The sequence below is a fragment of the Flavobacterium lacus genome, from assembly GCF_003268815.1.
Classification (GTDB): domain Bacteria; phylum Bacteroidota; class Bacteroidia; order Flavobacteriales; family Flavobacteriaceae; genus Flavobacterium; species Flavobacterium lacus.
Genome location: NZ_QLSV01000002.1, coordinates 173,015 through 230,685, shown reverse-complemented (window position 1 = coordinate 230,685; position 57,671 = coordinate 173,015). Strand labels below are relative to the sequence as shown.

Sequence of the window (57,671 nt, the reverse complement as noted above, 5' to 3'; positions counted from 1 at the left end):
GTAATCTCCATTCGTTAAATTTTCGTTTAGATTCCTCTAAAGTCATAAATTCACCTTCTTCCGCTTCTTTAATAAGCGAAACAAATTCATCCTGCGACATGGGTTTGCCTGGAGTTGCTAAGTTTTTAGATTTATCTTTTGATGTTTTCATGGCTATGAATTGAATAGTAAAGATAAGAAAAAAATAAATGCCTTTTATTTTTTCAATAAATTTGATTCAAAATCATCCGGAGAAACTGCATTTTCAACCGAGTATTCACCAATTTTTGTACGACGTAAAACCGTCAAATGAGCACCGGATTCAAGAGCTTTTCCAAAATCATTTGCTAATGAACGAATGTATGTTCCTTTGCTGCAAACTACTCTAAAATCAATTTCGGGTAAATCAATTCGGGTGATTTCAAATTCGTGAATGGTGGTTTTTCTGCTTTCCATTTCCATTTCTACACCGGCACGTGCGTGTTCATACATTCGAACCCCGTCTTTTTTAATGGCTGAAAAAACAGGTGGTTTTTGATCAATTTCACCTAAAAATTGCGGTAAAATTTGATGAATTAATTTTTCGTTAATATGATTTATTGAAAAATTTTCATCAACTTCAGTTTCCAAATCATACGATGGAGTAGTGGCTCCCAATTTGAATGTTCCGGTATATTCTTTGGGTTGACCTTGAATTTCTGTGATTCGTTTGGTGAATTTTCCTGTGCAAATAATCAGTAATCCGGTAGCTAAAGGATCTAATGTTCCGGCGTGACCAATTTTAAATTTTTTAGGAAGATCTAATTCGCGTTTCAAAGCATATTTCAACTTATTAACCGCTTGAAAAGAGGACCACGTTAATGGTTTATCAACTAAAATAACTTGTCCTTCTAAAACTTCTTCCGCTGTCATTCGTTAAAGCGTTAAACCGATGATAATTGCTAGTAAACCCACAACTAAACAATAAATTGAAAAATATTTTAGTTTGCTGTTTCTAACCAATTTAACCATCCAACTGCAAGCAAATAAACCTGCAATAAAAGCGGCCAAAAATCCAGCGGATAAATAACCAAAACTGGATTCATTATAAACTAAATCGCCACTCATAAGGTCTTTGGCAATTTTTCCAAAAATCAGCGGAACCACCATCAAAAAAGAGAAACGAGCCGCTTTGCTTTTATCAACGCCTAATAAAACAGAAGTTGAAATGGTTGCTCCGGAACGCGAAATTCCGGGAAGCATAGCAATCGCTTGAGCAATTCCGATGAACAAAGCGTTTTTAAAACTAACAGGCTTTAAAGTGTTTTGGGCTTTATCTGCAAAAAAAAGTAATAATGCCGTTACGATTAACATGAAACCAACAAAAACGACATTGCCGTCAAAAAGTTGTTCTAATTCTTTTTCAAACAATAATCCAATAATTACAGCAGGAATCATAGAAAGAATAATCTTTAACGAAAACTGCGAAGACTCATTCCATTTAAATTGAAATAAACCATTCATAATTTCCAGAATATCTTTTCTAAAAACCACAACCGTGCTTAAAGCTGTGGCAAAGTGGACAATAACGGTAAAAAGCAATCCTTCTTCCGGCATCTTGTCTTCACCCAAAATGGCTTTGGTTAGTTCCAAGTGACCGCTGGAAGATACGGGTAGAAATTCTGTTAAACCTTGAATAACGCCTAAAATAATAGCTTCTAAAATACCCATTTTGGATTAGATAAATAATTAATTGGGATGGATTACTTTTTTGGATTTTTCATAATAGCATAAATCACCACGCCAAATCCGGCTAATACGACTGTTGGAGCCAAACGAATCCTTCTAAAGTCAAAAATAGCCTCGCTAAAAACCTCAGGGTTATTACTGCCACCACCACTCATAAAAATAAAACCTAAGATAATAATTCCTATTCCGATTAGAAGAATTTTATAATTTACTTTTTCAAAAAGAAACTCTTGTTTTTGCTCGTTTTTATTACTCATTTTTTTCGTTATAATTAATATAAATCGTCTGTTCTAAGGTTTAAGAATTTTTGTGTGGCAAAGAAAGTGCTAAACCAAGAAATTAAAATTCCTAAAACTAAAACCCCTAGTAGAACTATACCTATCATTATTTGATCTTCTAATATTCCAAGCTTAGGAAAATTAGTATCGATGTAAAATAAAACCCCAACAATGGCAATTATAGCTAGCATTGCTCCAATTATGCCTAATTTGATGCTTCGAATAATAAATGGTTTTCTGATGAATGATTTTGTTGCACCTACCATTTGCATTGTTTTGATGATAAATCGGTTGGAGTAAATGGATAATCGCATGGAACTGTTAATTAACAGAACAGCAATAAAAGCTAAGAAGCCGGTAATTACTAAAATCCAAAATGTTATTTTTTTTACATTGTCATTCACTAAGTCAACCAAATGCTTATCATAAACAATATCAGAAATCATCTTATTTTGTTTAAATTCTTGCTCAATTTTTTTGATGCTGTCGGCTTGAACATAGTCGGCTTTTAAATGAATATCATAGGAGTTTTGAAGCGGATTAAACCCTAAAAACTGCATAAAATCTTCACCAATAATATCTTTGTGTTTGGAAGCGGCCGTTTCTTTAGAAACAAATGTATCCGTTTTTACAAAAGTGGATTCTTTTAGTTTTATGCCAAAGTTTTTAAGTACACTATCATTTGCCGCATCTTTAAAATAGACGGACATAGGAATTTCTTCTTTGAAATCGTCGGACAATTTTTTGGAATTGATAACAAACAATCCTAAAATACCCAACAAAAAAAGCACTAAAAACACACTTAATACCACAGAAAAATAGGAAGAAATAAGTCGTCTTTTTTGATACTTTTCGTAAGATGATGCCATAGAAATTAGTTTAAGCTGTAAAATTAAAAAAGAAATTGGTTAAACCACAGTTTATAACGTTGAAAGTTTTGAGTTTAGTACAATAAACGTAAATTTGCCCTTTTAAAAAACCTTAGCAACTCAGAACCTTAGTTCCTCAGCACCTTACAATATGAAATACTTCCACGAACAAATCGAAGCCAAATGGCAAGAATATTGGGCTAAAAACCAAACTTTTGCCGCAGAAAACAACTCCGAAAAACCAAAATATTACGTATTGGATATGTTTCCGTACCCATCCGGAGCAGGCTTGCACGTAGGTCATCCGCTGGGGTATATTGCTTCAGACATCGTGGCTCGTTATAAAAGACACAAAGGATTTAATGTGTTGCATCCGCAAGGCTATGATTCATTCGGACTTCCGGCGGAGCAATACGCTATTCAAACCGGTCAACATCCGGAAAAAACAACCAAAGAAAATATCGCTCGTTACCGTGAGCAATTAGATAAAATCGGTTTTTCATTCGATTGGAGCAGAGAAGTCCGCACCTCCAATCCGGATTATTACAAATGGACGCAATGGATTTTTATTCAATTATTTGAATCATTTTACTGTAAAGCAGCGCAAAAAGCATTACCAATTTCTGAACTAATTAAACTTTTTGAAGCCGAAGGGAATGCCAACGTTGATTTAGTTTGTGACGATGGAGTAGAACTTTTTTCAGCGGAAGAGTGGAATTCCTTTTCTTCAGAAAAAAAGCAAGAAATTCTTTTACAATATCGTTTAACGTATCTTGCTGAAACCGAAGTAAATTGGTGTCCCGCATTGGGAACTGTATTAGCTAATGACGAAATTGTCAATGGCGTTTCCGAACGTGGAGGTCACCCCGTTATTCGTAAAAAAATGACCCAATGGAGCATGCGGATTTCTGCGTATGCTGAACGTTTATTGCAAGGTTTAGAAACCATCGATTGGAGCGAAAGTATTAAGGAAAGTCAACGGAATTGGATTGGGAAGAGTGTTGGGGCGATGGTAAAATTTGCTCTAAAACCTCACCCCCAACCCCTCTCCGGAGGAGAGGGGAGCGAGCCTGTGCAAGCTTTCAATGATTTTGGATATAAGACAGCAAATCCAACCATAGCTAAAAATTTAGTTGGCAATGCAAGAGAAAACAGAAAGAATCCTACTGAGTCAGAAGATTTATTATGGCAAGAAATCAGAAATCAAAAATTAGGTTCAAAATTTAGAAGACAACATTATATAGGTAATTTCATTGTTGATTTTGTTTGTCTAGAAAAAAGCTTACTTGTTGAGGTGGATGGAGAAATTCATGAAACTCAGAAGGAATACGATGAAGGAAGAACCTACGAATTAGAACAACTTGGTTTTAAAGTTATCCGATTTACAAATGAGGAATTAAAAAATAATCTGAAAAGTGTTATACAAACCATTTCAAACGAACTAGAAAACGCAAAACCCTTCAACGCCCAGTCCCTCCTCTCCTTTGGAGAGGGGTCGGGGGTGAGGTTTATTGAAGTCTTTACAACAAGACCCGACACCATCTTCGGAGTTACTTTCATGACCCTTGCTCCCGAGCACGACTTAGTGTCACAAATCACAACCCCTGAACAAAAAGCTGCAGTAGAAGCGTATGTGGAAGCAACCGCCAAACGTTCCGAAAGAGAGCGAATGGCTGATGTAAAAACCATTTCCGGTGTTTTCACCGGAGCGTATGCCGAACATCCGTTTACCAAAGAACTCCTTCCGATTTGGATTGGCGATTATGTTTTGGCAGGTTATGGAACCGGAGCTGTAATGGCTGTTCCGTGTGGCGATGAACGCGATTATGCATTTGCCAATTTCTTCAACGGAAAAGAAGGAATGCCCGAAATTAAAAACATTTTTAACCAAGATATTTCTGAAGCGGCTTTTGCGGAAAAAACTGGTTTTGAACTAGTTAATTCCGATTTTTTAAATGGTCTAGGTTACAAAGAAGCCACCAAAAAAGCAATCGAAGCCCTTGAACAAATCGGTCAAGGAAAAGGAAAAACCAATTACCGTTTGCGTGACGCGGTTTTCTCTCGTCAACGTTATTGGGGCGAACCGTTTCCCGTTTACTACGTCAATGGTTTGCCGCAAATGATTGATGCTAAACATCTTCCTATTATTTTGCCTGAAGTAGAGAAATATTTACCAACCGAAGACGGTCAACCGCCTTTAGGAAATGCTACGCATTGGGCTTGGGACAGTGTTCAGTGTGCAGTGGTTAGTAATCAGTTGATTGATAACAAAACAATTTTCCCATTAGAATTGAACACGATGCCGGGTTGGGCAGGTTCTTCGTGGTATTGGATGCGTTATATGGATGCTCACAACGCAAACGAATTTGCCAGCCAAGAGGCCTTAAACTACTGGGAAAATGTAGATTTATACATTGGCGGAAGCGAACACGCCACCGGACATTTATTGTATTCTCGTTTTTGGAATAAATTTCTAAAAGACCGTGGTTTCATCACACCCGAAGAACCGTTTAAAAAGTTGATTAATCAGGGGATGATTTTGGGTAACATCGGTTATTATCCATTTATTGATGTAACAATAAATATCAACATAAAAGATAATCCACATATTTCTAAAAAGTATTTCAATGTTTTTGGGTATGAAGTCTTTGCCAAATTATTTTTTGAATTTTTAGAGGATAGTAACAATATTAATAATGATTCAAACCTACATATTATTTTTAGCAATACCATAATTTCAAAAATTGAAGAAAAGATAAATGATAATCGTTCATTCATTTTAACTGAAATATTAAAAAGATTTAAATCAGATTATTCATTTATAAATAATGATGGTGAACTTGAACTACTAGAAGTATTGAATGATGAATATTTTGAGTTAAGTTTAGGACATATAAATTACAATTATGAGTTTAAAAGAATCCCTATTAAAGGCGTGGATTTGCAAACAAATAAAATTGACGTAGGATCTATTATTACTGATTCAACTTTTAAATATTCTGTGGATATTTCTATTAATGAAATGTTTGCAAATACAGAGATAGGGAAAATGTCAAAAAGTTGGTATAATGCTGTCAACCCTGATGACATTTGCAACCAATACGGAGCCGATACCTTACGATTATACGAAATGTTTCTCGGTCCGTTAGAACAAGCAAAACCTTGGAATACTGCCGGAATTACCGGAGTTTCAGGTTTCCTTAAAAAATTATGGCGTTTGTATTTTGATGATAACGGTTTGATTGTCAACAACGATGAACCAACGGCAGAAATGTACAAATCGCTCCATAAAACCATCAAAAAAGTGACGGAAGACATCGAGCATTTCTCGTTCAATACTTCGGTTTCACAGTTTATGATTTGTGTGAACGAATTGGCTCAGTTAAAATGCAACCACCGAAAAATTTTAGAACCGTTAGCCATTTTAGTTTCGCCGTATGCTCCACACATTGCCGAAGAATTATGGAGTCAATTGGGGCACGAAGGTTCGGTTTCAACCGCAGCATTTCCTGTTTTTGAAGAAAAATATTTAGTAGAATCCGAAAAAGAATATCCGGTTTCGTTCAATGGGAAAATGCGATTTACCATCAAATTATCCCTGGATTTATCTGCTGCTCAAATTGAAGAAATTGTAATGGCAGACGAACGTACACAAGCACAATTGCAAGGCAGAACGCCAAATAAAGTGATTATTGTACCGGGGAAAATTATCAATTTGGTTGGATAATTTTATAAAAAAAAAGCTGCGAATGCACAGATTTATTGGTGAATTCGTGGTTTTTTTATCAGCAAAAGTTAAACAAAACCAAAAGCCATTTTTTTGGCAGATTTTTTGATTTCATAAAATTAATTCAAATACTTACTGCTTATGAAATCACGAATACTCCTCTTTGTATTGTTTTTCAGTACCACTTTGTTTGCTCAAGAAGAAGAAATGGTAGAAGAGCAACTGTTTCCCAACGAAATTGTCTTTGACTTTTCAGGGTTCTACACGCCAATTCTGAATACCAATTTCGTTGGTTTTTCAATGGATATTCGATATTATATTCGAGAAAATTGGGCAAGCGGTATCAACATAAGCTATGCTTCCAGAAAAACAAATACCGATTTTCGATACGATGTGCTAAGTCCCGCTGTTCAATACAGCGAAATAAGTTGGCTCAACCAATTTGATTTACTCAAAAAAGAAAAATTCAGAATTGGTCTGCAATTGAGCAACGGTTTAGCCATGGCTACCCTAGTTGATCGCGACATTGTAGAAGAATTTTGGGATGAATACGGCGTAACCGAATCGGCCAAACGCATCCAAACCAATTATTTCTATATTCTGCAACCGGGTATTGAAGCTTCTGTGAGAGTGTATGACAACCGTCGCTTTCCTGATGTTTACCTAACCGCCGAAGCAAAGTACCGAAAAGCCATGGGAACGCCAAAATTTGCGGCAACAAGTGATTTTGAAAGCTATTATGTTGGAGTTGGAATTTCTCTTGTTGGTTTTTTAGAAAATTAGCTAAAAGTTAACCGCTGATTTAAATCGAAGTTCCTATTGTACAATCAAAAAATTTATTTTTACGAATAATTCCGCATGATTGATGGGGGTATTGTCCTCTTTTTAAAAGACGCTGAGTTCAAAACAAGTTTTTTAAACCTGAATTATTTGTCGTTGCAGGGTTTTTTATGTTTCGTTTTTTCGTAACTTGTGGTTATTAAATTGAGATTCATGCATTGGTCTGATTTTGACATATGGAAGTTTTTAGCCGGACTGGGTATTTTTATGTATGGTATGTTTTTGTTGGAAGAAGCCATCAAACAATTATCCGGTAAAGCATTTAAGATTTTCATTCGAAAATCTACAACAGGCAGAATTCGATCGATTTTCACAGGATTATTCTCTACAGCGGTGTTGCAAAGCAGCTCCGCCGTAACATTAATGACTTTAACTTTTGTTGGTGCCGGTATGATTTCCATGCAAAATGCTATTGGCGTGGTGATGGGAACAAACCTGGGAACCACGGCAACAAGTTGGCTCGTGGCAACAATCGGTTTCAAAATAAATATTGAAGGACTGTTTTTACCGCTCATTGGTCTGGGAGGATTGGGATTAATTTTTTTAAGCAAGTCACCGCGTTACAATGGAATTAGCAGATTGCTGGTGGGACTCGGTTTTTTATTTATGGGTTTAGAATACATGAAACTCAGTGTAGAAGGTTTTACAAGTTCTTTTGATTTGGCATCAATACCCCATTACGGCATGCTTTTCTATGTTTTAATTGCGATTGTGATGACTTCAGTAATGCAATCCAGTTCAGCGACAATCGCAATTATACTGACAGCTTTACATACCGGATTAATTACATTTTCTGAAGGAGCAGCCATGGTCATTGGAGCAAATATTGGAACAACCACCACGGTCATGTTGGGAGCTTTAGGCGGAATCGCTATTAAAAAACAAGTCGCATTAAGTCATTTGATTTTCAATATTTTTACGGGAGTTGTGGCTTTTTTATCGTTACCATTACTAACCAAATTAATACTTTACTTGCTAAGCGAAGACAACAATGCCGTTTTAGGTGTTACCTTGTTTCACACGATTTTTAATTTATTGGGCGTGCTTTTGTTTCTGCCATTTATTGGAATTTTAGTAAAATTATTGCAAAGCGTTTATCCTGAAAAGAGAAACGAAACAACACAGTTTATTTCAAATGCAACGCCTGATTTACCGGAAGCCGCTCTTGTTGCGGTGCGAAATGAAACCATGCATGTTTTTAAAGTAACGTTAGATTTAATCGGTCTTGTTTACCATTTAAATCAATCAAAAACAAAGGATGAACGATGGTTTTTTTCAGATTTACTCTTCAATACAAAAAAAGATAAAACACCTATCGATTTATTTAATAACATTCTTTCTGTTAATAAATCAATCATTGTTTTTGCTTCTAAAATTCCTGTAAATGATTTGGAGGAATTAGAGCGGAGAGAGCTTACACACTATAATCATATGGTGATAACACTTTCTCAAGTTGCCAAAACAGTTATTTCGATTGGCCCTGAAATTGACGAAATTGAGTCGTCAGAAAACCCAACGGTGAGCCAGTTAATGAAATTAATTTGCGATACTACCAATTCAAATTTAGTTGTATTGCATAAAATCGCTGAATCATCAGTAGAAAAACAAACCTTGGAGGTGTACAATAATCAAATCAAACAAGATTATAAAATGGTAGTCGAAAAAATAGCCGAGACTATTGAGAAAAAATTAATTCAAGAAAAAGATATTTCCTTATTGTTAATGGTGAATGGAATTGCAACACAAACCATTCGACAATTGTTCCGAACGCTAGAAAAACTGGTATAACTTTTATGTAAGAGTAGGGAGTAATTTACCTTTAACCGCTGACAAAATTTCAGGACAAAGAATTCATATAAATTTGGCTCACATTTTGATATATAATTTGTAATTTTATACTTTAAAAAAATAAAAAATGATAGGATATTATATTTTAATCGGAGCAATCGCTTTAGTAAGTTGGTTAGTAAGTAATAAGCTAAAGAAGAAATTTGAATTTTATTCAAAAGTACAATTGCGAAACGGAATGAGCGGAGCCGAAATTGCACAACGCATGCTCGAAGACCATGGCATTTATGACGTAAAAGTAATTTCAACCCCGGGAAGATTAACAGACCACTACAATCCAACAGACAAAACTGTAAACTTAAGTGAAGCCGTTTACAATCAGCGAAATGCTGCAGCAGCAGCCGTTGCCGCACATGAAGTGGGACACGCTGTGCAACATGCCACGGCCTATGAATGGTTAACAATGCGTTCCAAATTAGTACCGGTAGTTAATGTTTCTTCCGGAATGTCACAGTGGTTAGTGATTGGCGGTTTGATATTAGGAGCCGCTTCCGGTAGTGCAATCGGATTTTATGTTGCAGTAGCCGGGTTAGTGATGATGGCCTTAGCCACCACCTTTAGTTTCATTACTTTGCCGGTAGAATACGATGCCAGTAATAGAGCTTTAGCTTGGTTAAAAAAAGCAAACATGGTAGGTCAACAAGAATACGAAGGAGCACAAGACGCCTTAAAATGGGCCGCCAGAACCTATTTGGTTGCCGCAATTGGGGCATTAGCTTCCTTATTATATTGGGCTCTCCAAGTATTTGGTTCAAGAGACTAATACAAAAAATAAAAACAATAAAATCCGTTACCCTCGTAGCGGATTTTTTTTTGGAAGCGAATGGCTTGGGCTTTTTCAGGAAACCATATTCCCGCTTTCCGTTCCAATTTTTTGTTCACGAGCAAAGCTCGAAACAAAAAGATTTCCACTGCAATCGGGGCTGGAGAGGAATGGTATTCAGTTGGCATTTTTCAGTCGCAGTTTTCACCCATCCTTGTCATTCCGCAGGAATCTCGATCCAACTTTTCAGTTGCGTTAAACAGTCGCAGTTTTCAACACAATCTTATCATTCCACAGGATACGGGCAATAGCGAACTGGCGAAGCAATCTCAATATTATTTTTTAAATGTTTATTATTTCCAATCATTTTAAGCAAACAAAAACTTCTTGCCTTCCTTACTTCGCGGCAAAAACCCGCAACTCGTAACCTTCCAACCCGCAACCTCTACAACTGTATCTGCCGCTCAATCTGCTGTTCCAACGAGATAAACGTTTCCGTTCGTGAAACACCATCAATGGGCTGAATTTTTTTATTGAGCAATTGCATCAAATGTTCATTATCTCTGCAAATTATCTTAACCAAAATACTCCAATTTCCGGTGGTGTAGTGACATTCCAAGACTTCCGGAATTTTTTTTAATTCCCGCACAGCATCCGAATTACTCGATGCTTTATCCAAATAAATTCCAACAAAAGCCATTGTTTTATACCCCAATACTTTATTGTTTATGACAAATTTAGAACCGGAAATCACACCGGCTTCTTCTAGTTTTCGCAACCGCTGGTGAATGGCCGCTCCGGAAATTCCGATTTTGTTGGCAATCTGTAAAATGGGTTTTCGGGCATCTTCCATCAAATCACGGAGGATTTCTTTGTCGATACCGTCAATTTCTATTGCAAGCGAATTGATTTTCATGGTTATAAATTTTAATTAAAAATATAAAATTACTTTCAAAAATACTAAAAAACTAATTTTTAAGTTTCAATATCATATAAAATTCTTTTTTACAAAATGTAAGTTTATAAATTCTATTAGGATTGTTAAACTAAAAAATTTAAATTTGTTAATCAACTAAGCCAAACTTAATCTCATGAAAAAACATATTTATTCACTGCTGTTTTTGCTTGTTATCACATTTTCATTTGCGCAAGATTCTATTCAAAATGGCGGGCAAGCGTCTATGAATGGAACATTGGATAAACAATTTGATTATGTGGTTCAAAAGTCAAATAATTTCCAAGAATACAAAGTCGTAAAAAGAGATTTTCTAACGATTTTAAAGCGAAATAGTTTAGATTCTGTTAATCGATTTAAAAATGAATTAGCCGATTTAAAAGCAGAATTCGCATCACATTCTGCCACTGTAAAACAATTGAAGGATACTTTACAAACAACCCAGGCAGAACTGGATAAACTTAAAATTGCGCAGGATAATGTTTCGTTCTTTGGAGCTCCAATTAGTAAAAACAACTATAATTTAATTATGTGGGGAATTGTGTCGGCATTACTTTTAATATTAGTAATTTTCTTATTTCAATTAAAAGGTGCAAAATCAACGGCCAGCGATGCTAAAAATGCATTAGAAAAGTTAGAAGCAAATCACGAAGATTACAAGCGAAAAGCACTCGAAAAAGAACAAAAGTTGGGGCGTCAACTACAAGATGAAATTAACAAGCACAATAAATCATCTAAATAATTAGCTTCCTACATTGTTAGGGTTATAACCCATATAAGGAACTTCTTTGTCTTTAAAAATTACACCAAACGATTCTAATTCTTCCAAAATAGGAAGATAGACTTCTTTTTTTATTGGTAATTGTACTCCAGGAGTGGTAATGTTTCCATTTAGAATTTGCAACGTGGCCATTGCAACGGGCAGTCCAACTGTTTTTGCCATGGCAGTATACGTCTGATCATCGCCTAGACAAACCATCGTGCTGTCTACTTGTTTTTTCTTTCCATCAATTTCATAGCCAAATTTGTGATACATCACAATCATGTCTTTGTCATCTGGCTGAAGAGCCCATTTTTCGGCTAAAATAAATTCCAAATACTGAGCTGGTGTAGCATTTTTAAGGCCGGCTTTTTTATTTCCGTTAAACAAATCTAATTCTTCAAATTTATCCCAAATCACATCATCTTGGTCAATTTTTAGATAATGGCGTAACTTTAATTCAACCGAATCCGTTGGATGATAGGCCAAAAACGAATTGGTAAAATCACGGTAACTCATGTTTTCAGAATTTTCCATCGGATAACTGTCATCGGTCATTCCTAATTGAACCAACATGTCCCACGCTTTTGAATACCCCACTCTTCGTAAAGTTCCGCGATACATAGTCAGAATATCATCCAAACCATAAACACTTCTGTATTTTAACGAATCCCGGTTAGCATAACCTTCAAAACGGCCATATCCTTCTACTTCTAAAAATTCGGTTCTGCGAAATAATTTGTTGTAGGGGATGTACTTGTATTTTCCTTCCTGAATAAATTTTGAAACGCCACCTTGTCCGGCCAAAACCACATTTCTAGGATTCCACGAAAATTTATAATTCCACAAATTCGTGTCGCTCTCTGGAGCTACTAATCCGCCACAAAACGACTCAAACTGAATCATTTTTCCGCCCTTTGCTCTAATTTCATCAATGATTTTCATGGCACTCATGTGGTCAATTCCCGGATCTAGACCAATTTCATTCATAAACACCAAGCCCTTTTCTTTGGCTTGAGAATCTAATTCCTGCATTTTCGGACTGATATACGAAGCCGTCACCATGTGTTTGTTAAAAGCGAGGCAATCTTCGGCAATTTCAATATGCAAATGAGCGGGAAGCATTGAAATGACAATGGCTGCTTTTTGAATTTCTCGCTGGCGATGATCAACATTGGCAATGTCTAACTGAATTGGAGTTGCATTGGGGTGATTATTGGTTTTTTTTTCCGCCATTTCCATAGACAAATCAGCGATAGTGAGTTTTAAATTCTCAGTTTCCGATTTGCTTAAAAGGTATTTTATCAAGGAAGAGGCAGAACGTCCGGCACCAATAATTAATATATTTCGCATGATGTATTTTGTGTAAAAATCACACAAATGTAATTATATGTTATATTTCTAACAAATTTTACTGTGTTAATTCCGTTTGAGGTTGAAAAATAATTCCGTAATTTTGATTGCAATTTTATCGAAATGAACAGAAAAATAATTCTTTTTGCCATAGCTCTGGGTGTAATGGCTATTGTTTTTGGAGCGTTTGGAGCTCATGCCTTAAAAGCTCTCTTAAATGAAAATCAATTAATTTCTTTTGAAACCGGGGTTCGCTATCAAATGTATCATGCGTTATTTTTATTGTTTTTGGGAACAACAACTAGTTTGGCTGAAAAGAGTAAAAAAATGATTTTTTATTTAGTACTTACTGGGGTTTTAATTTTTTCAGGGTCTATTTATTTATTGGCAACAAATGACTTAACTTCCATCGATTTTAGGTTTCTTGGGCCCGTTACACCTGTTGGAGGATTGTTATTAATAGGGGCTTGGGCTACTCTTTTTTTGAATATTCTTAAACAAAAAGGATAAATTTTCAACAAATTTTCAATTGTAATGATTTAATTTTTACTTTTGCCAAATATTTAAACACAACTAAAAGGTAAATTTATGGAAACATACGCTCAATTTACGAAATCGATTTCGTTAGAAAAGTATGGAATCAAAAACACACAAGAAATTGTTTATAATCCTTCGTTTGAATTTTTATACAATGAAGAATTAAGTTCTAAGCTTGAAGGATTTGAAAAAGGACAATTATCAGAATTAGGAGCGGTAAATGTAATGACGGGAGAATTTACAGGAAGATCGCCAAAAGATAAATATATTGTAGAGGATGAGGTGACCAGAGATACCATTTGGTGGAATTCGACCAAAGCTCCGAATGACAATAAACCCATTTCTAAAGTGACTTGGGATGCTTTAAAAGAAACCACCGTAAATCAACTTTCAGGAAAAAGATTGTTTGTGGTCGATGCATTTTGTGGTGCAAACGAAAACACTCGTTTAAAAGTTAGATTCATTATGGAAGTGGCTTGGCAAGCACATTTTGTAAAAAATATGTTCATCCGTCCAACGGAACAAGAATTGGAAAATTTTGGTGAGCCGGATTTCATTGTGATGAATGGTTCTAAAACTTCTTTCAAAAATTATGAAGAACACAGCTTAAACTCAGAAGTTTATGTTGCTTTCAATTTAACCGAAAAAGTTCAAATCATTGGCGGAACTTGGTATGGTGGGGAAATGAAAAAAGGGTTGTTTTCCATGATGAATTATTATTTACCCTTACAAGGAATTGCTTCGATGCATTGTTCTGCTAACAAAGGAAAAGATGGTGATGTCGCTGTTTTTTTCGGATTATCAGGAACAGGAAAAACTACGCTATCAACTGATCCAAAACGCGAATTAATTGGTGACGATGAACACGGTTGGGACGACGAAGGTGTTTTTAACTTTGAAGGAGGATGTTATGCTAAAACCATCGATTTAAGTAAAGAAAACGAACCGGATATCTTTGGAGCCATCAAAAAAGATGCCTTGTTAGAAAACGTAACGTTGGATGAAAACGGAAAAATCGATTTTAAGGATGGCTCTGTCACGCAAAACACGCGAGTTTCTTATCCGATCAATCACATTCAAAATATTGTTAAACCGGTTTCAAAAGCGGGTCATGCAACCAAAGTTATCTTCTTAACAGCAGATGCTTTTGGGGTGATGCCTCCGGTTTCTAAATTAACACCGGAACAGACCAAATATTATTTCCTTTCCGGATTTACAGCTAAGTTAGCTGGTACAGAAAGAGGTGTAACCGAACCACAACCTACTTTTTCAGCTTGTTTTGGTAAAGCATTTTTATCGCTGCATCCAACCAAATACGGTGAAGAATTAGTAAAGAAAATGGAACAACACAAGGCGACAGCCTACATGGTCAACACCGGTTGGAACGGAACCGGAAAACGAATTTCAATAAAAGATACAAGAGCAATAATCGATGCCATTTTAGATGGTTCAATCGAAAAAGCGGAAACAAAAGTAATTCCGATTTTTAATTTTGAAGTACCAACGGCTTTGCATGATGTAAATCCAGCGATTTTAGATCCGAGAGATACCTATACTGATCCGAACGATTGGACATCAAAAGCAGCCAATTTAGCTGGATTATTCATTAAAAATTTCGTACAATATACCGACAATGAAGAAGGTCTGAACTTAGTGAAGTCAGGACCTCAGTTGTAAATAGACACTAACTAACCAAACGAGAAGAGTCCCGCAATTTTTGTAGGACTCTTTTTAATATGGTAATGATTTAAGGATTATTTATCCTTATTCGTCTTTGCAATATATTTTTCTAATGCCATGGTCATCGATGGAGCTTCCGGTGATGGAGCCATAATATCAACTCTCAAACCATGATCTACTGCTTCTTTTTGAGTGGTACTTCCAAAAACGGCAATTCTTGTTTCGTTTTGTTGAAAATCAGGAAAATTTTTAAATAATGATTTTATTCCGGTGGGACTAAAAAAGGCCAAAACATCATAATAAACATCGGCTAAATCAGTCAAGTCACTCATCACTGTTTTGTAAAAAATTCCTTGTGTCCAATTTACTTTTAATCCGTCTAATGTTTGAGGAATATCAAAATTTAACTGGTCGGAAGAAGGCAATAAAAATTTTTCTTCTTTATATTTTTTAATCAAGGGAGACAACTCAACAAAGTCTTTTTGGCCTACGTATATTTTACGTTTTCTATAAACGACATATTTCTGTAAATAAAAAGCAACCGCTTCCGACTGGCAAAAGTATTTCAAGTCTTCCGGCACTTTATAACGCATTTCTTCGGCAACCCTAAAAAAATGATCCACAGAGTTTCTACTGGTTAAGATGATGGCAGTAAAATTATTTAAGTCAATTTTTTGACTTCTAATATCTTTTACCGGAACACCTTCGACATGAATAAAGGGTCTGAAATCGATTTTTACTTTATGCTTTTGAATAAGCTCAAAGTAGGGAGAATTTTCTACTTTTGGTTCTGGTTGTGACACCAAAATTGTTTTCACTTTCATATCGAAATTTGTTGTAAAACTAACGTCTTGTAAACCAATAATACATAAAATAGTAGGGGGCTATTTCAAGGGCACAAAGATACAAAATAAAATAAAATATATTACTTATTAATAAACTTTGATAAGATTTTAATGAAATAAGGTAAGTTAATGCATTTGTTATCAGTATAATCAATAATATTCCATAAATAATTAAACTGGAAGAAACATCATTGTAGAACAAAACGATGTTTATTGGAAGAATTAATAAACCTATAAACGTTCGGTAACTTACTTTTTGAAGATTAAATTGTTCCATGAATTCTTCAATTTTAAAGGAAGTTGCAATAATTTTTTCAACAAGGTATTTAGAAAGGACAAAAACACCAAGTAGCGTTATAATTTGAATATATTTTACCCAATCTGTTTTTGAAGCCAATCCGAAATAATTCAATAAAATCAGTATAAAAAAGGCAAATGAAATCAGTTGCACAAAAAACAAACTGATCGTAAACCAGCTCAACATTTGAGAAGGATCTTTATAGATTTTGATGTATTTATCGGTTACAAATAATTTCAAAAATTCATTAAAACGAACCTCAAAAATAGTTTTGGTCACTGCAATCAATAGAAAACTCAAGACAAACAAAAAAGTTGCCCAATCTTTACTTTCCGGTATTCGATGCTCTAAAATTAAGTCCATAATTAATTTGTAAAATTACTATTTTTTTGAATCAATCGCTTTATTATAATTTTATTATGAATCAACGTTCATAAAAAGTTTACTTTTGCTTTGAAATTTTGTCTTTTTATGAGTAACGGATTAGTAATCATTCCAACCTACAACGAAATTGAAAATGTTGAAAGTATTATTCGGGCAGTTTTGGCTCTGGAAAAACCATTTCACATATTAATTGTAGATGATAATTCACCGGATAAAACCTTTGAAAAGGTTGAGTTCCTTCAAAAAGAATTTAAAACACAACTTTTTTTACAAGTTAGAAAAAGTAAATCGGGGTTGGGGACAGCCTATGTGCATGGATTCAAATGGGCGTTGCAACATCACTATGATTTTATTTTTGAAATGGATGCTGATTTTTCGCATAATCCTCAAGACTTAATAAAATTATACGATGCTTGTCAAACCCGTGAAGCCGATATGGCCATTGGCTCTCGCTATGTTCGTGGAGTTAATGTTGTAAATTGGCCTTTAAGCAGGGTTTTGTTATCCTATTTTGCTTCAGTTTATGTAAAGATAATAACCGGAATGAAAATTCATGATGCCACGGCAGGTTTTATTTGTTACCGAAGAGAAGTACTTGAAAAGATTAATCTTGACAAAATTAAGTTTGTAGGTTATGCGTTTCAAATTGAAATGAAATACAGAACGTATTGCAAGGGTTTTAAAATTAATGAAGTTCCTATTATCTTTACAGACCGCACAAAAGGACAATCTAAAATGAGTAATTCTATTATCAAAGAAGCTGTTTTTGGAGTGATTTCGTTGCGTATAAAAAAACTATTTAATCGATTATAATCGAAATGAAAATGAAAAGGATTTTAATAAAAAATGCAAAAATTGTCAACGAAGGTAAAATTTTTGAAGGGGATTTACTGATAGAGAATCAGTTTATTGCAGAAATTGCTGATAGCATTAGTGCGAAACCTGATTATAAAGTTATTGATGCCGAAGGAAATTTTTTGATTCCCGGAGCTATTGATGACCAAGTGCATTTTCGTGAACCCGGATTAACACACAAAGCCGATATTGCCTCAGAATCCAGAGCGGCAGTAGCGGGTGGAATTACATCTTATATAGAACAACCCAACACGGTGCCCAATGCGATTACACAGGAATTGTTGGAGCAAAAATACCAAATTGCAGCCCAAACATCGCATGCGAATTATTCGTTTATGATGGGCGGAACCAACGATAATTTGGAAGAAATTTTAAAAACTAATCCCAGAAATGTAGCTGGCCTGAAATTGTTTTTAGGTTCGTCAACCGGAGATATGTTGGTGGATAGTTCTGATGCACTTGAAAAAATATTTTCTAGTACAAAATTATTAATTGCTGTGCATAGCGAAGATGAAGTTACGGTGAAAAGCAATCTTGAAAAATTTAAAGCTGACTATGGAGACGACATACCCGTAAAATTTCATCCTGAAATTAGAAGTGTGGAAGCCTGTTACAAATCTACGGTTAAAGTGATTGATCTAGCCAAACGAACGGGTGCTCGCCTGCATGTATTTCATATTTCTACGGCGAAAGAAGTAGAATTATTTACAAATAAAATACCATTAGAAGAAAAACAAATTACAGCCGAAGTGTGTATTCATCATTTGTGGTTTACCGATGCAGATTATGAAACAAAGGGAAACCTAATCAAATGGAATCCGGCAGTCAAATCAGAAAACGACCGGGCCGCTTTGTGGGCTGCGTTGTTAGATAATCGTATTGATGTGGTAGCAACCGATCATGCACCACACACGTTAGCGGAAAAAAATCAGGTTTACACCAAAGCCCCGTCGGGCGGGCCATTAGTGCAACATGCCGTTGTAGCCATGTTTGAAGCGTATCACCAGGGTAAAATAACCGTAGAAAAAATTGTAGAAAAAATGGCTCATAGCCCAGCTAAGATTTTTAAAATTGAAAATAGGGGTTTTATTAAAGAAGGGTTCTATGCCGATTTGGTTTTGATAAATCCAGCCATGCCTTGGAATGTGAAAAAGGAGAATATCCTTTACAAGTGCGGTTGGTCTCCATTTGAAGGAACAAATTTTAAATCAAGAATTACGCATACGTTTGTCAATGGTGAATTGGTGTATCAGAATTCAAAAGTAAGTGATACCAAAGCGGGAATGCGATTGCTTTTTAACCGATAAGAAAATGAAAAAAATAGTTCTTTTAACGGTTTTTTCAATCTTATTCCTTTCGTGTAAAGACAATGGAGTAAAAAAACCTTCCAAACTTATTAAGGAGGATAAAATGATTGATATTATTTATGACATCAGTATGCTTGATGCGATAAATTCAGTTAATCCGGGGGCTTTAGGTGATAATAACATCAATTCACGGACTTATATTTATAAAAAGTATGCGATAGATAGCCTGCAATTTGCAGAAAATTCGGCGTATTATGCTTCGGATTTAAAAAAATACAAAAAAATGTATGAAGCAGTTGAAAATCGACTTGATGAAAATAAAAAAATAGCAGACAGTCTTTTGAAAATGAAACAAGAAGAGGAAAACAAGAAAGCCAGTGAGTTAAGAACGCGTTCGAAAGATACACTTGAAGCAAAAAATGCTAAAAAAGCGACTACTTTTTTGAAAAAACAAAAGTAACATTTTTCACCACTTCTTTAATGGGTTGAAATTCATGATTTAATTTGCTTTTGATTTTATCATTCGAATAAATAGCAGTGGTGTGTAACGATTTAGCTGTTGCTCTTGAAAATCTTCTTCTTTGAAAAAAAACCATCGAAAAAAACCAATCTAGTCGCCAAATAATGGCGGTCATCCAAGGTCTAGCATAAAAGGAGGGTTTCTTCTTGCTTATCCCTTCACTGATCCAAAATAGAAATTCTTTAAAAACAATATTTTCACTGATTAGTGTAAATCGTTCTCCCGAAATACTACTTTTCATAAGTTGATACATCACAGATACAACATCTTCTACGGCGACAAAACCGCTTGAACCGTTGGTGTAAAAGGGAATTCCGTTTTTTACTTTCATAAAAATTTCACCGCTTCCAGAATCCCAAAAACCGGTTCCTAAAATCACTCCCGGATTCACAATTACACAAGGTAAACCTTCTTGTTCGGCTCGCCAAATTTCCATTTCGGCACCAAACTTTGACAGAGCATAATCGCTATGTGGTTTTTCAGGATTCCATTCAGTTTCTTCGGTAATAACGAGGTCGTTTTCTTTCAAATCGCCTAAAGCGGCAATAGAACTTACGTAGCAGAATTTTTTTACGCCAAAAGCCAAACCACAATTCACCATGTTGGCCGTTCCTTCAATGTTAATTTTACGAAGATTTTCCTCCTCTACGCCATCAAAGGAAATTAATGCCGCACAATGATAAACATTTACGATATCTTTAAAAGCTTTTTCTAAAGCAGGAATATCGTTTATATTGCCCGGAAACCATTCTATCTGATTAAATAAATCACCTTTTTTAAGCTCGTTAAATAGGTTCTTGGTTTTTTGTATGCTGTTTTCAGCTCGAAACAAAGCCCGAACCTTTTCGCCATTTTGAAGTAAATGAAGTAATAAATGTGCCCCAACTAAGCCGGTTCCGCCTGTAACTAAATTCATAAAAACAAAGATAAATGTTTCTGTGCTACATTTTCAAATTATCGAATTAAAACTATCTTTGCCAAAATTATTTTTAAACGGAAAGTACCAACGAAAAAAGCAATTCCGTTTAAATTTTAAAAGTAAATAATATCCACACATGAAAAATTTAGTAGAAGAGTTACGTTGGAGAGGATTGTTTCACGACATGATGCCGGGCACCGAAGAACAATTGATAAAAGAAGCTACGACCGCTTATATTGGTTTTGACCCAACTGCTGACTCGTTACACATTGGAAGTATGGTGCAAATCATGTTGTTGGTTCACCTTAAAAATTTTGGTCATCAACCCATTGCTTTAGTGGGAGGAGCAACCGGGATGATTGGCGATCCATCCGGAAAATCGGATGAAAGGAATTTGTTGGATGAAGCGACTTTGAATAAAAATGTGGAAGGAATCAAAGGCGTTTTGTCTTGCTTTTTAGATTTTAATTCAACGGATGCTAATGCACCAATTCTAGTGAATAATTATGATTGGATGAAGGATTTTTCGTTTATCGAATTTGTCCGTGATGTGGGTAAGCGTATTACAGTCAATTACATGATGTCGAAAGATTCGGTAAAAAAAAGAATCGCTGGAGAAGGCGAAGGAATGTCGTTTACCGAATTCACCTATCAATTAATTCAAGGGTACGATTTTTATCATTTGCATAAACATTACAACTGTTTGCTTCAAATGGGCGGTTCTGATCAATGGGGAAATATTACTACCGGAACAGAATTAGTGCGACGATTAAACGTCAATACTGAAGACGAAGGAGCCAAAGCATTTGCGTTAACTACGCCTTTAATTACCAAAGCGGATGGTTCAAAATTTGGAAAATCGGAGGGAGGAAATGTTTGGTTAACAGCGGATAAAACTTCGCCGTATAAATTCTACCAATTTTGGTTTAATTCGACTGATGCTGATGCGGAAAAATACATTAAAATTTTTACGTTTTTAGACAAAGTTACAATAGAAGATTTGATTGAAAAACATCAGCAAGAACCGCATTTACGTTTGTTACAAAAGAAATTAGCCGAAGAAATTACGGTTTTTGTACATTCACAAGAGGAATATGAAAAAGCAGTAAAAGCGTCGACTATTTTGTTTGGAAATTCAACATCAGAAGATTTAAAACAATTGGATGAAGAGACATTTTTAGATGTTTTTGAAGGTGTTCCACAAATTGAAATAGATGAAAAAGATTTAGGTAGTGGTATGGATTTGGTTGAAGTTTTAAGCGGAAAAACAAAATTTTTATCATCTAATTCAGAGGCTAGAAGAGCATTGAAAGAAAATTCAATTTCTGTTAATAGAACTAAAGTTATAGAAGGTTTTAAAATCAGTAAAAATCATCTAATTAATAACAAGTTTATTCTTTTGCAAAGGGGTAAGAAAAGTTACTTCATAGTTAAGGTGTTGTCAGAACCTAAAGTATTTTCTGTTAGAAGATTAATAAGAGATAATGGAGTAAAATATGACAAAAGGTTTAGGGGAGAGTTGAATTTAAGAGGATTCACGGATGAGTCCAAATACAGAAGAATATATAAAAATGAGAAATTTGTAGTCTTGCCTAAAAGCATAATTCAAAATTCTCAAATTCCATCTTCAATATTAACAGGGTTTAAAATCAAAACTGTAATTGGAGGTGTAGAATATGCTAAAGATTCATGTGTAGTTGATTTTAGAGGTAGAGGAAGTAGTTTCATTTCGCTTCCTAAGGGACTTAAATTTGAGTTAAGACTTAGAAATAACGACAAGCTTAAATATGATATTGATTTAGAAAAAAAAGAAATTATATTAAAAATGTAACTTTAAATTACCATTAAATTACACCCTCGAATATCACTAGCATCAAAACGTCCCAACACTTCAAACGAATGGTTGGGATATTTTTTGCCTAAATCTTGCGTAGCAATAAAAGAGCAAGAATTAATATTTGCTAAATCGATGACGTTGATTCCGCCGGTTTTACTGTAATCAATATAACTTAACGCATCTTCCGTATCACGAATGAGAATAGACATCCAAGGCGGACATTCAAAAATGCCGTTTCCTAAGGAATAAGCTTGCGACAACAATTCAGTCATGCCATATTCCGAATGAATGGTGGAAACGCCAAAACCATCGCATAAAATAGCATGTAATTCTTCGCGGATGATTTCTTTTCGTTTGCCTTTCATGCCACCGGTTTCCATCACAATGGTGTTTTTTAATTGAAAGGATTGCTTTTCAACCAAATCCAACAAAGCATACGTTACACCAATTAAAAGTATATTGTGGCCCCAAGAGTCCAATTCAATAAGTTTATGAATTAATTCATCATAATTATTCAAATAAAATCCGCTTTCAGGATGATTTGAGCTTTCAATTAAATCATTAACCATATAGATTAATGATGAACCATCTCTTTCTAAATAGGAGGGAAGTACAGCTAAAACAACATAATCTTCGGTATTTCCATAAAATTGGGAGAAGGTTTTTCTAAAACTTTGTTCGTAAATGGCCAAGTCAGTGACAAGGTGTTTACTTGTCAAAATTCCGGTGGTTCCACTACTGGTGAAGGTTTCTTGTACTGAATCATTTGAACTTAAAATCTCATGACTTTTAAAAAACTGAATAGGCAAAAACGGAATTTCTTCTATCGATTTTACGTTAGATTTATCTTTTTTCAACAACGAACAAAAATCCTGATACACTTGATTATGATCATACTGATGCCGAAAAACTTTGAGTGTGATTTTCTCAAATTCTTTTTGACTACTGATAGAAAATAGGTCTGGATAAGGATTCATTGGTACAAAAATAGGAATAAAAAAAGCACCAACTTTCGTTGATGCTTTTAAAATTTATGTAAAGAAAAATTAGTTAATCACTAACTTTCTTGAAGCCGTTTTTCCTTCTTCGGTAATTTTAACAATATAAACACCTGCGTTTAAGTTAGAAACATTAATCGCTTCGTTAGAAGTTACTTTGTTGACAACTTGTTTTCCTAAGATGTCATAAATTTGGACAGTTCTCTCAGCATTAGCTTGTGTAGAAATGTTTAGCATTCCATTAGTTACAGGGTTTGGATATAAAGATAAACCTGCAATTGAATTAAAAGAAGATGTAGATAATGCAGCACCTGGACTAACAAAAGATATATTATCAAAACTGATAGTCGCACCATTATAAGCTCTCAATTGTAATAGAAATCTGCTTGCTCCAACTGGTACTTCAGATGTAACAGTTACAAATGTCCAAGTTGTTGCTTGTGGAAGGTAGCCATTATTGTTTCTTAAAGGGTCGTTTGCTGCTCCTGTTGTTCCCGGAGGATTGATAGGTGTTGTCGTGTCTTCTGCTTGAAATACGCTCCAAATTCTAGCGGTATTTCCTGTTGCAGCTCCATCTGTTCTTACTGCTTTATACCAAAAGCTTACTTCAACTGTTGCTCCGGGAACTACAGTAAATCGTTGGTCAAATCCAGTAGTGGCAGTGGCAACATATTGTACTGAAAAACTGTCGTCCTGTCCATCATTTGTAATTAAAGTTGGTAATGCATAGTTTGAGCCAGTAGCAGACCATCCATTTAATCCGTCGGCAAAAGTAGGGTTCACCACTATGTTTTGTGCAAAACCTGCGGCAGTAAAACTAATTAATAATAAAAAGTAAAGTTTTTTCATTTTATAAATGTTTAAATAAAAATTATACGACAAAGATAAGCACATTTTTTCTGAGTAGGAAAAAAAGTATGTAAAAGAATCATTAAATTATAAAAAAAGTGAAAATCTAACTACTTGATAATCAATTTTCGTGTAGCCGTAGCTTCACCTTCTTTGATTTTAATCATATAAATGCCCGGGGAAAGTGAAGAAACATTCAATTCTTTAGTATTAATCGTGCTTTGAAGTACAACTTTTCCAAGAATATCAAAAATGGTTACTTCTTTGGCTAATGATGATTTTGAGGTGATGTACACTTTTCCGTTACTCACCGGATTAGGATAAAAGCTAAGCCCCTCAATGGTAGTTTCCTGAGTTTTGTTGGGTTGCTGTGGCTTGTTTTCCTGAGCAGAGACTGTCAGTGAAACAAGAAAAACCGCTAAAAGAATAGTATAAAAGTAATTTTTTTTCATCTTTCCGACTTGGTTTGGTAAATGTATAAAAAATATTTCAAATAGTGTACCAAAAATTATAACTTCGTGAAAAAGAAACTTTTTTGTACAAAATGGACTAATTTTTAGTTACCCATTGTCTTTTTTCGACATTATATTCGTTATTGTCATCCGGAAATTCAATGTAAAAATCTTCCCCTGAATTTTTTGTAAAATAAGGACTTAAATCTTCATTGTTTACATATTTTTCAAACAATAAATTTGTTTTTTCTTTCAATTCTTTTTCTTCCATTTTCCAAGTTCTTATGGCTTCTTCATAATACGTTATTTCACCGGAATTGTTTTTTTTCAATTTTCCAATTGTGGCTACTTTTTTTATTTTAAGACTCGGTGCAATTTTAGCAACAGCGAAATAATAAGTTGAATCACCATCAATAAATAAATGTAACAAATCACTATTTTGAGCTTTCTTCAAGTAATAGGAATTATGTGTAGTATCAAATTTTGTTTCGTGAGTGGCTTTTTTAGTTGGTAATTTTTCAAAATAGCGGACAATCGATAGTTTAAAATCTTCTTGTTGTTCTTTTGATAAATAGTTATCGGGAGTTGAATTAATTTTTTCTTTCTCACAAGAAACGAATAGAAATAACAAACTTAAAAATAGGTAATTTTTCATAAAAATTTATTGAGTATGAATTGTTCAAAAATACAAAGAGCTTAACATTTTTGGTGTTAAGCTCTTTATAAAATTTATATTATATTAATAAGGATTGCTGTTCGGTAAAAAACTAGCCCATCCATCCGTCCAATCGTTAGCTCCAAAAGCTCCAACATAGGTTGTAGTATCTAGGCCTTCTAATTTAGAATTTGTAAAACTAGCACCACTTGTTAATAGTCCGGATGTAACTGCAAAACTAGGGTTAGATGAATAACCGGATGTTACATTTGCTCCGAAAAACACATTGCCATTTATGCCTAACGCAGTTAAAGCAGCAGCAAAATCTTCGTTAGAATTGGTTGTGTTGCCATTTGCTGTCCAATACGCTTCTAAGTCTGCAGCAGTAGCAGTCATACCAGAACCAACTGTAAATTTTGAACTACCTACATGGTGTAAAACGTTGTTTAATAAATTACCTCTACCATCATTATTGAAGTTATTATAAACCGATTGTTGATTCATTCTGATTCCTCTTGGATATCCAACAAAAACTGAATTGGCAATTGTTACAGCAGTAGCTCTTCTTAAATCAATTGAATGTTGGTAACTAGCACTAATGCTTTGAGTATTTGTAGCTTTTGGACCAATACAAGTAAAGTTTGAAAATACACCTGTTGTATATGAAGTATAAGCATTATCTGCAGGACCATTGTCACATTCAAATGAGTTTGAACCTGATTGATCTGCAAATGATGGATATCTCACTTCTACACCAAATTGATTTTTTCCAGAATAACCAAAGTCAACGTCAAAACTATCATCCCATGAGGCAAAAGAGATTAAGTATTTTCCGTTTACTGTTCCACCAAACCACTCAAAACCATCGTCACCTCCAAATGATACTTGACAGTACTCTAATTGCGTTTGACTTCCAACACTTCCTAACGTTATTGAGTTAGTTTCGTTGTTTGGTGATAACTCAATACCTGCGTATTCTACACGTACATATACTAAAGCACCAGAATCATCATTATCAATATTTCCACCATGTTCAACAGCAGGAGAAATACCTTCAATTTGTGGCCATTCAGTACTTGAACCTGGAGCATTACGTTGATTGTTAGTAGCTCTACCTAATATAACTAAACCGCCCCAATCTCCTCTATCTCTTTCACCAACTGCTAAATTGGATGTCATTACAATTGGTTCAGTAGCTGTACCAACTGCTTCGATTTTTCCACCTCTGTCAATAATTAAAGTTCCTTTTGTAGCTTTATCTCCTTTAATAATTGTTCCAGGTTGAATTGTTAAAACTTTACCATCTCTCACAAAAACTTGACCTCTCAGTAAGTATTTATTGTCTTTGGTTAAAGTTGTGGTTTCAAGATTTCCTTCTAAAATTACAACTTCATCAACAGGAGTAGTTGGTGTGTTGTTGTCGTCATCACTACAGCTTACAAAAGTAAATGCGGAAAGTAGTAGACTTGCCATTAAGAATTTAGTAATTTTCATAATAAAAAATAGTTAAGTGTTATTTATGTTTAAAATTTATAAGTTACGCTGAAATTGAATAACGCACCTGTTTTATGTACAAATACAGGATCGTCATTGTCGCTAATTTTGTTGTCAGTATTTGAGTCCTGAAAAAATTGAAATTTATCATCTAGTATGTTTGCAATTCCTAGTTTGTAAGTCACTTTTTCAAATGATTTAGCGATAGTAAAGTCTAATTGATTTCGTGCAATTTCATATATTGTTGCAAAGTTTTCACTACCGGCTGCATAAATTCTGTCTCCAAAACGATTAAAGATAATATTACCATTCCAACCATTTTCCTTATTATCATATCCTAAAGCAGCATTAACTACATAAGGCGATTGACCTTGAAGTGCTCTTTTTTGTTGAAGGATATTAGCAGCTCCGCCAAGTTCAACTTCTGAGAAAATGTAAGAAGCGTTTAGGTTGACAGATAAATCGGACAAGAAACCGGTTTTGAATATATTTTTCATTGATTTTCTCAGTTCAACTTCTGCACCATATAGGATGGCAGAATCAGAATTAGTGTATGAAATTCTTCTTTGTTGACTCACAGTTGGTAAATTAAATTCTATCGGTTTATCAAAGTTTTTATAAAAAACACCTATGCTTGCTGTTTCTCCTTTACTTGGATAGAGTTCATATCTCAAATCAAAATTATCAATGGTAGCTGTGGTAAGATCTGTACTACCTACTACTTCGGTATCTTCTTGAAAGTCGTAAAAAAGAAAGGGTGCAATCTCTCTAAATTCAGGTCTATTGACCGTTCTGCTGTAAGCTAATCGTAAAAGATTTTTTTCATTAAAAGTATAACTAAAATTGACTGATGGTAATACAGAAGTAATAGGTTGTTCAACTAATAACCTTTGAATTCCTTGAAAACCGTCTACTTCAAGCCTGTTGTGTTCAATTCTAACACCTCCGGTTAAAAGTAATTTAGCAATTGGTAACTCACCATAAACATATCCAGCTGTAAGCAAATTATTAGCTTTGTACGAATCGCTTTGATTTGAACCTTCTCTTAGTACCCAGCCATTGGTAGCCGTTACATTTGCCGGACTGAAAACTTCAGTTAAAGGTAAGATAAGAAGTTCTTCTTTTCTGTCAGGACTTACATTACCCGGAATTAAATAAGAAAAATATCGAGCACTAAAATCTCTGGTTTTATAATCGGTGAAGACACCAGCTTTAAGAACTATATTGGCAAATTCTTCATCATTCTTCACACGCTCAATTTTATGCTCATAGTCCACTCCTCCATTAACTGATTGTTCATTTAATTCTGAGTAGAATCTTCCTGTATCAAATGGATTGGAACTCGGAGGATCAATCATTTTAAATGGTGCATTTGGGGTGTCAATATCTCTGAAAGTTCGAAATCTTCTTAAATCAGGCAGAATGTCATTAATTATATTTCCTCCAAGAACCCAGTTTATATTGTTTTTTTCGGAAAGTTTATGCTCTCCATTAAATTGCGATGTCAATATTTTTCTTCCTGAGTAGCCAAATTCGTAATTATTCAGCAACTGGCCGGGCCTTTGATCGATGTCAAAACCTGTTCGTAAAGTCGTAAAATTTTCACCAATTTGATTATACAAGTTTTTAAATGTAATTTTATTATTAGGATTATATCGGTATGACCAGTTTGATAACAGAGATAGCCTAACCTCATTACTATAGTACGCATCATCAAAATCTCTTTGTAACTGCTGTTGGGTCACATTTCCGCTAGTTAAATCATTAATGTATGTATTTACATTTTTGGTAAAATTTTGAAATTTATTTGAATATGATAGCATATTAATTGTACTCAATAATCTATCATTCTTTAATTTTATTTGTCTTCCTAAACTAAATCCTATTCCTGTATCTAAAAATGCTGATCCTTCAGTAGGATTAAAATTATTTGATAGCTGGTTGGCAGCTAATACACTTTGTTCATTATTGTTTAATGCATCTCTATCCGATGGAAATCCACTTGGTAATTGACGGAAACCATTGTCAGTACCTAAAAAATCTGTTGGTGAACCTTCAGTCTGAAAATAATCATCAAATGTTGTATTGTTTCTAAAACCAACATTAAAAGACAACTGTGTGAAATCATTGAAATTTTCCGATGTAGTTACACTTACAAGACCCCCAGCAAAATCTCCTGGCAAATAAGCTGCTCCAGTCTTACTAACAGTCATTTTTTCTAAGGCACTTGTGGGAAGCAAATCGAAAGAAAAAGTTCTTCTATCTACTTCTGTACTAGGAGCCAAAGCACCATTAATCATAACATTATTATATCTTTCATTCAAACCCCTTACCATTACAAATTTACCATCATTAATAGTAACTCCAGGAACACGTTGCATGGCTTGTGCAGCATTACTATCTGTGCCTTTACTCATTTGTTCGGCAGAAATCGCACTTATTACTTGTTTTGCCTCTTTCATTTCCATTACTAGGGCAGACTCTGTATTCTTTCTCCTTGTAGTAGCCACAACAACATCTTGTAGAGCAACTCCACCACCGGCAGTTAATGAACTATTTATAGTTGTTGTTTGGTTTGCTTTTACTGTAACACTAACTTCAACGCTTTCATACCCCAAAAAACTAAAAACTATTTTATAATTTCCAGGTTCAGCATCAATACTATATTTACCATTTTCATCTGTAGTAGTTCCAATTGTTGTTCCTTTTAATTGAACATTTGCAAAAGGAAGTGGTTCATTGTTCATATCTTTGTCAGTCAATGTACCTTTTACGCTGCCTTTCTGGGCATACGAGAAGAACGTAATTAAAAGTGTAATTAAAGTTAAATTGAATTTCATTTCAGGTGTTTTAATTTATGGGGCAAAGAAACGGCTAACTTGTAAAGTTGATGTTATCCACTTGTTACGATTTCGTTTCAATTAGGTTACCATAATGTTAACAGATTAAATTACAGTTAACAACGTATTTCATTTTGTATTATCTTTACCTTTACATCGCAAAACGCACACACTTTTGAATATGAAAAAAAAGGAAATTAAAATCTTATTGGTTGATGATGAACAAGATATACTCGAAATTGTAGGGTATAATTTGGCTCAAGAAGGCTATCAGATTGTTACTGCTGTGAACGGAAAAGAAGCCGTTCAAAAAGCAAAAAAGGAATTGCCGCACCTAATTATAATGGATGTGATGATGCCCGAAATGGATGGTATGGAAGCCTGTGAACACATCAGAAAGATTCCCGAATTAAGTAATGTTATTGTAGCATTTTTAACGGCAAGAAGCGAAGATTACTCACAAGTTGCCGGTTTTGAAGCCGGTGCCGATGATTATATCGCCAAACCAATCAAACCAAAAGTATTGGTAAGTAAAGTCAAAGCACTTTTACGTCGTTTAAAAGAGGATGAAGCCAAAAGCGATGTCTTAACTGTTGGAAATATCGAAGTAAACCGAGAAGAATACAAAATTATTCAAGGCGGTAAAGAAATAATATTACCAAGAAAAGAATTTGAATTGTTCTATTTACTGGCTTCAAAACCCGGAAAAGTATTCAAAAGAGAAGAAATTTTAGATAAAGTTTGGGGCAACGAAGTGGTTGTGGGCGGAAGAACCATCGACGTACACATTAGAAAATTAAGAGAAAAAATTGGCGACGATCTTTTTAAAACCATCAAAGGTGTGGGTTATAAACTGGAAGTATAATTCAATTTCCTCTTTCGTTGAAAATAGTTTACTTTTGAGAGCATATTAACCAAATGAAAACTGTTTTTAATGGCCATTAATTTTAAAAAAACATACAAATTTGCGATAAAATCAGCACTTTATGTTTCCCTATTTTCTATTGGGTTTTTGCTGTTGACGACTTATTTCTTTTATGAAATAAATTGGCTGTTTATTACTGTTTTCGGACTTTCCATTTATCTTTTTTCGTTTTTTGTGATTCAATATCGGGTGGAACGATTTATTTATCGTAGGGTGAAAAAAATCTACGATGATGTTTCTTTACTAGATTCTACAACATTTAGAAGTCAGCCAATCACAACAGATATGGCCACTTTAACAAAAGAAGTTAAAAAATTTGCCACCGACAAAAAGCTCGAAATTGAAACTCTAAAAGTTCGAGAAGAATACCGAAGAGAATTTTTAGGAAACGTTTCACACGAATTAAAAACACCGCTATTTACTGTTCAAGGTTACGTTGCTACACTTTTGGATGGAGCTATGAATGATAAAACCCTTCGAAAAAAATACCTTGAAAGAGCCGAAAAAGGAGTGGAGCGATTAATCTATATCGTAAAAGATTTAGACATGATTACCAAATTGGAAACGGGTGATTTAAACCTTGAATACTCTATTTTTGATGTGGTAGAATTGGTGAAGAATGTATTCGAATTACTCGAAATGCGAGCTTCCAAAAAACACATCACCTTAACTTTTGATACAAAGTATTCCAACCCAATTTATGTGCGTGCCGATCAGGAAAAAATTCAACAAGTGGTTACCAATTTGGTTATGAATTCCATCAAATACGGAAGAGAAGGCGGAACAACTGAAGTGAGCATTGAAAACTTAGTGAAAAACAAAATTATCGTGCGAATAACGGATAATGGCGAAGGTATTCAAAAACAACATATTCCAAGACTATTTGAACGTTTTTATAGAGTAGATAAAAGCGGAGCCCGTTCCGAAGGTGGTTCCGGTTTAGGATTGGCAATCGTGAAACATATCATCGAAGGTCATAACGAAAAAATCTACGTAGAAAGTCAGTTTGGTGTAGGTTCAGAATTTTCATTTACGCTCGAAAAGCAGAAATAAATTATTTTTTACTGGACTCACGAATAATAAGTTGTGTGTCTAGAATTAGGTTTTCAATAACTTTTGGTTTATCTTCTTTCACTGCTCTGATTTCTTTCAACAACAAATTGAATGCACTTACACCCATTTCATAACTGGGCTGGTCAACTGTGCTTAATTTTGGTTTGATGACTTGCGACATGAACCAATTGCTAAAACCAATGACCGCTATTTGTTCCGGAACTTTAATATTATTCTCATTCAAATAGGCTAATACACCAACAGCCACTAAATCGGTAATCACAAAAATACCATCTACATCAGGATGATTTTTACATATTTGTTTGGCAAATTCATATCCTTCTTCAAAAGAAACTCGAACACAGGTGAAAACTAAATTTTTGTCGAAAGAAATATTGTTTTTTTCTAATGCTTTTTTATAACCTAAAAAACGATCAATGGCATTTTGCGGATTAACAGGACCTCTGATATGAGCAATTTTTTTACAACCTACTGTAATTAAATGTTCAACTGCAGCCGATGCTGCTTTTTGGTCATCTATAATTACTTTGGAGCACGGTATCATCTTCGAAATTTTGTCAAACATGACAAACGGAATGTTGCGATGAATAATTTCTCGAATATGATCATCATCATTGGATTCATTGGATAATGACATAATGATTCCGTCTACTCTTTTATTGATAAGGAGTTGAACTTGCTTTTTCTCTAATTCCAAGGATTCATTCGATTGAAGAATAATCACTAAATATTCATTTTTTTCTGCTTCTGCGATGATGCCGTTAATGACACTTGAAAAAAAATGATGAACCACTTCAGGGATAATTAATCCGATTGTTTTAGATTCTTTAGTACGAAGATTTACTGCAAAAGAATTGGGTGTGTAATGCAATTCTCGGGCTAATTCTAAAACTTTTTCACGCGTTGTAGGACTCACATCGGAGTAGTTTTTTAATGCTTTTGAAACGGTAGTGATCGAAATGTTCAGTTTTTCAGCAATTACCTTTAATGTTGTCTCTTTTTCTTTCATGTTACAAATATGGAAAAAAAAATGGTATAAAAAACCGAAAACGTTTTCGGCACTTTCGAAAACGTTTTCGTTTTCAAATAGCTAATTATTTAGCATGATATAAATTAGATTCGTAAAAAATATATCTTAATTTTATTAACTAAACAAAACAAAATGAGAACAGAATTACATTTTAAAAAGGTTGCTTTTCTTTTCCTATGTTTTTTTTCATTGACAGTTTTTGCACAATCCGGCTCAATCAACGGCGTTGTCAAAGATAATTCAGGTAACCTTTTGCCTGGCGTAAACATTGTTGTAGAAGGAACTTCAAAAGGAACTTCATCAGACTTGGATGGAGTTTTTCAACTTTCAGAACTAGAAAACGGAAACCTAACGTTAGTTGCCTCTTTTATCGGTTACAAAACAAAAAAACAAACAGTAACTATAAATGGGAATACTACAATTGAAGTAGTATTAATTGAAGATGCTACTCAATTGGATGATGTCGTTGTAACTGGAGTGATTAATCCAAGGTCGAAACTGCAATCCAGTGTATCGATAAGCTCTGTCTCAACGAAGCAAATCGAACAAGCTGCTCCCAGAGCAACGGCTGAGATTTTCCGTTCAATCCCAGGTATTAAATCGGAATCAACAGGTGGTGAAGGAAATGCCAATATCACTATCAGAGGTATTCCTGTCGCATCGGGAGGGGCTAAGTTTCTTCAAATTCATGAAGATGGAATGCCTGTCATGCAATTTGGCGATGTAGCATTTGGTAATTCCGATATTTTTATACGGGCAGACCAAACAATTTCAAGAATAGAAGCCATTCGTGGAGGTTCTGCTTCTACTTTAGCCAGTAATTCGCCTGGCGGTATCATCAACTTTATTAGTAAAAATGGAAAGACAGAAGGCGGTTCTTTAATGCAATCATTTGGTGTTGATTTTGACAATTACCGTACTGATTTTGAATACGGTTCACCCATTGGAGATGGATTATTTTTCCATGTAGGTGGTTTTTATCGTCAAGGGGAAGGTCCTCGAAATGCAGGTTATACCGGAAATGTTGGCGGTCAATTAAAAGCCAATATGACAAAGGAATTTAAAAATGGGCACGTGCGTTTGTATTTCAAACATTTGAATGATCGAGCGATTGGTTATTTACCAATGCCGGTGAAAGTAAGTGGAACAAATGCAAACCCAAATTGGAATTCACTTAATAATTTTGATATTTTACGAGACACACAACACAGTGCTTTGTTTCTAGATAATTTAACGGTAGGGCAAGACGGGCAAAGAAGAAGAAGCAATATGAGCGATGGTATGCGTCCGGTGGCGACTTCTTTCGGTGGAGAACTTTCTTTTGATATTGGGAACGGTTGGAAAATTGAAGACCGTTTCAGACAAAATTTTCACAAAGGTAGATTTGTTTCCCCGTTTCCCGCTCAAGTTCAAACTGCCGCAGATTTTGCAACCGAATTTGGTGTGCCAAACTTAACGTACGCCAATGGCGGTCAAGCTGGAAATGCAGTCAATGGTTCAGATTTAGTGATGAGAATTCATACTTTTGATACAGAAATTAATAATTTCAATAACTTCACAAATGACCTAAAATTAGCCAAAAAATTTGGCGATTTTGATTTGACTTTAGGTTATTACAAAGCTTTTCAGACGATTTCAATGTCGTGGCTGTGGAATTCTTATTTAATGGAAGTGAAAGGAGATAATGCCGCTTTATTAAATGCCGGTTCAAATTCTGTAAACGGTCTTTATGCCTACGGAGTTCCTTTTTGGGGTAACTGTTGTACAAGAAATTACGACACCAATTACGATATAACCGCACCGTATGTTGCGGGTCAATATAAATTTAGTGATAAGTTTAATGTAGATGTGAGTTTACGTTTTGATAGCGGAAGAGTAAGAGGAACGTATGCAGGGGCTACTCAATCTACAAATTTAGATGTAGATAACAACGGTACAGTTGAAGGCCCGGAACAAAGCGTATCAGTAATTGATAATGCGAATAGAATGCCTGTGAATTACGACTTTGATTATGTATCTTATTCATTTGGAGGAAACTATATGCTGGCTGAAAATCAATCCCTTTTTGCCAGATACAGCCGTGGCGGTAGAGCAAACGCAGACAGATTGTTGTTTGGGGCAAATATTTTACCATCGGGTGCAGCCGTTTCTGGTTTGAGTGCCGATATGGTAAATCAAGCAGAAATTGGGTATAAAAGAAAAGGGTCAAACCACACTTTTTATGCAACAGGTTTTTATGCTTTAACTTCAGAACAAAACTGGGATTTTGCTCCAGCTGGAATTAGAGAAATTCAAAGAGATTACACCGCTTATGGTTTAGAATTAGAGGGTAGTTATACCATGGATAAGTTCAACTTTAACGGAAGTGTAACTTGGACGAAAGCCGAAATTTCTAACGATGTGATCAATCCCGCAGTAGAAGGAAATGCTCCAAGAAGACAAGCGGATTTTATTTATAATGCAATAGCAGCCTACAAATTTGGTACAGACGGAAAGCATAATGTTGGGGTGTCATTTATCGGTACAACAAAATCGTTCGCCCAAGATAGTAATGAATTAATCATGCCGGGTTATGTCTACTTTAACCCATTTATCAATTTTGAATTAACCAAAGGATTGTTTGCTTCTGTGAATGTTAACAATGTATTTAACACCATCGGAATTACGGAGGTAGAGGAAGGAAGTATTGTTGAAAACACCGATAATATTGTTAGAGCACGTTCAATTAATGGAAGAACGAGCGCTTTAACTTTATCCTACAGATTTTAAAAGTTAGTTTACGTTGCTATTTACTTGTTTTAGAGAAAAGTTCCTTAGTCCTTTTTGGATTCGGGAACTTTTACGAATACAAAGTAGGTTTAGAATCATAATTTTTCATTTTTTTTAATTCATTTTTGAAACAATTTTTATGAACCGTTTCTTTTTTATTTCTTTTGTTTTGTTTTTTGTTGATATAGCTTTTTCTCAAGATAATACAACGCAAAATCAACAAGTAGCAATCATAATCTATGGTAGTGATTCGTGTCATTATTGCCTCGACGCAAAAAAACATGCCGAAGAACAAAAGTTGGATTTTGTCTATTTTGATATCGACAAAGATGAAAATGCACTTCGAGAAATGCTGAATAAACTTCGTGCAAATAACATCCCCACTTCCAATTTAAATCTGCCTGTGGTCGACAAAAATGGAATAGTGTTTACAAATGAACCCGATTTTACTATTTTTTTAAATAAAATAACCCAATAATAAAGGAAATGGCATGATTCAAAAAACCAAAATGAACTTTTGGCAAATCTGGAATATGAATTTCGGTTTCTTCGGAATTCAATTCAGTTTCGGGTTGCAACAAAGTAACATGAGTGCAATTTACAAATACCTGGGAGCAGATGAAGCCAGTCTGCCTATGCTATGGCTAGCCGGGCCGGTAACCGGACTCTTGGTTCAACCTATTATTGGTGCGGTGAGCGACGGAACGTGGTCGCCAAGATTCGGCAGAAGAAAGCCGTTTTTTTTGATTGGAGCTTTAATTGCCAGTGTCGCACTTGTTTTAATGCCTTTTTCAACTACTATTTTTATGGCTGCCAGCTTGTTGTGGATTTTAGACGCCGCCAACAATATTGCCATGGAACCTTACCGAGCGTTTGTGGCCGACAGGTTACCCAAAGAGCAACATTCAATCGGCTTTTTAATGCAAAGCTTTTTTACAGGTTTGGGAATCACTTTGGCCAATTTTACACCGGCTATTTTAGTTTCTTTGGGAATGTTAGCCATTAGCGATAAATTTGAAAACGGAATTCCAACGTATACCTATTGGGCCTTTTTTATTGGAGCTTTTGCCTCAGTAGCCACCATTTTATTAACTGTTCTTACAACCAAAGAGATTCCGCCCACGGCCGAAGAATTTGAATTACTCAAGGAAAAGAAAAAGACTCCGGTAGTAAAAAGAACCTTTGTAGAGATAAAAGAAGCTTTTACCAACATGCCGTTAACCATGAAACAGTTAATTCCGGTAAAATTTTTTACGTGGTATGCCATGTTTTGTTATTAGCAATACATCACTTCAACATTGTCAATTTCATTATACAACACCACCGAACAGTCCAGTGAAGGTTTTTCCAAAGCACAATTATTGACAGGAAGTCTGAATGGAACTTATAATATCATCTGTTTTGTAGTAGCTTTTGCTTTAGTTCCTTTAGCCCTAAAAATTGGTGCAAAAGGAGTTCATTTTTTCGCCCTAATTGTCGGAGGGATTGGCGTTTTTTCTATTCCCTATTTAAATGATTCAACGGTACTGTTCAATATGTATAATCCATTTGGAGAAACGATTGCGATCACAACCCTGTTTTTATATCCTGTTGGTTTAGGAATCGCTTGGGCTTCCATGTTGGCCATGCCTTATCAACTATTGGCCGGTTCAATTCCTAAAGATAAAGTTGGTGTTTATATGGGAATTTTTAATATGTTTATTGTTATTCCGATGGCCATTCAAATACTTACGATGCAGTTTTTTGTATACGATTGGTTAGGGCAAAATCCTATCAATGTAATCCGATTAGCAGGTGTGTTTCTTGTAATTGGAGGCATATTAACACTTTTTATTAAAGTTAAAAACAAAAACGAATTAACTTCATGAATTCATTAGTCTATCATAAAGCAGTCGAATTGTTAAATAATGTTTCATCACCGCATGGTTTTGAAGCTTCGGCAAATGACATTTCAAACTACAAGCGAGTTTGGGCACGTGATGGCGTGATTTGCGGCTTGGCAGCTTTGGCCTCTAAAGATGAAATGTTAATTAAAACATTTGAAAAAACCCTTGAAACCTTAGCTACTCATCAACATGAAAAGGGCACCATTCCTTCCAATGTTTATCTTGCAGAAAATGGTGTTGAGGTAAGTTACGGCGGGTTAACCGGAAGAGTTGATGCGGTAACATGGTTTATAATAGGAGTTTGTCAATTGGCTTTTTTTAAAAAAGAAAAAGAAATTATTAAAAAATATAAATCCAATATAGAAAAAGCGATTCGTTTATTGGATTGTTGGGAATTCAATAATAATCACTTGATTTATGTGCCAATATCCGGGAATTGGGCCGATGAATATATTACAGAGGGCTATGTTTTATACGATCAGCTTTTACGTATCTGGGCGTTAAAAAGTTATAATTATTTTCTTGAAAGTGACGAATTGACACACAAAATAAAAGCAATTACTGACAAAGTCGAACATAATTTTTTGCCAAATGCGGCATCCGAAAAAGTGCACCCGAAAGCCTACCAAGAAGCAGAAATAAAAGATTTTATGCCTTGCTCCTTTTCACCTGCTGGGTACAAAATGTATTTTGATGCTTTTGCTCACGCATTGGCAGTGATTTTAAATATCGGAGAACTCTCCTTTCAACGAAAAATGATGGAGCAGGCTATAAAATTGAAAAACAATTTACCGTTACAATTAATACCGGCTTTTTGGCCGCCCATACAACCAGCCGACTGGGAGTGGAATATATTAAAAAACAACTGCAAATACGAATTCAGAAACCAACCCTACGAGTTTCATAATGGCGGAAGTTGGCCTATGGTGAATGGTTTTTTTGGAATGGCACTACACCAATTGGGGATGGACCAAGAATGTGAAAATGTATTAAATTCTTTAAATAGTGCAAATGAAAAAGCTGATTTTGGATTTTATGAAAATTTCAATTCAGAAACAGGAGAACCTAATGGTGTTCGGTTTTGTGCGTGGAGTGCAGCGGCAACTATACTAGTAGAAAAAACAATTGAAGAGGATTTTAAATTATTTTTTTAAAGTGGAAAAAACAACTGACATACTTGCAGTAGGCGAAGTTTTAATCGATTTTATTGGTCATGAAATTAATACTTCCATAAACAGAACAAAAGATTACCACCGTTTTTTAGGAGGTTCACCTACAAATGTAGCGGTAAATGCCTCTCGATTAGGACTTAATGCTGTTCTTGTCGCTACTTGTGGACAAGATGGTTTAGGGGATTACATTATTAGAAAACTGAAAGCAAATGGTGTTCAAACTGACTATATTTTTAAATCGGAAGAAAAGCCTACTTCCGTTATTTTTGTTTCAAAGTCAACAGAAACCCCTGATTTTATTCCTTATAGAGAAGCAGATTGCGAAATTTACCCGAGTCAAATCCCAGATGAACTTCTTATGAAATCTAAAATCTTTCATACCACGTGTTTCGCATTAAGTAGAAACCCTGCCCGCGAAACTATTTTGAGACGTGCCGAAAGAGCGAAGGAATTAGGATTAAAATTGAGTATCGATCTGAATTTTTCAGAGCGAATTTGGCCTAACCGACACGAAGCAATTGAGATTATCAAACGATATTTGGCTACTGATCCGTTAGTAAAAATAAGTGAAGATGACTGTTACCGATTGTTTGCATCCATGAAATCCGAAGATTATATTTTTGAATTTTTTCATGCAATGGGGGCGCAAACCATTTGTTTAACAAAAGGTAAAAAAGGAGTAGTTTTATCGGACAAACTAAATGGACTTATATTTCAAGAAGCTTTACCGGTCAAAGAAATAAAAGACGCTACCGGGGCCGGAGATGCATTTTGGACCGGTTTCCTCTATGCCCAACTCAACCATAAATCATTGGTGGAAAGCATAACGATTGCTCAAAAATTAGCCGGAATTAAACTGCAAAACGTAGGTAGATTACCGGATCATATCGACATCAATGCTTTAATTAGTTAGTTTTTTTATCAAAAAGCAGAAATAAATTCTTCCAATTTAAGTTGTTTTTAAAACTTTGTAATCCTTTATACAAATCCACTTCATATAAATTTTCGATGACAAACTTTTCTTGTTTGGCAAACGGAACAACACCATCTTTTTTATATTTTTTGGCTAAATATTCCTGTTCAAATTGGCCGGGAGTCGGAATAAAAAAGGCTTTTTTTCCCAATTTTGCCAAATCCATAACGGTGGTGTAACCGGAACGACAAAGCACTAATTCACTTTCGTTAAACGTTTGTTCAAGTTGTGCCGATGTCATAAAATTATAAAAAGTCACATGGTCAATTTGTTCCGATTTTTGTTCAGGTTCTATCACTCCGCGAACAAAAACAACATCGCCAACATATCTTTTTATTTCTTCTTTCAAATGCATTTCCAACATCGATCGCTGTGGTTCCGGACCGGAAAGAATAACCATTAAATCATATTTCTTTGGCAAATCTTTTTTATTTAAACGACTTAGAGGACCAATGTAATTGATTTTAAAATGAGGATTTTTTAAATGACCTAATTTTCCGGTCAGGTTCGGAATTTCTGCTACATCCGGCACCCAACATTCTTCATATTTTTTAATGATATATTGATGTAGCTTACTGGTAATCCAACTCGTGTTTCCGGTTAATACATTCAATTGATGCGTAATAAAAACAGAAGGCACTTTTTTAGAATAAATGCCTAATCGATTATCGGATATAATACCTGAAAGATCATATTCTTTTACCCACTTTTTCACCAATTTTCTTTCCATATAAATGGCTTCCATCATTTTCGGACTGTTTTTAATCAGTTTCCATTTAAAAAAAGCACCATTTTTGGCATATTCAATTTGATAGGAAGGCAATTCCAAAAAAATTAATTCCGGAAATTCTTTCTGCAAAATGTGCAGAGCCACACCATCGGAAGCGATAACGGGTTCAAAATTGTTTTCCAACAAAGCTTCGATAATCGGAATGCATCGTGTGGCGTGACCGAGTCCCCAATTTAAGGGAGCAACGAGAATTTTTGGTTTTGCAGTTTCCAAGTCTTAATAACTCATTTAATAACTGTAAAGGTACTATTAATTTTGATTGGGTATATTTCCCTAATTTTACCAAAAAATTAAATTAAGTGGGAAGTAAGAATAAATTAAAGCGTTTTAAAGAGAATGAAACGTTTCAAAATGTAATAGAACCAACCCGAGAAGAAGTGGTTTCGGGCGATTTTGAATGGAAAGGAAATTGGAATAAAAACTTTTTTAAAAATGACAACCCAATTGTTTTGGAATTAGGATGTGGAAAAGGCGAATATTCCGTTGGATTAGCAGAACGCTACCCTAACAAAAATTTTATTGGAATAGATATTAAAGGTGCTCGATTTTGGCGTGGTGCAAAAACAGCTGTGGAAACCGGGTTGAATAATGTTGGCTTTCTTCGCACACAAATTGAATTGATTGAATACTGTTTTGCCGAAAATGAAGTGGATGAAATTTGGATAACGTTTCCCGATCCGCAAATCAAATACAAACGAACCAAACACAGAATGACAAATACCGAATTTTTACAACGCTATAAAAAAGTGCTTAAAAAAGACGGAATTGTTCATTTGAAAACAGATAGCGAATTCATGCATGGCTACACACTCGGTCTATTGCACGGTGAAGGTCATGAAGTGATTTATGCTAACCATAATGTCTATCGAAACGAAGGTTCGCCGGAAGTGGTGACAGCCATTCAAACATTCTATGAAAAACAATATTTAGAAATTAATAAAGCGATAACCTATATACAATTTAAGATAAAGTAAACAACCAATTACCCATCACCTTTTACCAATAACCACAATAAATGAACCTCACCCTTCCCATCATTCTCGGACTTTCAGCCGCAGCCATCGGAACAACTCCACCCGGATTGCTCAACATGACTGCCGCAAAAGTGAGTATGCGTGATGGAAGAAATCGTGCCTTATGGTTTGCATTTGGAGCTTCGATTATTGTTTTTTTTCAAACGTTACTAGCGGTCTTGTTTTCTCGGTTTATTGATAGAAGAGCCAATATCAGTACCGTTTTACAGGAAATAGGTTTAGTAATTTTTACGATCTTGACGGTTTATTTCTTGTGGATAGCAAAAAAGCCTAAAACCAAAAAAAAGAAAGAAGAAATTAAAATGCGAAGCAAATCAAGTCGTTTCTTTTTAGGGATGTTGTTGTCTTCACTCAATTTATTTCCAATTCCGTACTATGTTTTTGTGAGTATCACATTGGGTTCGTATGGTTATTTTAATTTTGATGCGTTTTTTATTTATGCTTTTTCGGCAGCTTCAGCCATTGCTGCTTTTTTAGTGTTTTTTGGATATATTTCTTTTTTTAAGGGAAAGGAAAAAAAGGATTCCTTCTTATCCAGAAACATCAATTATGTCATTGGTTCAATAACCGGACTTGTGGCTTTGTTCGCCCTTTTCAAAATTGTTTATCAGTAATACTTTGAAAGATGGAAGAAAATTTTTTTGAAAGAGTTTACGCCATCGCCAAAGAAATTCCATACGGAAGAGTCACTTCCTATGGAGCAATTGCCAAAGCTTTAGGCACGGCTCGTTCTGCCCGAATGGTAGGTTGGGCGATGAATGCTTCTCATAATAGGGAAGATGTTCCTGCACATCGAGTGGTCAATCGAAAAGGAATTCTCTCCGGAAAACATCATTTTCAAGGCACTAACTTAATGCAGCAATTGTTAGAAAGTGAAGGAATAAAAGTCGTTGATAATCAAATTGTTGATTTCGAGAAGGTTTTTTGGGAACCGAAGGTTACCTTGTAATTATTTCCTAATTTTTCAAATAATTACAAAAGCACTACATTTTTACAATAACCCATTACCTTTTACCTATAACCTTCCGCTTATCCCTCCATAAACATTTTCAATTCTTTAACTACTGTTTCTCTACTTTTCGTATTATCTTTGCACTATAAATTCAGTTTAAATAAAGCTGATTTTTTATTAACTTAAAATTGCCCAAAATTTGGGGTGAGGTAAATTATGAAACTCGACAGAAAAGAAATACTCAAAGCCTTGGAAACCATTTCTGTGGCTGGCGAAGGAAAGAATATGGTTGAAAGTGGAGCTGTGCAAAATGTACTCACTTTTGGCGACGAAGTAGTAGTAGAATTACTCTTGTCAACCCCAGCTTTGCACATCAAAAAAAGAGCAGAAGTTGACATCATCAAAACCATCCACGATTTGGTGTACGAAAAAGCCAAAGTAAAAGTCAATATCAAAGTAGAAGCTCCCGCAAAACCCGAAAATCCAAATCTAATCAAAGGAAAACCAATTCCGGGAATCAGCAACATTGTTGCCATTGCTTCCGGGAAAGGCGGTGTGGGGAAATCCACAGTTACAGCCAATTTAGCCGTAACATTAGCCAAAATGGGTTTCAATGTTGGAGTTTTAGATGCAGATATTTACGGGCCATCAATGCCAATAATGTTTGATATTGAAAATGAAAAACCAATCTCTGTTGAGGTCGACGGAAAATCAAAAATGAAACCCGTTGAAAGTTACGAAGTAAAAATACTTTCCATCGGATTTTTTACCAAACCGGATCAAGCCGTTATTTGGCGTGGACCGATGGCTGCCAAAGCCTTAAACCAAATGATTTTTGATGCTGATTGGGGTCAACTCGACTTCCTGCTCATCGATTTACCACCCGGAACGGGCGATATTCACCTTTCTATCATGCAATCGCTGCCTATCACTGGAGCTGTTGTTGTGAGCACGCCGCAAGCCGTTGCTTTGGCTGATGCCAAAAAAGGGGTTTCCATGTTTTTATCCGATGCAATCAGCGTTCCCGTGTTAGGAATCATTGAAAATATGGCTTATTTCACGCCGGAAGAATTACCCAACAACAAATATTATATCTTTGGAAAAGAAGGAGCCAAAAACTTAGCACAAGATTTACAAGTGCCAATGCTTGGCGAGATTCCATTAATACAAAGTATTCGAGAAGCCGGAGATTATGGTCGTCCCGCCGCTCTTCAAACTGCCACGCCGTTAGAAGCCGCTTTCGAAGAAATTGCTCGAAACGTAGTGCAAGAAGTGGTTAATCGTAATGAAAGTTTACCACCAACAGAAGCAATAAAAATCACCACAATGGCCGGCTGTTCGGCTGTAAAAGGAAAGAAATAATGACAAAAGAAGAAATTAGATTAGGAATTGAAAAAGCCTTAGATGAAATCCGTCCATTCCTGGAATCAGACGGCGGAAACATTTCTCTCATCGATGTCCTCGACGATAAACACGTTAAAGTTCGTCTCGAAGGTGCATGCGTAGGCTGCAGCGTCAATCAAATGACCTTGAAAGCTGGAGTAGAAACCACCATTAAAAAATATGTGCCACAAATCGAAACAGTCGAAAACGTATCCTAATTTTTTAGTTGGGCGTGTACGGGCTATCCGCTCCATCCCGATAGCTATCGGGATCGCCCAGAAAAAACAATTTTCTAAGGTCACAAAAGAGCTTCCGTTGGTCGTTTTTTGAGTCCAACAAAATTTGTTTTTTGTGCTCCGGGCTTTCCGCTGCTATCCCTCACGCAGTCCGGGCTAACTGACAAATATCATATCCAAAAGAAAAAAGAAGAACTATTTTCGCAAAGTAAAACCTAAAAACTCAGTTGCTCAGATGCTCAGCATTTAAAAACCTCAGAACCTCAGCAACTCAGAACCTTAGTAACTTAAAAAGAATGATACAAACCGACATACTTATTATTGGAGCCGGCCCGACCGGACTTTTCACTGTTTTCGAAGCAGGATTATTAAAATTAAAATGTCATCTCATTGATGCACTTCCGCAGCCCGGCGGTCAATTAGCCGAATTATATCCCAAAAAACCAATATACGATATTCCCGGCTATCCCGAAGTATTGGCAGGCGATTTGGTCATCAATTTGATGGAACAAATCAAGCAATTTCAACCCGGATTTACCTTGGGAGAAACCGCAGAAACCATCGAAAAACTGGAAGACGGAAGTTTCATCGTGACCACTAACAAAGGAACGCAACACCAGGCAAAAGCAATTGCAATTGCAGGCGGTTTAGGCACATTCGAACCTAGAAAACCAATTCTGAAAGACATCGAATTTTACGAACAAAATGATCGCGGTGTTGACTATTTTGTGAAAGATCCTGAAAAGTACCGTGGGAAAAAAATCGTCATTTCCGGTGGTGGAGATTCGGCCTTAGATTGGAGCATTTTCCTTTCTGATGTGGCTTCAGAAGTAACCTTAGTGCACCGTAGAAATGAATTCCGTGGAGCGTTAGATTCAGTAGAAAAAGTACAAGAATTAAAAAATTCCGGAAAAATAAAATTAGTTACACCGGCCGAAGTCATTGGTTTCAAAGGATCCGAACGCATCGAATCGGTGGATATCGAAATCAACGGAGCACGGATGAATGTTGAAACCGATTATTTTATTCCGCTTTTCGGTTTAACACCAAAACTTGGAGCAATCGCAAACTGGGGATTAGAAATCGAAAAGAATGCGATAAAAGTCAACAATGCATTAGACTATCAAACCAACATCGAAGGAATTTATGCCATTGGCGACGTAAACATTTATCCTGGAAAATTAAAACTCATTTTATGCGGATTCCACGAAGCCACCTTAATGTGTCAAAGTGTTTATAATCGATTAAATCCCGGCAAAAAATACGTGCTGAAATACACCACCGTTTCGGGCGTAGATGGTTTTGACGGAACCCGAAAAGAAGCAGAGAAAGCAGTTGTAAAATCGATAGAATAATTTATTTTTGTTTCAAGTTTCAGGTTTCAAGTTGTTTGTGAGCTTGAAACCTGAAACCTGAAACATAAAACATAAAACATGTCCCAAGACATCACCATCAAAATCACCGACCGAAACGGAACAAAACACGAAGTGCAAGCTCCAACCGACATGAACATGAACATCATGGAATTGGTTCGTGCTTATGAACTAGCAGAAGAAGGAACTATTGGTGTTTGTGGAGGAATGGCGATGTGTGCTTCCTGTCAATGTTATATTTTGAATGAAAATGATGTTCCATTACCTGAAAAATCTCCCGATGAAGATGCAATGCTTTGGGAAGCCTATCACGTTAAAGAAAATAGCAGACTAGGTTGTCAAATTCACATTACACCGGAAATTAACGGTTTGGAAGTTGAATTGGCTCCTGCACAATAATTATATTCCTAAAATGTTTTTTGCAATAGGAAGCAGTCTTTCTACAAATTGAGTATAAGCCAATTCCGAGGGATGCAAATTATCTGAAGCAACTAATTCCGAATTATTCAATCCTTGCCGAGTGATGTCGGTTATATTCACAAATTCAATTCCGAGTGATTCTGCATGATTTTTAGCAAATAAATTATATTGATCCAATTGATTCGAAATATTTTCCGGATTAGAACTTCCTTGACCAAAAGGCGTAAATGCATAATCAGGAATCGAAACGACAATCACTCGATTCAAATCTCCATTCGCTAAGGTTATTGCTGTTTGCAACAGTTCCGGAAACTCTGTCTCGTACAATGAAAAAGGCCTGTTTTGGTATTGATTATTCACACCAATTAACAGCGTTACCAAATCAAATTCTGCAATTAAGTTTTCGTTAGCAATAGCGTTTTTTAAGTTGGTGGTTGTCCAACCCGTTTGGGCCACCACTTTCACAGAAATATTATCTGTAGAGGGAAGGTGATTTTTTAAACTATCTTTCAATTGTTCCGGAAAACGGCATGTTTCACAAACACTTTGACCAATGGTATAACTGTCTCCCAATGCCAAGTAATTTATGTTTCGTATCACAGGAATTTGAATGTTAGGCGGTGTTTCATCATCATCGGAACATCCAAAAAATGATAAAAATAAAATCACTAATAAACAGAGTTGCCTTTTCATATTTCCTTTTTTTGATAAGCAGTTAATTCAACTGGACCTTCTAAACATTCGCGAACAATTTGTAATGTACCATCTGATTTTGTGTCTATAAACCATTTGATCAATGAGATGGTTCCTTCCACAATTTCAATTCCGGTAATACTTCTGGGGTGGACACAGCTTCCATCATTAAAATAATTAATAGAGTTGTCATTGGTATTGGGAAATCGTGGTCGATGGGTGTGTCCGGTAACAGTTATAATGTTGTGATTACTAACAATCCATTTTTTAATTCGTCGTTCAATTTTAATTAACTCAACATAATTTTTGGCAGGACTGGTTGGGTCTTTTATTCCCCAAACTTGAAGTGGTTTCCATAAAATTTGCACTAAAAACCGATTGATTTTCCATCCGATATAATTCATAAAATCGGCTTGATGACCGTGGGTTAAAAAGAGTTGTTGGCCAGTTTCTGAATTTTCTAAAACAATCGCTTCATGGTATTCAATACCTGTGAATAGTGGTTCGTCTTTACCCGTTTTGGGATCGAAAAAAGTACTTAGTTTTTTCTTAACCACATTTTTATCGCGGTAAACCATATCGTGGTTGCCATAGATCATGTGGAGCCGTTTGGAATCATGAAATTTTTTCAACAGTAAATATACATTTTTATGAGCTTCAAATAGTTCTTTAAAGAAAAGGTTTTCCCATAATTCATCTCCATCGCCCAATTCGCAATAGCTAAAACCTTCCGTAAAATAATTGTTCATCGCATGAAAATAAATATTTCGATTACTGGCAAAATCATCAGCAAAACTAGCATCACCGCGATGACAATCACTAAAAAGAATAAATTTTGACTTATTGTCAAACGAAATTCTTCTTGCATTTTCAAAAGCTCTTGAGAGTCGGGTTTGTGATGACATAATTAATTAATCGAAAATTAAAGGTATAAAAAAAACCTCCAAAATTGCTTTGGAGGTTAAAAATTATAAATTGTTTAGATTAGTTTTTTATAAAACGAATTACAGTTGATTGTTCATCCATCATGATTTTGATAAAATATACTCCAGAACTGTACGACCCAGTGTTAACAGATAAATCATTGCTTGAAGCGATTTTTTTGCTATCTACTATTTGTCCTAAACTGTTGTAAATTATAAACTGATTAGGTAATACAATCTCATTTGAAATAGCAATATTTAACTGAGAATTAACCGGATTTGGATATAATTTGATTCCGTTGGAAAAGCTATTTTCAATCGTACTTAAGTTTTGGTTTATACCAAAAGTTTTTGATTCAGATGATCCAAATTCTCCTCCTGAAATAATTGTCGTATTATCAGAGGTTTTAATTTCATAACTCCCTATTCCAAAAGAGCAACAGATTCCATCATCAAATTCATCAAAAATGGTAAAGGTGTAACATTCATTATTTAAAACGGCTACAGTCTCAGCATATTCTGTATTGTCTCCGTAAGGACCTCCGCTTGCCACTTCATTATTATTACTGTCTCTTAGCACCCATGTTGTTTCATCTCCATAATCATCTGTTAGAATAGTAATTGTAATTTCCTCGGTATTTGCCAAAACCACGTCAAAATTTTGACTTCTTGTACTATTTAATTCATTTTCATCGGCACCACCATTTAATGCTGTGATGGCCGCATAAAATACATTATTGCCGGCACTTGCTAATAATGTAGGTAAGTTTATAGTGGTATTTTGACCATTAGTTAAGGTACCATTCCACGTAAATGTTAAGTCGCTATTTCCCTCAGTACTATATGTAATTTCGGCAGATGTGACTGTGTTGGTCCCAATGTTTGTTAATCGCAACGAAGGAGATAAATTTGTACCACAATTGGTCAAATTCAAGTTTAAAATCTCTAAAGATCCATCATTGTCAAAGGTTTGGCCCGGTTGACAAGCTAAAGAAGTTACTAAAGTTGATCTTCGTTGAGCATTGGTTAAAACGGCTATCATTCTGTCTTTTTGATCTTGTGTAAATATGTTCATACAAGCATCATCAGAATAGTCCATATAGTTTTCAACCATGTCAAGTCCCGGCGAATTTGGACATGAATCAATACCAACAGAGCAACCTGTATTTTGGTCAGCTGTCACAGGGGTGTCGTCACAAAAATCATCTACACTACAACCGTTTACACCAAAACCACCATCACCCCAAATATGACGGAGACCTAAATAGTGGCCTACTTCGTGAGTTGTTGTTCTTCCTTTATCATTAGGTGCAGAGTATGTTCCGGCAGGAAAAATATCGCTAGATCCAAAATAACGATGTGCAATTACTACACCATCTGTGTTTGCTGGACCGGTACCTTGTTCAAGACCCTCTAGACCAGAACCGGTGGGGAACTGAGCATAACCTAAAATCTCTCCCAGTTCAATTCCAAAGATGGTAAACACAATTCTGTTTACTACCCAGATATTTAGGTATTCATTAGGGTTCCATTGTGTTTGTGGTTTTATTTCGGTATTTATATCATCTATTTCCCAACTGGCTTCGCTTCCTAAATTGTAACGATTTATACCGGTTGTAAATAGTCCGTTTGGATCACGTTGGGCCAAACAAAATTGGATTTCAGTATCTACCCCAACCGGATTAGTGTTGAACCCTGGAGTTCCTGCAATTCGACCAAAGTCTTGATTTAATACAGTAATTTGTGAAAGAATTTGTGCATCGGTGATGTTTTCATTTGCACCCAAAGCATCGCCATTATGAATAACATGCACCACAACCGGAATTGTGATTACATTTAAAGTAGAATTACCGTTCTGTTTCAAAGCCAGTCTATTTGCTTTGATGGTTTCTATTTTTGGTGCTAACCAATTTTCAAATTGAGCATCACTATTTCGGTTTGGATAGAGTTCCCGAAGTTTTTGTTCGTTTTCAATGGTTGCACACCTGATTTTTTCTAATTTGGATTTTCCAAATTGAGTCACTTTTTCTGTGTTTTGTCCAATAACATTAAAAAATGAAAATAAGACGAAAGACAAAATGAAGAATGTTGAAGTAAAATTTTTATTCATATTGCAGTTTGTTTGTTTTACGTTGCAAGATAAAAATAATTTTAACACTTTACTCACTCATTGTCAGATTTGCTTCAAGAATTTTTTCTTCGATCGCATTCCATAAACCAATTCGTTTTTCTAACGCTTGAATCGAAATTTCTTCCACTTCTTTCCATTTGATTTCGCTGTCGCCGCACAATTCGTTTATCATTATCATGGCCATTGGTCCGTGTTCATCCCCATCTAGTTCGATATGTCTTTCAAAATAGTAAATTAATTTAGTCAAATCATTTTCAGGGAAATTGGCTTGAAAATTTTTTAAAATTGCGGTAAACATTTCCGGAATTAAATCTTCCCTTCCAAAGGTAAAAGCGGCGGCGATTTCATGTGGCTTGCCTTGTTCGATGACACGAAAAGTAAAATCGAGAAAATCTTTTATGTTGGGATGCAAATCACTTTGTTTAATGGAAACAAATATATTCTGAGTTTGAACCACGTTTTCTAAAAATGATTCGATAGACTTGGTATCTGCACCACACGATTTCATAGCATCAATGTACATTTCGTAGTGGCTTTGTCTTTTTCCGTCTAACGAAATATCGGTTTCTTCTGCCAAAACAATTTCATTAATGAGGTAACGCGTTTCCGGATTTCCAACAGGTAACCATGGCGTAGTTGTGCAAGTTAAAGAGGCTTGCAACGCTTTGAGTAACGACATAAAATCCCAAACAGCATAAATGTGACATTCTTGAAATTGCCTTAAATCATCAATCGTTTTAATTTTTCTGTATAAAGAATGATTTAGTAACTGTTCTTTTTGTGGTTCTATTTTTTTATTGATGATCGAAATATTCATAGCATTTTTTATTTATAAAGACGAAGTAGAATGGATGATAGTTCTACTTTACAAAGCTAAAAAAGCTTCCTCGAATGAAGAAGCTTTTTGTATTGATTTTAGTTATTGTTTAATTATTTAAATGCTTGCATGCCGGTAATGTCTGCTCCAGTGATAAGCAAATGAATGTCGTGCGTACCTTCATACGTAATCACAGATTCTAAATTCATACTGTGTCTCATAATAGAATATTCACCCGTAATTCCCATTCCTCCAAGTATTTGACGTGCTTCTCTGGCAATGTTAATGGCCATATCAACGTTATTTCGTTTGGCCATAGAAATTTGAGCCGTCGTGGCTTTTCCTTCGTTTTTCAAAACACCTAAACGCCAAGTTAATAATTGGGCTTTTGTGATTTCGGTAATCATTTCGGCTAATTTTTTTTGTTGTAATTGCGTCGCGGCAATCGGTTTGTCAAACTGAATACGCTCTTTGGCATAGCGTAAAGCTGTATCATAACAATCCATCGCTGCACCAATCGCTCCCCATGCGATGCCGTATCGAGCAGAATCTAAACAGCCTAGCGGTGCTCCTAAGCCTGATTTATTTGGTAATAAATTTTCTTTTGGGATTTTTACATTATCAAAAATTAATTCACCTGTAGATGATGCACGAAGTGACCATTTGTTATGTGTTTCCGGCGTTGTAAAACCTTCCATCCCGCGTTCTACGATTAAGCCATGAATTCTACCTTCTTCATTTTTAGCCCAAACCACAGCAATATCTGCAAAAGGAGCATTTGAAATCCACATTTTGGCACCGTTTAATACATAATGATCGCCTTTGTCTTTAAAATTAGTGGTCATTCCGCCGGGATTGGAACCGTGATCAGGTTCAGTTAATCCAAAACAACCCATCATTTCTCCGGTAGCTAATTTTGGTAAATATTTTATGCGCTGTTCTTCGTTTCCATATTTCCAGATGGGATACATGACCAAAGATGATTGAACGGACGATGTAGAACGAACACCAGAGTCACCTCTTTCAATTTCCTGCATGATTAATCCATAAGAAATTTGGTCTAATCCAGCACCGCCATATTCTTCTGGAATATAAGGACCAAAACCACCAATTTCTCCTAAACCTTTGATGATTTGTTTTGGGAATTCAGCCCGTTGAGCATAGTCTTCAATAATAGGAGAAACTTCACGTTTTACCCAAGCACGTGCAGAATCACGCACTAATTTATGCTCATCCGTTAACAAATCATCTAATAAATAATAATCAGGAGCTTGAAATAAATCTGGTTTCATAATTTAAATAGTGTGAATTAGAGATAATTATTCTCATTTAGTTTTTGATACAAACGAAATCGTTTGCAAAAATAACTAAAGAAATGTCACAAATCAATGAACGATTGTTATATTTTTAAAATAATGATTTGTATTTTTTGCTGTTAACATCTTATTAACCTTTAGGGTTAAAGAATATATGTACTTTTCAATTTATTTTAAAGCCACAAAAATGAAACTGTTTTTTTTATGTATTGTGTTGTTGATTTCATTTAAATCAATTGCTCAAAATACTCACGCAAATGGAGCTCAAAAAAAAGCTCAACAGAAAATTGTTGATGACTACGTGCACAATTGCGCAAAAAACTACTCTTTTTATCAAATGAATGAACTACAAGAATGTTTAGACGAGGGTTTGAGAAAAGACCCAACCATTGCATATTTATGGCAACAAAAAGCAATGCCACTATTTAAGATGAAAAAATACGAAGCCGGAATGGTTTTTTGTGATAAAGCAGTAGAAAATGATCCGTACAAGTGGTTATCCTATCGAGCTTACATCAAATGTGTTTTTGCAAAAACCTATCGAGAAGCCATCATCGATTTTGAAAAATGTAAAGAAATGATAGGTAATAGTTATGAAATGGATCATACGTACAATTTTTACATCGCCTTGTCTTATCTGCAACTGAATGAATTTTCAACAGCCGAAGCAATTTTTGAAACAGATATAGCTGAACAAATTGAACAACAAGGAGAAGCTCATCACCTTAATTTGTTTTATTACGGAATAACCCTGTATGAACAAAATAAATGGGAGCAAGCCATCGAAGAATTTGATAAAGCCATCTCGCAATATGAAAATTTTTCGGATGCAAAAGTCTATAAAGCTTTTTGTTTAGGAAGAATCGGTCAGGAAAAAAGAGCCAATGATTTGTTATTGGAAGCCAAAACTGATGCTAAAAATGGTTATACAATTAATGAAGATAATATGATTCACGAAGTATATCCGTATAAGGTGAAATGGTAAGTTACATTTTCAAATAAAAATCTTTAGTAAGATTGATGTAATCATCTGTATATTCGTGTCGATTAATTTCGATAACCAATTCATCAGCCGATAAAGTGCTTAATTCGTAACGTTTAAAAGCCAATAAACTTCTCTTAATTTCTGTGGTTGAAGTGCCTTTTACACGAGTCACTTTTACAGGATAAAGTTCAACTTCCGCACACAAATCGATAAATTTTTCTTCTTCTTTGTAGGGAATAATCACGGCAAAAATTCCGTTTTCAGAAAGTAATAAATCTGCCGCTTCAATTAAATCTTCAAAAGGCATCGCCTCTTGAAATCGGGCTAAATCACGTTGCGAATTTTCGGTTTTATAATCTTCGGAATAAAAAGGCGGATTAGAAATGATTAAATCATATTCATCTTCAGGTTCGTCGACAAACTCATCTAAACCGGCGTGAAAACAAAATAGTCGATCTCCCCAAGGCGAATTTTCAAAATTTTCTACGCATTGTTCGTAGGCATCTTCGTCAATTTCTAAGGCATCAATTTGTTCGGCATGACTTCGTTGGGCAATCATCAACGATAAAATTCCTGTTCCGGCACCAATATCCAATACAGAAAAAGGATTGTTTTCAATCGGACACCAAGCCCCCAACAAAACACTATCAGTACCTACTTTCATAGCACATCGATCTTGTTGAATAGAAAATTGTTTGAATTGAAACACGTTGATTAACGATTTTTGAATGAAGATTATTGATTCCAGAACCTGAAACCTGACTCGAGGCGGAGCCGAACAGAGCGAAGCTAAACTTGAAACCTGAAACTTTCTAAAGATACATCTCCACCAAACCTTCCGGCAAATTCATTACCACCTTCTTGTTACCACGATCAATTTTAACCAAAAACTGATCAATCATCGGAATAAGCATTTCAACATTACCATTCAACACTTCAAAAAGAGGTTGGGCGGTTGAATCGTTGATGGAAACAATTTTCCCCACCACACCAAGTCGTTGGTCTTCTACTTCAAAACCTATCACTTCGTGATAATAAAATTGATTTCCTTCTAATTTTGGTAAAAACGAAAGTGGAAGATAAAGTTCGCAACCCATAATGGCATCAGCATCTTCTTCTGTTTCAACATCTTCAAATTTGACTCTCAGAAAGTCATTTTTATGTAGTGAACTATTTTCAATAAAAAATGGAACCAGATTTTTGTTTAATTCAACAAAAACTGATTCCATATTTTCATATAATTCAGGCTCATCTGTGTCTAAATAGACCAAAATTTCACCTTTGAAACTAAATTTTTTAGCGATTTTGCCAAGATAGAAACATTCTTCTTTACGCATTATCGCAGAATATTAAGCTTCTTTTTCTTCGTTTGTTTCTTCAGCAGCAGGAGCTTCTTCAACAGCAGGAGTCTCCTCAACAGCTACTTCGGTTGCAACTTCGCTAACTTCTTCTGTTACTTCTTCAGCAACCTCTTCAGTTACTTCAGCAGCTTTCAACGCATCAGCAGCAGCATTTGCACGTTTTTCATTTGCAACTTTTTCAGCTTTCAATGCCTCAGCTCTTGCTTTCTCTTGTGCTTTAGTTAAACCTTCTTTTTTAGAAGTAACTTTGTTTGCTTTTTCATCAATCCAAGCTGCTAATTTAGCATCTGCTTGTTCTTGTGTAAGAGCACCTTTTCTAACTCCACCATCCAAGTGATATTTCAATAACGCACCTTTATAAGAAAGGATAGCTCTTGCAGTATCAGTTGGTTGAGCACCATTGTGTAACCATTGAACAGCACTGTCCAAGTTTAAATCAATTGTTGCAGGGTTAGTGTTTGGGTTGTAAGTTCCGATTTTGTCTAAGAATTTACCATCCCTTTTGGCTCTTGCATCAGCAGCCACGATCCAGAAAAAAGGTTTTCCTTTTTTTCCGTGTCTTTGTAATCTAATTTTTACTGGCATAATCGTATGATTAAATTGTGAGGTTCTCGACCTCTGTTAATTAAGGGTGCAAATATATAAAAGTTTTTTGGATTAGAAATGAATGATTCAAAATTTATTTAAATTGTTTGATTCAGTGTGTTTTATGTGTTTTTAACAAAAAAGTATGTCGTTTATTCAGTAGAAAAACTATTTTTGTACTTTAGAAATAATCATAACCAATACAATGAAAAACTATTTTTCTCTTTTAGCTCTTGCCTTTTTATTTATTTCCTGCGAAGAAGATGTCGTTTTAAATTCACCTTCTGTGCAAGGAAGATTAGAAAACACGTTTTGGAGAGCAATTGATTCCGATGCTGTTTTGCAACCAAATGGTGGTTTGGTAATTACTGCAAAAGCTCGTTTGCAAACAATGACTTTAAGAATTCCATCTAGAAATGTTGGAACGTATGTTTTGGGTCAAAACCAATCACGAGTTGCAACTTTTGTTTTTGATTATGATGAAAGTGAATTGTTTTATAGCACTGGCGTTACTACCGAAGAAGACTTTCAAGGAGATGGAGAAATAAAAATTACCGAATTTGATGCAGCAAACGGAACTGTTTCAGGCTCATTCCGATTTAATGCTATAAACGTAGCAAATAATCCACTGGGTGGAGAAATATTAAATTTTAATCAAGGTGTATTCTATAAAGTTCCTGTTACAGGAATCGAAGAAGATTAACCGAAATAAAGATCACTTAAACAAGGCTTTTCATACTGTTTTGAAAAGCCTTTTTTATTTATTTTCAACAATTTATGAAATAAAAATCACAATTTGAGCTTGATTGCCAATTTAATAGTTTACCTTTGTTTCAAATAATATTATTTTTTATGAACATTTTTGTAGGAAGCCTTCCTTGGAGTATTGAGGAAGCAGATTTAAGAGAGTCTTTCGAGGCTTATGGAGCAGTAGACTCTGTAAAAGTAATTACTGATAAATTTACCGGAAAAAGTAAAGGTTTTGGTTTTGTTGAAATGCCTAATGACGAAGAAGGTCAAAAAGCTATCGACGAACTAAACGGTGCAACCGTTCAAGGTCGTGCTATTGTGGTAAACAAATCAGAACCAAAACCGGAAGGCGAAAAAAGAAGCTTTAACAACAACCGTTCAGGCGGTGGTGGTTACGGTGGAGGTGGAAACAGTCGTGGTGGCGGTGGCTACAGCGGTGGTGGAAACAGTCGCGGTGGCGGAGGAGGAAGATACTAGTATTTTTTCTTTATACACATTTACAAAACCATTCTGAGCAATCAGGATGGTTTTTTGTTTTGTTGATAACTAAAGTTGACATTCTCTGCGGTAAAATGTATTTTTGAAATTGTAATGATCAATTGGTTTTTCCGCTAATTACGAATCACTTTTCACTAATCACTCGCGCATGTTTTTAATCTTCGATACCGAAACCACCGGCTTACCCAAACGTTGGGATGCACCAATTACCGATACCGACAACTGGCCTCGATGTATTCAAATTGCATGGCAATTGCACGATGAAATGGGAAATTTAGTCGAACATCAAGATTATCTCGTGCAACCAAATGGATTTAATATTCCGTATGATGCAGAACGTATTCATGGTATTTCAACGGAATTGGCTCAGCAAAATGGAATTCCTTTGAGTGAAGTTCTCGAAAAATTCAACTTCGCATTAAGCAAAGCCAAATTCATTGTTGGTCAGAATGTTGGGTTTGATGTGAATATTATGGGATGTGAATTTCATCGTATGAAAGTGGATTCTCCAATGAGTTCTATGCCGGTTTTGGATACGTGTACCGAAGTCACAGCAAATTTGTTAAAACTTCCCGGAGGTCGTGGAGGAAAATTTAAGCTACCTACCTTAACCGAATTACATCAATACCTTTTTGCTGTTCCTTTTTCAGAAGCTCATAATGCCACTGCCGATGTGGAAGCAACAACACGTTGTTTTTTGGAACTGATTAAACGCGAAATTTTCACCAAAGAAGAACTCGATGTTCCGGCCAATTATTTCAAAAATTTTAATGAACAAAATCCGAAAGAGATTCAACTCATCGGATTAAAACATATTAATCTGAAAGAGGCTTCCGAAGCCATTCGGAAACAATTTCAAAAAGAACAGCCGAAAGAAGTTGCCAAAACCGATTTGGTTGAAAACCAGAAATCATTAGTTGATGTTGATTTTGTGCATCTACATAATCATTCGCAATTTTCTGTGTTGCAATCCACGATTTCTGTCGCCGATTTGGTGAAAGCCGCCGTAAAAAATAAAATGCCGGCTGTTGCCATGACCGATATTGGCAACATGATGGGAGCATTTCATTTTGTACGCGATGTGTTAAACCATAATAAATCAGCTGAAGCTAAAAATAAAGCAGCCATTGAAGCCGGAGAAACTCCAACAGAAACAATTATTAAACCTATTGTAGGTTGCGAATTTTTTGTATGTGATAATCACAAAGACAAAACCCGAAAGGACAATGGTTACCAAGTAGTTTTGTTGGCTAAAAATAAAAAGGGCTACCACAATTTGGCTAAAATGTCTTCCATCGGATTTATTGACGGATTTTATTATGTTCCTAGAATTGACAAAGAAGTCATCAAACAATACAAAGAAGATATTATTGTTTTGTCAGGTAGTTTAGCCGGAGAAGTTTCTAATAAATTATTAAATGTTGGTGAAAATCAAGCCGAAGAAGCCCTGCTTTGGTGGAAGAAGGAGTTTGGTGACGATTTTTATATCGAACTCATGCGGCACAACCAAGAAGATGAAAACCGAGTGAATACCTCGTTAATTTCATTAGCTAGAAAACATGATGTTAAAATAGTGGCGACCAACAATGTTTTTTATGTAGATAAAGAAAATGCGAATGCTCACGATATTTTATTGTGTGTTCGCGATGGAGAAAAGCAAGCCACACCCATAGGGAGAGGTCGCGGCTACCGTTACGGATTGCCTAATCAAGAATATTATTTCAAGTCGGGCGACGAGATGAAAAAACTCTTTTCCGATTTACCCGAAGCCATTTTAAATAGTAACGAAGTAGTCGATAAAATTGAAATTTTCGATTTGGCTCGTGGGGTTTTATTGCCAAAATTTGACATTCCGGAAGAATTTTTAGTTGCCGAAGATGAAGAAGATGCAGGGAAAAGAGGAGAAAATTTATTTTTGAAATACCTCACCTTTGAAGGAGCCAAAAAACGGTACGGAACTATTACACCCGAAATCGAAGAACGGCTTAATTTTGAGTTAAAAACCATTGAAAATACAGGTTATCC

Annotated in this window: 56 protein-coding genes and 1 pseudogene (3 of these 57 only partly in view); 30 read left to right on the top strand and 27 right to left on the bottom strand. The window is 35.3% G+C overall.

The features are described 5' to 3' along the window. Window positions 1-11, bottom strand: the beginning of a protein-coding gene (locus tag B0I10_RS02675; protein WP_112084949.1) for a type II toxin-antitoxin system RelE/ParE family toxin. It extends 325 nt beyond the left edge of the window; 11 of the gene's 336 nt are visible here — the first part of the coding sequence; the start codon lies at window positions 9-11; its stop codon lies off the left edge, out of view. After that, window positions 1-151 carry the 5' portion of a hypothetical protein gene (locus B0I10_RS15595; RefSeq protein ID WP_181456875.1) on the bottom strand. 14 nt of this gene lie to the left of the window's left edge, so only the first 151 of its 165 coding nucleotides appear in the window; it begins with the start codon at window positions 149-151; its stop codon lies beyond the left edge, outside the window. The genes B0I10_RS02675 and B0I10_RS15595 overlap by 25 nt, the downstream gene beginning before the upstream one ends. A 44-nt stretch (window positions 152-195) precedes the next feature. Continuing rightward, window positions 196-891, bottom strand: a complete 696-nt coding sequence (truB, locus tag B0I10_RS02670) for a tRNA pseudouridine(55) synthase TruB (protein WP_112084948.1) — start codon at window positions 889-891, stop codon at window positions 196-198. 3 nt (window positions 892-894) lie between these two features. After that, on the bottom strand, window positions 895-1,689 hold the full coding sequence (gene uppP, locus B0I10_RS02665) for an undecaprenyl-diphosphatase UppP (RefSeq protein WP_112084947.1): 795 nt from the start codon (window positions 1,687-1,689) through the stop codon (window positions 895-897). Window positions 1,690-1,721: 32 nt separating this feature from the next. After that, window positions 1,722-1,964, bottom strand: a complete 243-nt coding sequence (locus B0I10_RS02660) for a DUF3098 domain-containing protein (protein ID WP_112084946.1) — start codon at window positions 1,962-1,964, stop codon at window positions 1,722-1,724. A 14-nt stretch (window positions 1,965-1,978) separates the two neighbouring features. After that, on the bottom strand, window positions 1,979-2,854 hold the full coding sequence (locus B0I10_RS02655) for a cell division protein FtsX (RefSeq protein ID WP_112084945.1): 876 nt from the start codon (window positions 2,852-2,854) through the stop codon (window positions 1,979-1,981). 151 nt (window positions 2,855-3,005) lie between these two features. On the opposite strand from B0I10_RS02655, the gene B0I10_RS02650 reads away from it, so the two are divergent. The 4 genes from B0I10_RS02650 (at window position 3,006) to B0I10_RS02635 (ending at window position 10,032) form a co-directional block, all read left to right on the top strand. Then, window positions 3,006-6,581, top strand: coding sequence for a leucine--tRNA ligase (locus tag B0I10_RS02650; protein ID WP_112084944.1), 3,576 nt, complete (start codon window positions 3,006-3,008; stop codon window positions 6,579-6,581). A gap of 141 nt (window positions 6,582-6,722) precedes the next feature. Then, window positions 6,723-7,364, top strand: coding sequence for a hypothetical protein (locus B0I10_RS02645; protein ID WP_146740297.1), 642 nt, complete (start codon window positions 6,723-6,725; stop codon window positions 7,362-7,364). A 210-nt stretch (window positions 7,365-7,574) separates the two neighbouring features. Then, window positions 7,575-9,209 carry a Na/Pi cotransporter family protein gene (locus B0I10_RS02640; RefSeq protein WP_112084942.1) on the top strand — a complete coding sequence of 545 codons (1,635 nt, stop codon included), beginning with the start codon at window positions 7,575-7,577 and terminating at the stop codon, window positions 9,207-9,209. A 127-nt stretch (window positions 9,210-9,336) separates the two neighbouring features. Then, window positions 9,337-10,032, top strand: a complete 696-nt coding sequence (locus B0I10_RS02635; protein ID WP_112084941.1) for a zinc metallopeptidase — start codon at window positions 9,337-9,339, stop codon at window positions 10,030-10,032. Between the two features lie 445 nt (window positions 10,033-10,477). On the opposite strand, the gene B0I10_RS02625 is transcribed toward B0I10_RS02635, so the two are convergent. Continuing rightward, complete coding sequence (locus tag B0I10_RS02625) at window positions 10,478-10,948, bottom strand: Lrp/AsnC family transcriptional regulator (protein WP_112084939.1); 471 nt, start codon at window positions 10,946-10,948, stop codon at window positions 10,478-10,480. 175 nt (window positions 10,949-11,123) lie between these two features. Between B0I10_RS02625 and B0I10_RS02620 the strand changes: the two genes are divergently transcribed. Then, window positions 11,124-11,729 (top strand): tRNA (guanine-N1)-methyltransferase, encoded by a 606-nt coding sequence (locus B0I10_RS02620; RefSeq protein ID WP_112084938.1) that lies wholly within the window; start codon window positions 11,124-11,126, stop codon window positions 11,727-11,729. Here B0I10_RS02620 and B0I10_RS02615 read toward each other — a convergent pair whose 3' ends face one another. Beyond that, the gene (locus B0I10_RS02615) at window positions 11,730-13,100 is read right to left on the bottom strand and encodes a saccharopine dehydrogenase family protein (RefSeq protein WP_112084937.1); all 1,371 of its coding nucleotides are present in this window, start codon (window positions 13,098-13,100) and stop codon (window positions 11,730-11,732) included. 123 nt (window positions 13,101-13,223) lie between these two features. Between B0I10_RS02615 and B0I10_RS02610 the strand changes: the two genes are divergently transcribed. Further along, window positions 13,224-13,610, top strand: coding sequence for a DUF423 domain-containing protein (locus tag B0I10_RS02610; protein ID WP_112084936.1), 387 nt, complete (start codon window positions 13,224-13,226; stop codon window positions 13,608-13,610). Window positions 13,611-13,688: 78 nt separating this feature from the next. After that, window positions 13,689-15,314, top strand: coding sequence for a phosphoenolpyruvate carboxykinase (ATP) (pckA, locus tag B0I10_RS02605; protein ID WP_112084935.1), 1,626 nt, complete (start codon window positions 13,689-13,691; stop codon window positions 15,312-15,314). 77 nt (window positions 15,315-15,391) lie between these two features. Here pckA and B0I10_RS02600 read toward each other — a convergent pair whose 3' ends face one another. After that, window positions 15,392-16,141, bottom strand: coding sequence for a uroporphyrinogen-III synthase (locus B0I10_RS02600; protein WP_112084934.1), 750 nt, complete (start codon window positions 16,139-16,141; stop codon window positions 15,392-15,394). Between the two features lie 19 nt (window positions 16,142-16,160). Then, window positions 16,161-16,823, bottom strand: a complete 663-nt coding sequence (locus tag B0I10_RS02595) for a DUF4271 domain-containing protein (protein WP_112084933.1) — start codon at window positions 16,821-16,823, stop codon at window positions 16,161-16,163. Window positions 16,824-16,931: 108 nt separating this feature from the next. Between B0I10_RS02595 and B0I10_RS02590 the strand changes: the two genes are divergently transcribed. The 3 genes from B0I10_RS02590 to B0I10_RS02580 are packed head-to-tail and all read left to right on the top strand — an operon-like array spanning window position 16,932 to window position 19,466. Then, window positions 16,932-17,657, top strand: a complete 726-nt coding sequence (locus tag B0I10_RS02590; RefSeq protein ID WP_112084932.1) for a polyprenol monophosphomannose synthase — start codon at window positions 16,932-16,934, stop codon at window positions 17,655-17,657. Window positions 17,658-17,668: 11 nt separating this feature from the next. After that, window positions 17,669-19,006, top strand: coding sequence for a dihydroorotase (locus B0I10_RS02585; protein WP_112085034.1), 1,338 nt, complete (start codon window positions 17,669-17,671; stop codon window positions 19,004-19,006). 4 nt (window positions 19,007-19,010) lie between these two features. Then, window positions 19,011-19,466, top strand: a complete 456-nt coding sequence (locus B0I10_RS02580) for a DUF4296 domain-containing protein (RefSeq protein WP_112084931.1) — start codon at window positions 19,011-19,013, stop codon at window positions 19,464-19,466. Here the strand turns inward: B0I10_RS02580 and B0I10_RS02575 are convergent. Next, window positions 19,441-20,442, bottom strand: coding sequence for an NAD-dependent epimerase/dehydratase family protein (locus B0I10_RS02575; RefSeq protein WP_112084930.1), 1,002 nt, complete (start codon window positions 20,440-20,442; stop codon window positions 19,441-19,443). The genes B0I10_RS02580 and B0I10_RS02575 overlap by 26 nt on opposite strands. 139 nt (window positions 20,443-20,581) lie before the next feature. Here B0I10_RS02575 and tyrS point away from each other — a divergent pair. Further along, window positions 20,582-21,886: pseudogene (tyrS, locus tag B0I10_RS02570) on the top strand (tyrosine--tRNA ligase); the annotation flags it as partial. 392 nt (window positions 21,887-22,278) lie between these two features. On the opposite strand, the gene B0I10_RS02565 reads toward tyrS, so the two are convergent. The 6 genes from B0I10_RS02565 to B0I10_RS02540 all read right to left on the bottom strand — a co-directional run bounded on the left by B0I10_RS02565 (window position 22,279) and on the right by B0I10_RS02540 (window position 29,570). Then, window positions 22,279-23,259, bottom strand: coding sequence for a LuxE/PaaK family acyltransferase (locus B0I10_RS02565; protein ID WP_112084928.1), 981 nt, complete (start codon window positions 23,257-23,259; stop codon window positions 22,279-22,281). Between the two features lie 69 nt (window positions 23,260-23,328). Beyond that, window positions 23,329-24,129: a T9SS type A sorting domain-containing protein gene (locus tag B0I10_RS02560; RefSeq protein WP_181456874.1), complete on the bottom strand. Its 801-nt coding sequence runs from the start codon at window positions 24,127-24,129 to the stop codon at window positions 23,329-23,331. Between the two features lie 110 nt (window positions 24,130-24,239). Then, entirely contained in the window at window positions 24,240-24,581 is a 342-nt protein-coding gene (locus B0I10_RS02555; protein ID WP_112084926.1) for a T9SS type A sorting domain-containing protein, read from the bottom strand. 97 nt (window positions 24,582-24,678) lie between these two features. Next, entirely contained in the window at window positions 24,679-25,236 is a 558-nt protein-coding gene (locus tag B0I10_RS02550) for a hypothetical protein (protein WP_112084925.1), read from the bottom strand. 84 nt (window positions 25,237-25,320) lie between these two features. After that, entirely contained in the window at window positions 25,321-26,730 is a 1,410-nt protein-coding gene (locus B0I10_RS02545; RefSeq protein WP_112084924.1) for a hypothetical protein, read from the bottom strand. Window positions 26,731-26,759: 29 nt separating this feature from the next. Next, window positions 26,760-29,570 (bottom strand): TonB-dependent receptor, encoded by a 2,811-nt coding sequence (locus B0I10_RS02540; protein ID WP_112084923.1) that lies wholly within the window; start codon window positions 29,568-29,570, stop codon window positions 26,760-26,762. A gap of 181 nt (window positions 29,571-29,751) precedes the next feature. Between B0I10_RS02540 and B0I10_RS02535 the strand changes: the two genes are divergently transcribed. After that, window positions 29,752-30,435, top strand: a complete 684-nt coding sequence (locus B0I10_RS02535) for a response regulator transcription factor (RefSeq protein WP_112084922.1) — start codon at window positions 29,752-29,754, stop codon at window positions 30,433-30,435. A gap of 69 nt (window positions 30,436-30,504) precedes the next feature. Beyond that, on the top strand, window positions 30,505-31,548 hold the full coding sequence (locus B0I10_RS02530; protein ID WP_112084921.1) for a sensor histidine kinase: 1,044 nt from the start codon (window positions 30,505-30,507) through the stop codon (window positions 31,546-31,548). Between the two features lies 1 nt (window position 31,549). Here the strand turns inward: B0I10_RS02530 and B0I10_RS02525 are convergent, their stop codons facing one another. After that, window positions 31,550-32,578, bottom strand: coding sequence for a LacI family DNA-binding transcriptional regulator (locus B0I10_RS02525; RefSeq protein WP_112084920.1), 1,029 nt, complete (start codon window positions 32,576-32,578; stop codon window positions 31,550-31,552). A gap of 153 nt (window positions 32,579-32,731) precedes the next feature. Here B0I10_RS02525 and B0I10_RS02520 point away from each other — a divergent pair, with 153 nt between their 5' ends. From B0I10_RS02520 to B0I10_RS02500, 6 genes are all read left to right on the top strand, one after another. Next, window positions 32,732-35,368 (top strand): TonB-dependent receptor, encoded by a 2,637-nt coding sequence (locus B0I10_RS02520; protein ID WP_112084919.1) that lies wholly within the window; start codon window positions 32,732-32,734, stop codon window positions 35,366-35,368. Window positions 35,369-35,507: 139 nt separating this feature from the next. Then, the gene (locus tag B0I10_RS02515) at window positions 35,508-35,846 is read left to right on the top strand and encodes a glutaredoxin family protein (RefSeq protein ID WP_112084918.1); all 339 of its coding nucleotides are present in this window, start codon (window positions 35,508-35,510) and stop codon (window positions 35,844-35,846) included. Between the two features lie 31 nt (window positions 35,847-35,877). Continuing rightward, window positions 35,878-36,648 carry an MFS transporter gene (locus B0I10_RS15780; protein WP_245942940.1) on the top strand — a complete coding sequence of 257 codons (771 nt, stop codon included), beginning with the start codon at window positions 35,878-35,880 and terminating at the stop codon, window positions 36,646-36,648. An 18-nt stretch (window positions 36,649-36,666) separates the two neighbouring features. After that, entirely contained in the window at window positions 36,667-37,236 is a 570-nt protein-coding gene (locus B0I10_RS15775; protein WP_245942939.1) for a hypothetical protein, read from the top strand. After that, window positions 37,233-38,408: a glycoside hydrolase 100 family protein gene (locus tag B0I10_RS02505; RefSeq protein ID WP_112084917.1), complete on the top strand. Its 1,176-nt coding sequence runs from the start codon at window positions 37,233-37,235 to the stop codon at window positions 38,406-38,408. The genes B0I10_RS15775 and B0I10_RS02505 overlap by 4 nt, the downstream gene beginning before the upstream one ends. 1 nt (window position 38,409) lies before the next feature. Next, complete coding sequence (locus B0I10_RS02500) at window positions 38,410-39,339, top strand: carbohydrate kinase family protein (RefSeq protein WP_112084916.1); 930 nt, start codon at window positions 38,410-38,412, stop codon at window positions 39,337-39,339. Here B0I10_RS02500 and B0I10_RS02495 read toward each other — a convergent pair. Then, window positions 39,332-40,402, bottom strand: a complete 1,071-nt coding sequence (locus B0I10_RS02495; RefSeq protein WP_112084915.1) for a glycosyltransferase — start codon at window positions 40,400-40,402, stop codon at window positions 39,332-39,334. The genes B0I10_RS02500 and B0I10_RS02495 overlap by 8 nt on opposite strands. 86 nt (window positions 40,403-40,488) lie before the next feature. Between B0I10_RS02495 and trmB the strand changes: the two genes are divergently transcribed. The 7 genes from trmB (at window position 40,489) to B0I10_RS02460 (ending at window position 45,566) form a co-directional block, all read left to right on the top strand. Further along, window positions 40,489-41,163 carry a tRNA (guanosine(46)-N7)-methyltransferase TrmB gene (gene trmB / locus B0I10_RS02490; RefSeq protein WP_112084914.1) on the top strand — a complete coding sequence of 225 codons (675 nt, stop codon included), beginning with the start codon at window positions 40,489-40,491 and terminating at the stop codon, window positions 41,161-41,163. Window positions 41,164-41,204: 41 nt separating this feature from the next. Then, window positions 41,205-41,837, top strand: a complete 633-nt coding sequence (locus B0I10_RS02485) for a LysE family transporter (protein ID WP_112084913.1) — start codon at window positions 41,205-41,207, stop codon at window positions 41,835-41,837. Window positions 41,838-41,848: 11 nt separating this feature from the next. Further along, window positions 41,849-42,172, top strand: a complete 324-nt coding sequence (locus B0I10_RS02480) for an MGMT family protein (protein ID WP_112084912.1) — start codon at window positions 41,849-41,851, stop codon at window positions 42,170-42,172. Between the two features lie 219 nt (window positions 42,173-42,391). Then, window positions 42,392-43,537, top strand: coding sequence for an Mrp/NBP35 family ATP-binding protein (locus tag B0I10_RS02475; RefSeq protein WP_181456873.1), 1,146 nt, complete (start codon window positions 42,392-42,394; stop codon window positions 43,535-43,537). Continuing rightward, entirely contained in the window at window positions 43,537-43,776 is a 240-nt protein-coding gene (locus B0I10_RS02470) for a NifU family protein (RefSeq protein WP_112084910.1), read from the top strand. The genes B0I10_RS02475 and B0I10_RS02470 overlap by 1 nt, the downstream gene beginning before the upstream one ends. 314 nt (window positions 43,777-44,090) lie before the next feature. Continuing rightward, window positions 44,091-45,149, top strand: a complete 1,059-nt coding sequence (locus B0I10_RS02465; RefSeq protein WP_112084909.1) for an NAD(P)/FAD-dependent oxidoreductase — start codon at window positions 44,091-44,093, stop codon at window positions 45,147-45,149. A 78-nt stretch (window positions 45,150-45,227) separates the two neighbouring features. Continuing rightward, a complete protein-coding gene (locus B0I10_RS02460) occupies window positions 45,228-45,566 on the top strand; it encodes a 2Fe-2S iron-sulfur cluster-binding family protein (protein WP_112084908.1) in 339 nt (112 codons plus the stop codon). Here the strand turns inward: B0I10_RS02460 and B0I10_RS02455 are convergent, their stop codons facing one another. From B0I10_RS02455 to B0I10_RS02435, 5 genes are all read right to left on the bottom strand, one after another. After that, the gene (locus tag B0I10_RS02455; protein WP_112084907.1) at window positions 45,567-46,280 is read right to left on the bottom strand and encodes an SGNH/GDSL hydrolase family protein; all 714 of its coding nucleotides are present in this window, start codon (window positions 46,278-46,280) and stop codon (window positions 45,567-45,569) included. Continuing rightward, window positions 46,277-47,185 (bottom strand): metallophosphoesterase, encoded by a 909-nt coding sequence (locus tag B0I10_RS02450; RefSeq protein WP_112084906.1) that lies wholly within the window; start codon window positions 47,183-47,185, stop codon window positions 46,277-46,279. Before B0I10_RS02450 ends, B0I10_RS02455 begins: the two co-directional genes overlap by 4 nt. 79 nt (window positions 47,186-47,264) lie before the next feature. Next, on the bottom strand, window positions 47,265-49,313 hold the full coding sequence (locus B0I10_RS02445) for a M43 family zinc metalloprotease (protein WP_112084905.1): 2,049 nt from the start codon (window positions 49,311-49,313) through the stop codon (window positions 47,265-47,267). A gap of 49 nt (window positions 49,314-49,362) precedes the next feature. Then, window positions 49,363-50,151 (bottom strand): DUF3050 domain-containing protein, encoded by a 789-nt coding sequence (locus B0I10_RS02440; protein ID WP_112084904.1) that lies wholly within the window; start codon window positions 50,149-50,151, stop codon window positions 49,363-49,365. A gap of 113 nt (window positions 50,152-50,264) precedes the next feature. Next, entirely contained in the window at window positions 50,265-51,443 is a 1,179-nt protein-coding gene (locus B0I10_RS02435) for an acyl-CoA dehydrogenase family protein (protein ID WP_112084903.1), read from the bottom strand. A 211-nt stretch (window positions 51,444-51,654) separates the two neighbouring features. Here B0I10_RS02435 and B0I10_RS02430 point away from each other — a divergent pair, with 211 nt between their 5' ends. Then, window positions 51,655-52,452, top strand: coding sequence for a tetratricopeptide repeat protein (locus tag B0I10_RS02430; RefSeq protein ID WP_245942938.1), 798 nt, complete (start codon window positions 51,655-51,657; stop codon window positions 52,450-52,452). Window position 52,453: 1 nt separating this feature from the next. On the opposite strand, the gene B0I10_RS02425 is transcribed toward B0I10_RS02430, so the two are convergent. The 3 genes from B0I10_RS02425 to B0I10_RS02415 all read right to left on the bottom strand — a co-directional run bounded on the left by B0I10_RS02425 (window position 52,454) and on the right by B0I10_RS02415 (window position 54,398). After that, window positions 52,454-53,116 (bottom strand): tRNA1(Val) (adenine(37)-N6)-methyltransferase, encoded by a 663-nt coding sequence (locus B0I10_RS02425; RefSeq protein WP_245942937.1) that lies wholly within the window; start codon window positions 53,114-53,116, stop codon window positions 52,454-52,456. A gap of 148 nt (window positions 53,117-53,264) precedes the next feature. Then, window positions 53,265-53,789, bottom strand: coding sequence for a ribosome maturation factor RimM (gene rimM, locus B0I10_RS02420; protein WP_112084901.1), 525 nt, complete (start codon window positions 53,787-53,789; stop codon window positions 53,265-53,267). Window positions 53,790-53,801: 12 nt separating this feature from the next. Continuing rightward, window positions 53,802-54,398 carry a 30S ribosomal protein S16 gene (locus tag B0I10_RS02415; protein ID WP_112084900.1) on the bottom strand — a complete coding sequence of 199 codons (597 nt, stop codon included), beginning with the start codon at window positions 54,396-54,398 and terminating at the stop codon, window positions 53,802-53,804. A 205-nt stretch (window positions 54,399-54,603) separates the two neighbouring features. Between B0I10_RS02415 and B0I10_RS02410 the strand changes: the two genes are divergently transcribed. From B0I10_RS02410 to dnaE, 3 genes are all read left to right on the top strand, one after another. After that, a complete protein-coding gene (locus B0I10_RS02410; RefSeq protein WP_112084899.1) occupies window positions 54,604-55,101 on the top strand; it encodes a DUF6252 family protein in 498 nt (165 codons plus the stop codon). Between the two features lie 149 nt (window positions 55,102-55,250). Beyond that, the gene (locus B0I10_RS02405; protein ID WP_112084898.1) at window positions 55,251-55,625 is read left to right on the top strand and encodes an RNA recognition motif domain-containing protein; all 375 of its coding nucleotides are present in this window, start codon (window positions 55,251-55,253) and stop codon (window positions 55,623-55,625) included. 169 nt (window positions 55,626-55,794) lie between these two features. Beyond that, window positions 55,795-57,671, top strand: the 5' portion of a protein-coding gene (dnaE, locus tag B0I10_RS02400; RefSeq protein WP_112084897.1) for a DNA polymerase III subunit alpha. It continues 2,638 nt past the right edge of the window; 1,877 of the gene's 4,515 nt are visible here — the first part of the coding sequence; the start codon lies at window positions 55,795-55,797; its stop codon lies beyond the right edge, outside the window.

Excerpts from the sequence above, each read along its gene's own strand:
- truB (WP_112084948.1), bottom strand. The coding sequence starts at position 891 with ATGACAGCGGAAGAAGTTTTAGAAGGACAAGTTATTTTAGTTGATAAA.
- uppP (WP_112084947.1), bottom strand. The coding sequence starts at position 1,689 with ATGGGTATTTTAGAAGCTATTATTTTAGGCGTTATTCAAGGTTTAACA.
- B0I10_RS02660 (WP_112084946.1), bottom strand. The coding sequence starts at position 1,964 with ATGAGTAATAAAAACGAGCAAAAACAAGAGTTTCTTTTTGAAAAAGTA.
- B0I10_RS02655 (WP_112084945.1), bottom strand. The coding sequence starts at position 2,854 with ATGGCATCATCTTACGAAAAGTATCAAAAAAGACGACTTATTTCTTCC.
- B0I10_RS02650 (WP_112084944.1), top strand. The coding sequence starts at position 3,006 with ATGAAATACTTCCACGAACAAATCGAAGCCAAATGGCAAGAATATTGG.
- B0I10_RS02645 (WP_146740297.1), top strand. The coding sequence starts at position 6,723 with ATGAAATCACGAATACTCCTCTTTGTATTGTTTTTCAGTACCACTTTG.
- B0I10_RS02640 (WP_112084942.1), top strand. The coding sequence starts at position 7,575 with ATGCATTGGTCTGATTTTGACATATGGAAGTTTTTAGCCGGACTGGGT.
- B0I10_RS02635 (WP_112084941.1), top strand. The coding sequence starts at position 9,337 with ATGATAGGATATTATATTTTAATCGGAGCAATCGCTTTAGTAAGTTGG.
- B0I10_RS02625 (WP_112084939.1), bottom strand. The coding sequence starts at position 10,948 with ATGAAAATCAATTCGCTTGCAATAGAAATTGACGGTATCGACAAAGAA.
- B0I10_RS02620 (WP_112084938.1), top strand. The coding sequence starts at position 11,124 with ATGAAAAAACATATTTATTCACTGCTGTTTTTGCTTGTTATCACATTT.
- B0I10_RS02615 (WP_112084937.1), bottom strand. The coding sequence starts at position 13,100 with ATGCGAAATATATTAATTATTGGTGCCGGACGTTCTGCCTCTTCCTTG.
- B0I10_RS02610 (WP_112084936.1), top strand. The coding sequence starts at position 13,224 with ATGAACAGAAAAATAATTCTTTTTGCCATAGCTCTGGGTGTAATGGCT.
- pckA (WP_112084935.1), top strand. The coding sequence starts at position 13,689 with ATGGAAACATACGCTCAATTTACGAAATCGATTTCGTTAGAAAAGTAT.
- B0I10_RS02600 (WP_112084934.1), bottom strand. The coding sequence starts at position 16,141 with ATGAAAGTGAAAACAATTTTGGTGTCACAACCAGAACCAAAAGTAGAA.
- B0I10_RS02595 (WP_112084933.1), bottom strand. The coding sequence starts at position 16,823 with ATGGACTTAATTTTAGAGCATCGAATACCGGAAAGTAAAGATTGGGCA.
- B0I10_RS02590 (WP_112084932.1), top strand. The coding sequence starts at position 16,932 with ATGAGTAACGGATTAGTAATCATTCCAACCTACAACGAAATTGAAAAT.
- B0I10_RS02585 (WP_112085034.1), top strand. The coding sequence starts at position 17,669 with ATGAAAAGGATTTTAATAAAAAATGCAAAAATTGTCAACGAAGGTAAA.
- B0I10_RS02580 (WP_112084931.1), top strand. The coding sequence starts at position 19,011 with ATGAAAAAAATAGTTCTTTTAACGGTTTTTTCAATCTTATTCCTTTCG.
- B0I10_RS02575 (WP_112084930.1), bottom strand. The coding sequence starts at position 20,442 with ATGAATTTAGTTACAGGCGGAACCGGCTTAGTTGGGGCACATTTATTA.
- B0I10_RS02565 (WP_112084928.1), bottom strand. The coding sequence starts at position 23,259 with ATGAATCCTTATCCAGACCTATTTTCTATCAGTAGTCAAAAAGAATTT.
- B0I10_RS02560 (WP_181456874.1), bottom strand. The coding sequence starts at position 24,129 with ATGAAAAAACTTTACTTTTTATTATTAATTAGTTTTACTGCCGCAGGT.
- B0I10_RS02555 (WP_112084926.1), bottom strand. The coding sequence starts at position 24,581 with ATGAAAAAAAATTACTTTTATACTATTCTTTTAGCGGTTTTTCTTGTT.
- B0I10_RS02550 (WP_112084925.1), bottom strand. The coding sequence starts at position 25,236 with ATGAAAAATTACCTATTTTTAAGTTTGTTATTTCTATTCGTTTCTTGT.
- B0I10_RS02545 (WP_112084924.1), bottom strand. The coding sequence starts at position 26,730 with ATGAAAATTACTAAATTCTTAATGGCAAGTCTACTACTTTCCGCATTT.
- B0I10_RS02540 (WP_112084923.1), bottom strand. The coding sequence starts at position 29,570 with ATGAAATTCAATTTAACTTTAATTACACTTTTAATTACGTTCTTCTCG.
- B0I10_RS02535 (WP_112084922.1), top strand. The coding sequence starts at position 29,752 with ATGAAAAAAAAGGAAATTAAAATCTTATTGGTTGATGATGAACAAGAT.
- B0I10_RS02530 (WP_112084921.1), top strand. The coding sequence starts at position 30,505 with ATGGCCATTAATTTTAAAAAAACATACAAATTTGCGATAAAATCAGCA.
- B0I10_RS02525 (WP_112084920.1), bottom strand. The coding sequence starts at position 32,578 with ATGAAAGAAAAAGAGACAACATTAAAGGTAATTGCTGAAAAACTGAAC.
- B0I10_RS02520 (WP_112084919.1), top strand. The coding sequence starts at position 32,732 with ATGAGAACAGAATTACATTTTAAAAAGGTTGCTTTTCTTTTCCTATGT.
- B0I10_RS02515 (WP_112084918.1), top strand. The coding sequence starts at position 35,508 with ATGAACCGTTTCTTTTTTATTTCTTTTGTTTTGTTTTTTGTTGATATA.
- B0I10_RS15780 (WP_245942940.1), top strand. The coding sequence starts at position 35,878 with ATGAACTTTTGGCAAATCTGGAATATGAATTTCGGTTTCTTCGGAATT.
- B0I10_RS02505 (WP_112084917.1), top strand. The coding sequence starts at position 37,233 with ATGAATTCATTAGTCTATCATAAAGCAGTCGAATTGTTAAATAATGTT.
- B0I10_RS02485 (WP_112084913.1), top strand. The coding sequence starts at position 41,205 with ATGAACCTCACCCTTCCCATCATTCTCGGACTTTCAGCCGCAGCCATC.
- B0I10_RS02480 (WP_112084912.1), top strand. The coding sequence starts at position 41,849 with ATGGAAGAAAATTTTTTTGAAAGAGTTTACGCCATCGCCAAAGAAATT.
- B0I10_RS02475 (WP_181456873.1), top strand. The coding sequence starts at position 42,392 with ATGAAACTCGACAGAAAAGAAATACTCAAAGCCTTGGAAACCATTTCT.
- B0I10_RS02470 (WP_112084910.1), top strand. The coding sequence starts at position 43,537 with ATGACAAAAGAAGAAATTAGATTAGGAATTGAAAAAGCCTTAGATGAA.
- B0I10_RS02465 (WP_112084909.1), top strand. The coding sequence starts at position 44,091 with ATGATACAAACCGACATACTTATTATTGGAGCCGGCCCGACCGGACTT.
- B0I10_RS02460 (WP_112084908.1), top strand. The coding sequence starts at position 45,228 with ATGTCCCAAGACATCACCATCAAAATCACCGACCGAAACGGAACAAAA.
- B0I10_RS02455 (WP_112084907.1), bottom strand. The coding sequence starts at position 46,280 with ATGAAAAGGCAACTCTGTTTATTAGTGATTTTATTTTTATCATTTTTT.
- B0I10_RS02450 (WP_112084906.1), bottom strand. The coding sequence starts at position 47,185 with ATGTCATCACAAACCCGACTCTCAAGAGCTTTTGAAAATGCAAGAAGA.
- B0I10_RS02445 (WP_112084905.1), bottom strand. The coding sequence starts at position 49,313 with ATGAATAAAAATTTTACTTCAACATTCTTCATTTTGTCTTTCGTCTTA.
- B0I10_RS02440 (WP_112084904.1), bottom strand. The coding sequence starts at position 50,151 with ATGAATATTTCGATCATCAATAAAAAAATAGAACCACAAAAAGAACAG.
- B0I10_RS02435 (WP_112084903.1), bottom strand. The coding sequence starts at position 51,443 with ATGAAACCAGATTTATTTCAAGCTCCTGATTATTATTTATTAGATGAT.
- B0I10_RS02430 (WP_245942938.1), top strand. The coding sequence starts at position 51,655 with ATGAAACTGTTTTTTTTATGTATTGTGTTGTTGATTTCATTTAAATCA.
- B0I10_RS02425 (WP_245942937.1), bottom strand. The coding sequence starts at position 53,116 with ATGAAAGTAGGTACTGATAGTGTTTTGTTGGGGGCTTGGTGTCCGATT.
- rimM (WP_112084901.1), bottom strand. The coding sequence starts at position 53,789 with ATGCGTAAAGAAGAATGTTTCTATCTTGGCAAAATCGCTAAAAAATTT.
- B0I10_RS02415 (WP_112084900.1), bottom strand. The coding sequence starts at position 54,398 with ATGCCAGTAAAAATTAGATTACAAAGACACGGAAAAAAAGGAAAACCT.
- B0I10_RS02410 (WP_112084899.1), top strand. The coding sequence starts at position 54,604 with ATGAAAAACTATTTTTCTCTTTTAGCTCTTGCCTTTTTATTTATTTCC.
- B0I10_RS02405 (WP_112084898.1), top strand. The coding sequence starts at position 55,251 with ATGAACATTTTTGTAGGAAGCCTTCCTTGGAGTATTGAGGAAGCAGAT.